Source organism: Trichocoleus sp. ST-U2 (assembly GCF_039961875.1).
Classification (GTDB): Bacteria; Cyanobacteriota; Cyanobacteriia; order Cyanobacteriales; family FACHB-T130; genus FACHB-T130.
On record NZ_JAMPJY010000002.1, the window covers coordinates 230,241 to 272,511 of the forward strand.

Annotated in this window: 35 protein-coding genes (1 of these 35 running past the window's edge); 15 read left to right on the top strand and 20 right to left on the bottom strand. The window is 46.9% G+C overall.

The window, feature by feature from the left end; all coding sequences use genetic code 11:
• Positions 1-947, top strand: the 3' portion of a protein-coding gene (locus tag NC996_RS02330; protein ID WP_190685794.1) for an ABC transporter ATP-binding protein. It extends 112 nt beyond the left edge of the window; only the last 947 of its 1,059 coding nucleotides appear in the window; the start codon falls outside the window, past its left edge; it ends in the stop codon at positions 945-947.
• A gap of 130 nt (positions 948-1,077) precedes the next feature.
• Here the strand turns inward: NC996_RS02330 and dacB are convergent, their stop codons facing one another.
• Positions 1,078-2,565: a D-alanyl-D-alanine carboxypeptidase/D-alanyl-D-alanine-endopeptidase gene (dacB, locus tag NC996_RS02335; protein WP_242037539.1), complete on the bottom strand. Its 1,488-nt coding sequence runs from the start codon at positions 2,563-2,565 to the stop codon at positions 1,078-1,080.
• Between the two features lie 361 nt (positions 2,566-2,926).
• On the opposite strand from dacB, the gene NC996_RS02340 reads away from it, so the two are divergent.
• From NC996_RS02340 to NC996_RS02360, 5 genes are all read left to right on the top strand, one after another.
• Positions 2,927-4,087, top strand: a complete 1,161-nt coding sequence (locus tag NC996_RS02340; RefSeq protein ID WP_190685800.1) for a hypothetical protein — start codon at positions 2,927-2,929, stop codon at positions 4,085-4,087.
• A 125-nt stretch (positions 4,088-4,212) separates the two neighbouring features.
• Positions 4,213-4,851 (top strand): hypothetical protein, encoded by a 639-nt coding sequence (locus NC996_RS02345; protein WP_190432777.1) that lies wholly within the window; start codon positions 4,213-4,215, stop codon positions 4,849-4,851.
• A 214-nt stretch (positions 4,852-5,065) separates the two neighbouring features.
• Complete coding sequence (gene uvsE, locus NC996_RS02350) at positions 5,066-6,148, top strand: UV DNA damage repair endonuclease UvsE (RefSeq protein ID WP_242037540.1); 1,083 nt, start codon at positions 5,066-5,068, stop codon at positions 6,146-6,148.
• A 479-nt stretch (positions 6,149-6,627) separates the two neighbouring features.
• Positions 6,628-8,175, top strand: coding sequence for an alpha/beta fold hydrolase (locus NC996_RS02355; protein ID WP_190685803.1), 1,548 nt, complete (start codon positions 6,628-6,630; stop codon positions 8,173-8,175).
• 282 nt (positions 8,176-8,457) lie between these two features.
• Positions 8,458-8,907 (top strand): hypothetical protein, encoded by a 450-nt coding sequence (locus NC996_RS02360; protein ID WP_190685805.1) that lies wholly within the window; start codon positions 8,458-8,460, stop codon positions 8,905-8,907.
• Positions 8,908-8,980: 73 nt separating this feature from the next.
• On the opposite strand, the gene NC996_RS02365 is transcribed toward NC996_RS02360, so the two are convergent.
• The 4 genes from NC996_RS02365 to NC996_RS02380 form a co-directional block, all read right to left on the bottom strand.
• The gene (locus tag NC996_RS02365; protein ID WP_190410708.1) at positions 8,981-9,331 is read right to left on the bottom strand and encodes a hypothetical protein; all 351 of its coding nucleotides are present in this window, start codon (positions 9,329-9,331) and stop codon (positions 8,981-8,983) included.
• A 278-nt stretch (positions 9,332-9,609) separates the two neighbouring features.
• Positions 9,610-10,035: a thioesterase family protein gene (locus NC996_RS02370; protein ID WP_190410709.1), complete on the bottom strand. Its 426-nt coding sequence runs from the start codon at positions 10,033-10,035 to the stop codon at positions 9,610-9,612.
• Between the two features lie 80 nt (positions 10,036-10,115).
• Positions 10,116-11,186 carry a CHAD domain-containing protein gene (locus tag NC996_RS02375; RefSeq protein WP_190685808.1) on the bottom strand — a complete coding sequence of 357 codons (1,071 nt, stop codon included), beginning with the start codon at positions 11,184-11,186 and terminating at the stop codon, positions 10,116-10,118.
• A 106-nt stretch (positions 11,187-11,292) separates the two neighbouring features.
• Positions 11,293-12,006 (bottom strand): hypothetical protein, encoded by a 714-nt coding sequence (locus NC996_RS02380; RefSeq protein ID WP_190685810.1) that lies wholly within the window; start codon positions 12,004-12,006, stop codon positions 11,293-11,295.
• 454 nt (positions 12,007-12,460) lie between these two features.
• Between NC996_RS02380 and NC996_RS02385 the strand changes: the two genes are divergently transcribed.
• Entirely contained in the window at positions 12,461-12,763 is a 303-nt protein-coding gene (locus NC996_RS02385) for a DUF6464 family protein (protein WP_190685813.1), read from the top strand.
• Between the two features lie 118 nt (positions 12,764-12,881).
• Here NC996_RS02385 and NC996_RS02390 read toward each other — a convergent pair whose 3' ends face one another.
• Positions 12,882-13,445, bottom strand: coding sequence for an NUDIX hydrolase (locus tag NC996_RS02390; RefSeq protein WP_190685816.1), 564 nt, complete (start codon positions 13,443-13,445; stop codon positions 12,882-12,884).
• A gap of 43 nt (positions 13,446-13,488) precedes the next feature.
• On the opposite strand from NC996_RS02390, the gene NC996_RS02395 reads away from it, so the two are divergent.
• Complete coding sequence (locus NC996_RS02395; RefSeq protein ID WP_190685819.1) at positions 13,489-14,580, top strand: dipeptide epimerase; 1,092 nt, start codon at positions 13,489-13,491, stop codon at positions 14,578-14,580.
• A gap of 38 nt (positions 14,581-14,618) precedes the next feature.
• Positions 14,619-15,668 (top strand): DUF1611 domain-containing protein, encoded by a 1,050-nt coding sequence (locus NC996_RS02400; RefSeq protein ID WP_190685822.1) that lies wholly within the window; start codon positions 14,619-14,621, stop codon positions 15,666-15,668.
• Here NC996_RS02400 and NC996_RS02405 read toward each other — a convergent pair.
• The 4 genes from NC996_RS02405 to NC996_RS02420 form a co-directional block, all read right to left on the bottom strand.
• Entirely contained in the window at positions 15,658-17,313 is a 1,656-nt protein-coding gene (locus tag NC996_RS02405) for a glycosyltransferase family 39 protein (protein ID WP_190685826.1), read from the bottom strand. The two genes, NC996_RS02400 and NC996_RS02405, sit on opposite strands and share 11 nt — an antisense overlap.
• A gap of 543 nt (positions 17,314-17,856) precedes the next feature.
• Entirely contained in the window at positions 17,857-19,131 is a 1,275-nt protein-coding gene (locus tag NC996_RS02410) for a recombinase family protein (RefSeq protein WP_190685828.1), read from the bottom strand.
• Positions 19,132-19,295: 164 nt separating this feature from the next.
• Complete coding sequence (locus NC996_RS02415; RefSeq protein ID WP_190410719.1) at positions 19,296-19,655, bottom strand: VOC family protein; 360 nt, start codon at positions 19,653-19,655, stop codon at positions 19,296-19,298.
• Positions 19,656-19,840: 185 nt separating this feature from the next.
• The gene (locus NC996_RS02420; protein ID WP_190432761.1) at positions 19,841-20,539 is read right to left on the bottom strand and encodes a pirin family protein; all 699 of its coding nucleotides are present in this window, start codon (positions 20,537-20,539) and stop codon (positions 19,841-19,843) included.
• Positions 20,540-21,061: 522 nt separating this feature from the next.
• Here NC996_RS02420 and NC996_RS02425 point away from each other — a divergent pair.
• The gene (locus tag NC996_RS02425; RefSeq protein ID WP_190685830.1) at positions 21,062-21,382 is read left to right on the top strand and encodes a helix-turn-helix domain-containing protein; all 321 of its coding nucleotides are present in this window, start codon (positions 21,062-21,064) and stop codon (positions 21,380-21,382) included.
• Between the two features lie 16 nt (positions 21,383-21,398).
• On the opposite strand, the gene NC996_RS02430 is transcribed toward NC996_RS02425, so the two are convergent.
• Positions 21,399-22,970 carry a phenylacetate--CoA ligase family protein gene (locus NC996_RS02430; protein ID WP_190410921.1) on the bottom strand — a complete coding sequence of 524 codons (1,572 nt, stop codon included), beginning with the start codon at positions 22,968-22,970 and terminating at the stop codon, positions 21,399-21,401.
• A gap of 151 nt (positions 22,971-23,121) precedes the next feature.
• Here NC996_RS02430 and NC996_RS02435 point away from each other — a divergent pair, with 151 nt between their 5' ends.
• Positions 23,122-25,305, top strand: a complete 2,184-nt coding sequence (locus tag NC996_RS02435; protein ID WP_190685833.1) for a serine/threonine-protein kinase — start codon at positions 23,122-23,124, stop codon at positions 25,303-25,305.
• Between the two features lie 66 nt (positions 25,306-25,371).
• Here NC996_RS02435 and NC996_RS02440 read toward each other — a convergent pair whose 3' ends face one another.
• The 8 genes from NC996_RS02440 to NC996_RS02475 form a co-directional block, all read right to left on the bottom strand.
• Positions 25,372-26,379: a DnaJ C-terminal domain-containing protein gene (locus tag NC996_RS02440; RefSeq protein ID WP_190685835.1), complete on the bottom strand. Its 1,008-nt coding sequence runs from the start codon at positions 26,377-26,379 to the stop codon at positions 25,372-25,374.
• A gap of 76 nt (positions 26,380-26,455) precedes the next feature.
• Positions 26,456-26,971, bottom strand: a complete 516-nt coding sequence (locus NC996_RS02445) for an AAA family ATPase (RefSeq protein WP_190685838.1) — start codon at positions 26,969-26,971, stop codon at positions 26,456-26,458.
• 144 nt (positions 26,972-27,115) lie between these two features.
• Entirely contained in the window at positions 27,116-28,405 is a 1,290-nt protein-coding gene (locus tag NC996_RS02450) for a glucose-1-phosphate adenylyltransferase (protein ID WP_190685841.1), read from the bottom strand.
• Positions 28,406-28,611: 206 nt separating this feature from the next.
• Positions 28,612-30,780, bottom strand: a complete 2,169-nt coding sequence (gene ppk1 / locus NC996_RS02455) for a polyphosphate kinase 1 (protein ID WP_190432756.1) — start codon at positions 30,778-30,780, stop codon at positions 28,612-28,614.
• A gap of 350 nt (positions 30,781-31,130) precedes the next feature.
• On the bottom strand, positions 31,131-31,340 hold the full coding sequence (locus tag NC996_RS02460) for a hypothetical protein (RefSeq protein ID WP_190685843.1): 210 nt from the start codon (positions 31,338-31,340) through the stop codon (positions 31,131-31,133).
• A gap of 135 nt (positions 31,341-31,475) precedes the next feature.
• Positions 31,476-32,081 carry a superoxide dismutase gene (locus NC996_RS02465; RefSeq protein ID WP_190430556.1) on the bottom strand — a complete coding sequence of 202 codons (606 nt, stop codon included), beginning with the start codon at positions 32,079-32,081 and terminating at the stop codon, positions 31,476-31,478.
• A gap of 227 nt (positions 32,082-32,308) precedes the next feature.
• Positions 32,309-32,806: a TIGR00725 family protein gene (locus NC996_RS02470; protein ID WP_190685846.1), complete on the bottom strand. Its 498-nt coding sequence runs from the start codon at positions 32,804-32,806 to the stop codon at positions 32,309-32,311.
• Positions 32,807-32,970: 164 nt separating this feature from the next.
• The gene (locus tag NC996_RS02475; protein WP_190430558.1) at positions 32,971-33,855 is read right to left on the bottom strand and encodes a 4-hydroxybenzoate solanesyltransferase; all 885 of its coding nucleotides are present in this window, start codon (positions 33,853-33,855) and stop codon (positions 32,971-32,973) included.
• A 109-nt stretch (positions 33,856-33,964) separates the two neighbouring features.
• Between NC996_RS02475 and NC996_RS02480 the strand changes: the two genes are divergently transcribed.
• Positions 33,965-35,626, top strand: coding sequence for a Ppx/GppA phosphatase family protein (locus tag NC996_RS02480; protein ID WP_190685849.1), 1,662 nt, complete (start codon positions 33,965-33,967; stop codon positions 35,624-35,626).
• 287 nt (positions 35,627-35,913) lie between these two features.
• On the opposite strand, the gene dnaK is transcribed toward NC996_RS02480, so the two are convergent.
• The gene (dnaK, locus tag NC996_RS02485) at positions 35,914-37,845 is read right to left on the bottom strand and encodes a molecular chaperone DnaK (RefSeq protein WP_190432744.1); all 1,932 of its coding nucleotides are present in this window, start codon (positions 37,843-37,845) and stop codon (positions 35,914-35,916) included.
• 713 nt (positions 37,846-38,558) lie between these two features.
• On the opposite strand from dnaK, the gene NC996_RS02490 reads away from it, so the two are divergent.
• The 3 genes from NC996_RS02490 to NC996_RS02500 all read left to right on the top strand — a co-directional run bounded on the left by NC996_RS02490 (position 38,559) and on the right by NC996_RS02500 (position 42,100).
• Positions 38,559-39,458, top strand: a complete 900-nt coding sequence (locus NC996_RS02490; RefSeq protein WP_190685852.1) for a hypothetical protein — start codon at positions 38,559-38,561, stop codon at positions 39,456-39,458.
• 138 nt (positions 39,459-39,596) lie between these two features.
• Positions 39,597-41,519: a plasmid segregation protein ParM domain-containing protein gene (locus tag NC996_RS02495; RefSeq protein WP_190685855.1), complete on the top strand. Its 1,923-nt coding sequence runs from the start codon at positions 39,597-39,599 to the stop codon at positions 41,517-41,519.
• Positions 41,520-41,644: 125 nt separating this feature from the next.
• Positions 41,645-42,100 carry a DUF29 domain-containing protein gene (locus NC996_RS02500; protein ID WP_190685859.1) on the top strand — a complete coding sequence of 152 codons (456 nt, stop codon included), beginning with the start codon at positions 41,645-41,647 and terminating at the stop codon, positions 42,098-42,100.
• Positions 42,101-42,271: the final 171 nt, after the last annotated feature.

The following is a 42,271-nucleotide window of genomic DNA, read 5'->3' on the forward strand; positions in this document are numbered from 1 at the left end:
GATTGCTGGGGCCATCTGGCTGCGGTAAAACTACACTGTTGCGGCTGATTGCAGGTTTTGAACGACCTTACCGCGGAAGCGTGGAGATTGCGGGGCGAACGGTTGCTGATTCCCGTTGTTGGGTGCCGCCAGAGCATCGGGACGTGGGAATTGTCTTTCAAGACTATGCCCTGTTTCCTCATCTGAGTGTGGCGGAGAATGTTGCTTTTGGGTTGCAACAGTTGAGTAAACAGCAGGTCAAGGAACGCACGCAAGATGCGATCGCGCTTGTCGGTCTGCAAGGATTAGAAAAGCGTTATCCTCACGAACTCTCTGGCGGTCAGCAGCAACGGGTTGCCCTCGCCCGTGCCTTAGCACCGCGACCAAAGCTGGTTCTCCTCGATGAACCTCTGAGCAATCTCGATATCCAAGTACGTTTGAGGTTGCGCGAAGAAGTGCGAGAGATTCTCAAGGCAATTGGCACTTCAGCAATTTTTGTCACCCACGACCAGGAAGAAGCACTTGCCATCTCTGATTGGGTGGGTGTTATGCGTCAAGGACATTTAGAGCAATTGGGCACGCCGGAAGATATCTACACCCACCCCGCCTCGCGGTTTGTTGCCGAATTTGTCACTCAAGCCAACTTCCTTCCCGCCCAACGCCAAGGTCATCTGTGGGAAACAGAAGTCGGTTGTTTTGATGTCGCCCTTAACGGACGGCAAGACCCCATTTCTAGCCTCACCGGCGAACTCATGATTCGCCAGGAAGACTTGATCTTACAGCCATTTCCTGATGCATCGGTTGTCATCCGAACCCGGCGCTTTTTAGGGCGCGAGTACCGATATTGCCTCCAAACTCCCTCTGGCAAAGAACTCCACGCTCGCACGATGACTGATACCGCCTTGCCGGTAGGAACGCGAGTGCAGCTATCGATTGCCGGTGATACCGTTCGAGTTTTTCCCAGCTAAAACTCTCGATAAATTAGGGAAATTGCTCCTAGCCCCCTTTTTAAGGGGGTTAGGGGATCTCCAAATCCGACCGGCGAACTGGGCTTGGTCGGGGCTTTTTGATTGCCATGCCCCTACAGATGTATCGCACTCAACAGCGACGCAAGCGAGTGAGTAACAGCACAATTTCGTCCATCGCCTGCCGTATCGTTGGGGCAGATTGGTCGGATTGATTGACGAGAATGCTAAAAACAATCGTTTGATACTCTGGATGATTCATATACCCGGCTAAGGAAACCGTTCCACTCATCGTTCCTGTCTTCGCTTGCACAATGCCTTGGGCTGGGGTATTTTGAAAGCGACTTTTTAGGGTGCCGCTGACACCGGCAACCGGGAGAGAGGCGCGGTAAATTGCGGCTTCTTTGGTTTGCGCGATCGCTTCGAGAGTCTGCACCAGTGCTTTTGGACTTACTAAGTTATGACGAGACAACCCGGAACCATCAGCCATCACGTAACTATTAGGATCGACGCCTAATTCCGTTAAAGCCTGTTTAACAGCAGCCAACCCCATTGCAGCCGAATTCTCTGAAAGTGTGGTTTCCTCGCCTTTGCTGGTGGCACCCAGAGTTCGCAATAAGGCTTCTGCATAGAGATTGTTACTGTTCTGGTTCGTCTCCACCAATAGAGTTTCCAACGGCGGCGACTCCACAACGGCTAATTCCCGTTCGTCCCCCCTTTCTCTGCCAGATCCCACCTGCGACTGTGCGATAGGAATCCCCGCAATTACTAAAGCCCGCCGGAAGTGCTGCAAAAAATACTGGGCGGGGTCGAGAACTGCCACACCCAAGGATGCAGGTTCGGCACCCGCAGGCAGCTGACCTTTAATCTGTAATACGGGTTTCCCCAGTACAGCGCTAACGGCGATCGCTGCCGGTGATTTCGCTTCCGCTGTCACCGTATTATTTTCCAGTCGCCATTGCGCGATCGCAATTGGATCGATCCAAGCGGTTTGTAGCGGTTGCCCAGGCGATCGCGGTGATAGGGTCAGCACGGTAGCATTTTGATTCAAAATTAAACTATTAACGGGTGCCGCATAAGGTGCCTGTAGATCGCCCCATTCCCAACTGGGATTTACTGCCTGTCCTTGAAAGTAATCATCCTCGACAATTAGCTGCTGTACCTGACGAATTCCCTGGCGCTTTAGCTGTTGTGCCAAGCCTCTTATCTGGGTATCGCTGAAACTAGGATCGCCTCGTCCCACTACGCGCAATTCTCCCCCGTTTGTGCCATAAACTGAGGTGCGAATCCGAAACTGAGAACCTAACTTGTTTAAAACCGCTGCTGTTGTCAGCAGCTTTGTATTCGATGCGGGGATAAAGTAACGGTCTGGTTCGCGGCTGTAGAGGGTGCGTTCTGGAAATTTTGAATTTGTCGATAATGGTTCTATTAAAATTCCCCAACGAGTACGAGAAAATTCCGGACGGTTGGTGACAGCTTCAATCGCGTTTCCTAGTTGGGCAGGACAAACCAACGCAGGGGATTGGGGTTTTTCTGCTTGAGAAACCTGCTTTGAATTTATCGAAGGATTCGGAGAAACAGCGGGATTATTTGCCCTCGCCGCTTCCTGCCAGGATAGCAATTGTGTGTTTAGGAGCAGCAGGAAACTCAGGCATTTACTGATTTTAGTAATTTTTAGGAATAAGTAGGGGCGCGGGAAAAAGCTAAAAATAGATAAACTTGTTTTTTTGAGACTACAGGTTTCTTTATGCTGGGATAAGCTGATACTTTCTTTTAAAAACCTACTTACCATTCAGATTTTTCCAAATAAAACTGATTTGTCAATAAAAATACTACCTTAGATAGGTGCAAAAACACAATTTAATTTACCAATAAAAATATTTCTAATGGTAGAGCTTATCGAGTCTTAAAAAGTGAATAAAATACAGAATAATCATAGATTTTTTTGTATTTACAACCGAAAAAAATAGGTACTTATAATCATGGCACTTCAAGAGCGCGATTTTGAGAAAAGCAATCGCCATACAGAGGGACCCCGTCGGAACAACGGAAGTAAATATTTTTTGGTTGCTCTATTAAGCGCACTTTCGACATTGGGTTTAGTTGCTGCTGGTTGGTGGCTGTATCAGCGAATGCAGCAAGAAAATGCGATCGCTCCCGCAGAAGTTCCAGTGACGACCGCTAGCCCTACTGTCAGCTCAACCATTAGCCCCACCGTCGCCCCAACTGCTCCCGTCGCCCCAGTCGCCCCAGCGCCCAGCCTTGGCATTCAACCCGGTCAATTTGTTGAGCCTGCTTTAAGCAACAAAGGGCAGGTAGAATTAATCGCCGTCCGCAGAATTCTCGGTGCGCCCGATGAAGTCAGCGTGGATATGCGAATTAATCGTCTTGCAGACGATGTGGTGGGAGGAGACCTGATTAATGTCGGTGGGACAACTGCCCGGAATCCGATCACCAGCGAAACTTATCAAGCACTCGATCCCTTGAAGCGTTCATCAGGAACGGTTTCTTTATATCAGATGCGCCGGGGGCAACCGCAAGAAGGCTATGTCGTGCTAAAAGTCCCCGCAGGTGTTAGTACCCTCGACATCTATGTCGATCAAACGCAGGCGTTTAAAAATGTGCCGATTGCGGATGCGAACACCAGCCCAGTGAGCGGAACCGCCCCCGCTTCCCCAGTACCCACCATCGCGCTATCGCCCCAAGCTCAGGCACCCGTGACTACTGCGCCAGCTGCGCCAGTGCCCAGTGCTGACATTCAACCCGGTCAATTTGTACAGCCTGCCTTGGGCACCAAAGGACAAGTAGAGTTGCTGTCTGTGAAGCGAATTCAAGATCCCGAATCCAGAAACCGCGACGTGGTAAACGTGCAGATGCGCGTCCGGCGTCTATCAGCGGATCGAGTGGTTGGGGGTGACATCATTACTGTGGGCGGAACCACTGGGCGGAATCCAGAGACGAGCGAAACCTACAAAGCCGTTGACTTGATTAATCGCTCGACGGGAACCGTTTCTTTGTTCCAGCTGCGCCCACAAGCGTCAGCAGATGCCTATGTCTGGCTGAGGGTGCCAGAAAACGTCAATTCTATTAACCTCTACGTGCCGGAGGTACAGGCATTTAAGAATGTGCCCATTTCTAAATAGGAGGGAATCGGTAATGGATCGTGGAGATTTGTCAGTCATTATTCGTCCATAATCATGAGTCTTTAGTCATTTGTTCTGAGTTCGTTGCTTCTGACTCACGATCCATTACCCCTTACCAAAACGGTATGAGCAATTTTTTATCTGGCATCGCAGTTATACTTTCAATTTTGGCGATTATTGGCAGTGGCTTCAGTGCCTATCAAGTTTTTGAACTGCGGGAGGAACTCAACGCGATCGCTAATTTAAAAAGCGGTTCGACGCCTATCGGAGAGCCAACATCTAGCCCAACACCAGATGCAGACAGCACTCCCACCGTCAGCCCTACTAGCACCGCCTCTCCAGTGCTTACTCCGACTAACGCTACCAACACCAACGCCAAAATTCAACCAGGGCAGTTTGTGCAACCGGCTTTTAACAGCAAGGCACAAGTAGAATTACTCTCGGTCAGGCGCGTTGCCGATCCAGAAACGGGATCTCGGAATGTCGTAAATATGCAGTTTCGGATTCGACGGGTTGCAAGTCCGACCGATCCAGATATAGATGTTTTAAACCCATCTGCAATAACTGCCCGCAATCCGAATACAAACGAGACTTACAAGGCGGTTTCTCCTAAACGTGCGACTCCTTCAGTGGATTTTGGCAGCATTGGACAAGGTGCCTCAGCCGATGCCTATGTTTGGCTACAAGTTCCGCAGGGAATCAATACGTTAGACATTTATATTCCCAATACCCAGCCATTTAAAGGCGTACCGGTTTCTAATTAATTTAGCGAGTGTAAATGCAAGGTTCGGATAACATGGCTCGTTAAACAGCGAGATTGTAGAGACGCAATTCATCGCGTCTCTACGCAGCGAAAATTCTCGCGTTTTTTTACGAACAAAACTGGATTGAGCCTTAATTGAATTTGTCAGATTTTTTTTAACAAACCGCTTTGGCGAGCTAAATTTTTGAAACCAAACGAAGACTAAGGATAAAACAATGATGATAAGCAATCTGCCTAACCGGACAAACGCGCATTCCACGTCCACAAAATCACCACCCCAATTGGGGTTGGTGTGCATCACAACGTCTGACAAAGTGCGTTACCGCGCCCTCACTCGCAAACGACTATTGCAACTAGAAACAGCGGAACAGCAGCAAGTGCTGCGGGAGCTGTATACCGACAATTTGCAACGCCTAAATAATGCGCTGGATTTCTGCGTAGAAAATAATCTCCGGCTTTATCGACTTCCCTCAGGGATATTTCCTTTTGCCGATACTGATTTGGGTGAGGCGATGCTAGAGGAATTTACGGAACAGGTGCGAGCAACAGGCGATCGCGCAACGGTTCTTGGCATCCGATTAGTCGTACACCCGGATCAGTTTGTTGTCCTCAGTTCAGATACACCCTCTGTCATTGAGAACAGTATCAAAATTCTGCAAATGCACGCCCGGAATATGGATTTATTGGGGCAACCCCGATCGCCTTGGGCGATGATGGAGATACATGGTGGTAAGGGCGATCGCGCTGAGCGACTGATCCAAGTCATCCGCGATTTACCCGATGAAATTCGCTCAAGATTAGCCCTAGAAAACGACGAATACGCCTATAGCGCAGCCGAAATTCTCGCTGTTTGCCAGGAAGCTGGCGTGCCAATGGTCTTTGACGCCCATCACCACGTTATTCACGAAAAGCTGGACAGCTACGAACACCCCAGCATCGCTCAGATGAAAGCAGCAGCACGGACGACTTGGCCCGTGCCAGAATGGCAGCTAGTTCATATCTCTAACGGGCGGGAATCCTTTGGCGATCCGCATCATAGCGATTTTATCACCGTGATGCCCAGTGCCTACTGCAACGTTCCCTGGATTGAGATAGAAGCGAAACTGAAGGAAGAAGCGATCGCGAAACTGCGAGAAGAATGGTCGCCTGTCTTCGGCACCGCATCCCCACCCAAACCACTAGAAGAAAAGCCACTGGACAAGGTTACTCAACCGAAAACTCAGCAAAAAAAACGCACTTCTAAGAAAGCTGAACAACCTAAGGACAAAGTTTTGAGTTCAAACTTGGACGGTGAGTAATATTCGTTTGCAAACCTTGGCGTTGTCCTTGGCGTACCTTTGCGTTGAATATTGCAACTTAATTTGGTAGTCCTAAACAGGTAATGATGCGTTGTAGTAATGCACAAAATACCAAATTGCCCAGAAGTGTTGAAAGATCGCTCAACACTTCTGCCAGTTTTTAAGAAAATTTGTCCCGTCACTCATCTTTATAATTATCGCAACAGATATAGAAAAAAGATTATGGAACACGCCAAATAAGGATTTTAGCCAGGTTCAATCAAGTTGAACCATCAAGTTAAAATAGATGTCTTGCAAACTGTCATTTAGCTGACATAATTTTAGAATTTATAATTATAGGATTGACTTAAAACTTACAATCAAGTTTATTAATCTTAGAGTATCTTGTTGCTTGTTTTATGATATAGAAATCGCAGCGGTACCGATAATCAAGGGCATCTGATACCACTTGACACGCACTACCAGAGGCAAAGGCTGATATGGGATTTGAGAGAACGCATTCATTCCAAAAGCAGAAGTCTTACATATCACAGCCGACGATTCAGTTGAGAAGTCGCCCGTTTGCGGCTCCCATACAGATGAAGCCGAAGGAGCAACAGACACCAGAAGAGTTAGCGAATCAAGCTTTTAATCAGAACAAGTTTGAAGCTTTTGGACTTCAGCTCAAGGAAGAGCGTGGCACCATCACCCCTGTCGAGCAGGAACAGTTAGGTCTGTTGCAAGCGAAAATGAATGATTACTGGGAGCAGAACCAGGAAAGGGCATCGCGAAGCGGATTTGACTTTTCTAAGGTTGCGGTTACTTTGCCTGGGGAACAAGCTGCCCCACAAATCCAGCCTATGGGTCGGCTAGGGACACCTGGAGTGCAACTGGGGGGAAAGCGATCGCCCTTGAACTCTTCGCAACAGTTGTCAGAACCACCAATACAGGCAAAGTTGACCATTGGGGAGCCAGGAGATAAGTATGAGCAGGAAGCGGATCGTGTTGCGGCTCAAGTAATCAATCGCTTAAATTCTCCAACAACCTTGCAACCTTCACTGGGAAAAACTGTACAGCAAAATAGGGGAGCTATTCAGTGCCAGTTACAACCACAGCCTAAAGGAAAGTTAGTTACTCATGTGAATCATAGCCCTACACTCCAGCGTGCGAAAACAGTAGCAAATGATGTAGCTGGTGTAGCCCGGAATGAGCTTTTTGGGGACGAGACCGCTCGTCGTAATACCTTGGGTGGGGGATTAATAAATCCTAACGCTATCGCTACGCAAGCGGTTTCGATTCAAAGCACCAATGGAAATACTCTTACAGGAAAACTCTACAGACCTGTTGGTGGTGGAGCAAACACAACAGTTCTGACTTTATCGGGAAGTGGGAGTTCAGCAGAGGACTATATGACAAAGATTGCTCGTGAGTATGTTCCTGCTGGGGCACAAGTTTTAGCTATAAACTATCGAGGGTTTGGAGACAGTTACAAGACCGTCAATGGACCCGGTGGCGGCGGGGGCGATCCAAGCGAAGCCGGACTCTATGAAGATGCCGAAGCTATGTATGACTATGTGAGAAATACATTGAATGTCCCATCAACTGACATCATTGTTCATGGCTATTCGTTAGGTAGTCCAGTAGCTGCTACTTTAGTGAAGCGAGTTATGAAGAGTCGGGGCGAAAACGTGAAAGCTTTGATTTTAGACCGGGCAATGCCAAGCACCTACAAAGCAGCAAAAGCGAAGGGTAGCAATGAAGTAGAGGCACGTATTGGTCAAGCTTTAGCAGGCGACATGGATACGAAAGCAAAACTTAAAAAGATATTGAGTTTGGCGGGAGGAGCCAATTTACCTATACTCTTTACAAGCGGTGGAGCAGCAGACGTATTATCTGCTGAAGATCAGGCACTTGCAGCTTGGGCAGGGCAAAATAACAAGTTTGGCAACAATGCGACCTCTGTTGTAAATCCGAATGCTGAGCACGAAGATCATCGGCTAATTATGAATGTACTAATTCCTGCATTACAAGGGCGAGGGTTAATCTAAAGGTCGATGTCAAACAAAAATTTCATATATTGAGAGAAATTTCTAATAAAAAACGTGGTACAAAAGAAAGAATTTCTGCAATTTTTCTAACGGAATCTAATGTGGAAATCCTCTTTTTAGGTTCAATAACGCAATTGATAGTTATCTAAATCCCTATACGTCAGCAACTGTCCATTAAGCATTCCTATCCAGCAGGACTCAAGGAGGGCTGAACTTGTCCTGTTTATTGCATCTCATGAGTGATACTCACGGCTAACCTCTAAAACATCAATCAACACTGCCATGCTCAACCTGTTCCCCAAATTTTCAGTGGCGATCGCTATTGTCACTCTTGGTTCTGCTGCGATCGCAACCAGTCAAGCCCAAGCGTCTATCGTTACCTATGACTTCACGGTTAATGTGACTCAAGGGTCATTAACCGGACAATCATATAGTGGAACGTTTAGCTACGATGATTCAACCTTAAAAGGCACTGGAGTTGAAAAATTGGGCGTTGCTCAGGGCTTAAGAGTTTGCATGAATTATTTCGGACGCAATTACTCAGAAACGAGCGATCGCGACTATCCAAAATTTCCAACGCTTGTGTTTAAAAACGGCGATATCAACCATCTAGACTTTTGGATACAGCCGCAAAAGCGTGTTGTCTGGTGGAACTTACCTGGATGGGAAGTCAATTTATCAAAGAGACAAGCTGGTGCTGACGTTCCAAATTGCGCTAAGTCTAATCCCTAATTATTACGCCATTTGTCATGAGTCATTAATCCGTAGCAAGGGCTAATGACTCACGAATCAATTACCCAAATAGCTATTTGCTATCGCCTTGACCTGTTACTTTCTCAACCAGTTCTTTGGCTCCTTCAACTAAGCCATTCTCTGCCTGTGGCCCTTTGTTTGCTTTTACACTTTCGTTGTAAATCTCATCCTGCTTATCTGGATTCCGAGCTTGTTCTGCGGCTTCTTCGTAAGCTTCTTCTCGAAAACTAGCGTCTTCAGTAGGGTCTGAAGTACGGTTAATATTTGCACTTGAGCTTGTCGCTGCATAAGCAGGCTGATTTGCAAAAATGAATAAATTGGAGAGGCTAAGCAAACTCACCGTAACCAGAATCAAAATACTGTTGCGAAATGCTTGCCCTAATGCTGAAAAAATGCGCTGCATTATTTAATTCTCCTTGTTGTTGTATTTCGTAGAATCTGGCAATACGCGAGAATCGCTGACCATCAAGGTCATTTATAGAACCAGTGGTCAATTGATTAGACCAGAGAGATTCTACGGGTATGGCGATCGCGCACCCTTCTGCCGCAAGATATATTCAAGGAGTCAAAATAATTAAAGATTGTTACAAGTCATAGGTCATGGGTCAGTAACAAAGAATGCATGACCCATAACGATGGACTGGTGACTAATGACTTAATTAGCCTTAGACAAGGGATTTTTTATTCGGATACCGCAGACTCAAACAATTGCCCAAAGGCATCTAGGATCTGCTTAGGGATGGCTCGCGGACGCATTGCGGCAAGATCCACCCACACCCACAACGCCTCTGCTGTCACTAATAGCGGAGCTTCTTCCTGTTTGCGGATTTCATAGCGACGGATGGCACGGGTTCCTTGAATTAGGTGCAGCCAGGTGGTAATTTCTAAGCGATCGCCTGCAACAGCAGAACGCAGATAGTCTATCTCGATCCGCCGCATTACAAAGCCGCCGCCGAGTTCCTGGTAGACTTTCTGGTTAAAGCCGAGATGTTCATCGTGTTCGACTGCTGCATGTTCTAGGTAATGCTGATAGACTGCGTTGTTAACGTGCCCCAAGGAGTCCATCTCGTGGTATCGCACGCGCAGTCGGCTTATGAACTTTTGCATCCGTTAATCAGAATATTTTTTCCAACTTTCAGGCTAGCCCATCGTTTTACAGAATAAAAGCTCCTTTTGCATCCCTAAAGCTATGTGCCAAAACCGATACCGCTAGTCCCATCTTTTAAGCCACTTTGTTGATTCTTGTGTTCGTTCGTGTGTTCATTTTTCGGTTCATTGTCAGTATCACTTTCATCGCGCGGCTGCAACAATGCCAAATGAAAGGCTTGTCGTGTTTGGGAATTTAAGTAACGCTCTTGTAGGGGTTGCCACTCTTGCCATGCTTCGTAAACAGTTTGATCTAGCTGTTCAGTTAGCGTCGGTAGTTGATGTTTGAGCTTGGAGTGCAAGACATCACTCAGCACATCTACTAAAACAACGCAGTCTTGAATTTTTCCCAAAGTTTCCTGAACTGACTTTACGTCTTGCAGATAACCTGCATAAGCAGGGCCATAGAAGTCAGAAAATAGTTCCATTTGGTAGCGCACGCGCTTGGCTTCTTTCCGCAAACTGTGGAGAACTTCTCCCTCATCTGCTAAAAGTCGCGATACAGCTGATTGTTTTAGTTCTTTACCTTCAATCTGTCCAGCTTTAAATTCAATTCCTAGCAACCAACCTGGATGGAGCAATAACTGACTTATCTCTGGCAACAGTAGATCTGGCAGAACCGGCTCTACCGGCATCTGAGCAATTTCTTGATAAGTCGGATGCTTCAACCACCCTTGCAACGATTGCTTGAGTTTGTTGTATTGCTGATGCTCCAGGGTATCCCGGACTTGTTCTAGCGCGTGTTGGCGCTGTTTATCCAGAGCATTCGTCGCCTCTTTTAAAGATTTCTGTTCTTTAGAGGGTAAATTCGGATGGTAACGATTTTTTAGGGCGTCCTGAAGCACGTCTAAATCCCGCAAACCGCCAAGACGATGACCAATTTTGCCAATCTTGTTTTCTTGGGCTGACTTGGGAAGATCCAGCGCGGGTGCAAAACCTTTTACCGCCGAACGCAGGCGACGAATTCCCACGCGCATCTGGTGTAACGCTTCTGGATCTTTGTCTTTGATAACATCAGATTCGTGCTTAATCGTTTTTTGAAAGTGTTTTTCAATCGCTAGGTATGCCCAGTCTCCTAAAGTCTTGGCTTTTTCTTGGGTATGCTTTTTCATGACAATATTGGCTCTAAACGCGATGGATTGGATTAGTTAATAGCAGGACAGGGTTGAGTTGAACGGTTAAAGTACCACATTTCCACCCAGGTTTTGGTATTGGAGTCTATTGCATCCAGGGAGTATTTGTGATATGACCCGGATAGGAAACCCACAAGTCGTATCGGGTTACGGCTTCGCCAGTTTGTAGGTTTTTGAGGAACGGCTTGCCAGTCCAGATTTGGCAGCTACAGAGGTTTTTGACTTCCTGAATCTCAAAAAATTCAGCTTCGACGGGTTGCAGTCGAAAAAACTCAATATGCCAATGAGCGGGTTCAACGGCAACATGAGTAGTAGAGGAAGTCTTTTCAGTTAGCTGGGAATTTCGGTTATCAAGCTGAATGGCGCTGGGGAGAAAATCGATATCCAGCACATAAGATTCAAACCCATGCTGTCGGGCAAATTCTATGATTTGCTGCCAATCATAGATGGGTTTTTGCTCTCCCTGCTGGGGAGTATCGTCTCCAAAGCAGTAACCGCCAAACAGCCAAACCAGTTTTGACAGGATCGATTCTACACGGAGGCGATCGCTTCTTAAAAGTTCTATATCTTCCGGTAGCAAGATGCGCCCCGGAACACACCACCAATATTCCCAGAAAGTATTCGCATCTAACGAAACTATCCGCTTGACGACTCCCGGAATGCGATCGCGTTGTTGGATGTGACGAATTTTTTCCTTAGATGCGCTTTGTCCCGAAATCGGCAAATCTCGATTTGCTGCTAGGGGATGTTCGGGCGCGGTCGTCATTTCTTGGGGGAAAAAGGAGTCGAGGTTCAGCACGGATATTCTCTCACTACACCTAATGCAGTGTTCCATTCTAGATCCTAGAATAGGCTCTTGGATCTAGATATTTGTATACCTTTGGTTGAATAAGTTTAAGCTTCATTGGCTCTCTTTCGAGATAGAGGGAAATCACGCTAACCTTAAAAATAGAATGGTTAGTGTAGCGGTACGCTCCTTGCAGACTGAAGACTAAAGAATAGACGTTAATAACTTCCATCAATTAGGAATGTGGCGTTTCAGACCACTCAACCTAGAGAATGTCTGGAAAGTTATAATCGAGATGCTTAAACGGCAAAGCGAATTTAGCCTTAACTTGAACAATAGAGAAACCCATTATTCGCAAAGTTTCAATGGGTAGTGCATAAGCTAAACTGACTTTACAAATACTTACGGCTACCTACTTATATGAATCGGGTAGAATTGTATAAGGATAAGATGAAGGGATAAGCGTGTGTTAGAAATTCTCCTCATTTTTGTTGTTAGTCTAATACCAGGGCTGCTTTCAGTGTGGCACGTTCGCAGGATAGAAGCACGAAACATGGCGGGTTTGCAAGCAGCAATGCAAAGGGTAGAAGCTATGCAAATGCAAAGAATGCAAGTGCCTTTAGACCAACATTACATTGAAGGTGTTGGCTATTTAATTGGGGATATTACTTGCCAGTTTAATGCTCATTCGGCTTACATCCGTTGTGCAGTAAATCCCTTTGGTCCTTGCCAAGAATGTCCCCATTATCAATCTAAAGAATACAATTAAGTTGAATCCATAGAAACATGAATCTTTCTGAGCTAGGAATGGACACTAGAAAAATATTAGTAAAATTTAGCTAATTTACCCTTATCAGCTTTTAGAAATTTAGATTATTTGTATCAACTTACTGAGCAGCTCGACAAGATAAAAAATTTAACCCTAAGAAAATCGCCGCAATCGTTCCAGAAACGCATACTTTCCCCTGGGCGATTGTTTCTATAACTTCTGAAACAGGAATCAAGACAACTTCAATATCTTCGGTAACATCTAGCCTTTGTTGACTAGCTAAATGAACATTTTCAGCTAAAAATAAATGGATATTATTTGTATCTTTTGGTGGATTGTCATATAAAATTGTCAATTGAATGAGTTGCTCGGCAACATATCCCGTTTCTTCTTCTAATTCTCTGGCGGCGGCTACAACACTATCCTCTTCCTCTGGATGAAAAGCACCCGCAGGAAGTTCTAATAAAATTTCTCCGACGGCATGACGGTATTGACGGACAAAAACAATTTCTTTTTGCTGAGTGATTGGTAAAATAACAGCTATATCAGGTCGAATATTTACAAAAAAATCATCGACAATTTGCCCGTTGGGTAATTCGACTTCATCTTGCCTAACTTTACACCATTGATTATTTATCACCATTTTAGAATTTAAAATTTTCCACTTGCTAAGGTTTTTCATAAACTAATCCAAAGTAGATTCAAAAATCATAAAGCATACAACAATGCAGATTAGCGTAGAAACCTTCACGGTAAACAAGCGATTTCCTTTAACCATCAGTCGCGGGACGACAGCGCAAACCATGAATGTGTGGGTACGCGCGATCGCAGAGGGGATTGAAGGCTGGGGGGAAGCTTCGCCTTTTTCCATTGGAGTCGGACAACCGCGACAAACCACAGAGATTCTCTTGGAGGCATTGCAAGGCATCGCGCCGCTGTTGGAGGCATATAGCCCTTGGGAAAAGCAGAAAATTGAGGAAGTATTGCAAGCAGCGCAAATCCCTTCTGCGGCGTGGGCGGCAATTGATATGGCGTTGCACGATTGGCAGGGAAAGCGGCTAGGATTACCGTTGTGGCGTCTGTGGGGGTTGGATCGAGATCGGATTGTTCCCATCTCTGTGACGATTGGGATTAATTCCCCATCGGGTGCTTTACAGCGATTGCGCGATTGGCGGCAGGTGACAGGGGCAAATGTTTTGAAGGTGAAATTGGGTAGTTCCGAAGGAATTGAAGCGGATCAAGCGATGCTGATGGCAATTCGGGAGACAGCACCGGATGCTCAGCTAAGCGTCGATGCCAATGGGGGTTGGAATCTGGAAGACGCTGTGATGATGTGCAGTTGGCTGGCAAAGATGGGTGTTAAGTATGTGGAACAGCCGCTGGGACGAGAAGCAGAAGTCGGGATAATGGGGGAATCGTCGTTTAAGGAATTGTACACGCGATCGCCTCTACCCATTTTTGTAGATGAAAGTTGCTTTACTCGCAAGGATATCCCGCAACTGGCAGACCGCGTTCATGGCGTTAATATCAAACTAATGAAGTGTGGCGGCTTAACGGAAGCGATTCGCATGATACATACAGCGAAAGCTTGTGGATTGCAGGTAATGTTCGGTTGCTATTCTGACAGCGCCATCTCGAATACGGCGGCGGCACAACTCTCCCCCCTAGCGGATTATCTAGATTTAGATAGTCATCTGAATCTCATCGACGATCCTTTTAGCGGCGCATCCATACAAGATGGGCGATTGCTACCCAACGATTTACCCGGATTGGGAGTTATCAGAAGGACGGAGAATATTAGCCAAGCAGCGCCTTAGTGCTGGATAAATTTCTGTTCCCTATTTTCTAAAAAGCTGTGCATTTGACATCTAAACATCGAGTCGCAATTCTGCTACATGAAGGGATTCGCGGCATCCACGGCAAAACCGGACTGGCGCTATTGCGCTACAGCGAAGCGCTAGTGGTGGCAGTCATCGATCGCCAGTGTGCGGGAGAGTCATTGCGAAAATTGACGGGTATCCCCCGCGAGGTTCCGATTGTCGCTTCTCTGGAAGAAGCGCTAGCTTACACACCCGATATCTTGGCGATTGGGATTGCGCCGCCTGGGGGTGCCCTGCCAGCCGAATGGTGGCAGGAAGTAAAACAAGGGATAGCAGCGGGGTTGTCTATCGTCAATGGACTGCATACTCCAATGGCGTCCCATCCGGAGATCCAGACATTGTTGAAAGATGGGCAGTGGATTTGGGATGTGCGTCAGGAACCCGCAGGATTAAAGATAGGAAGCGGACAAGCGCGATCGCTCGCTTGCAAACGGGTTCTCGCTGTCGGCACAGATATGGCAATCGGCAAAATGTCAACCTGTTTGGAACTCAATAAAGCCGCATTGCAGCGCGGTTTGCGTTCCAAGTTCTTAGCTACAGGTCAAGCGGGTTTAATGATAGCGGGGGATGGTATACCCCTGGATGCCGTGCGGGTTGACTTTGCTGCGGGTGCTATCGAGCAAATGGTGATGCTGTTTGGCGAAGAGCATGAGATTCTGTTTGTTGAGGGGCAAGGTTCCCTGTTGCATCCCGGTTCAACTGCAACGCTGCCACTGATTCGCGGGACTCAGCCGACGCATCTGGTGCTGGTACATCGAGCGCAACAAGCAACCATCCGCAATCATCCCCACGTTCCGATTCCGCCCCTGCCAGAAGTCATACAGCTTTACGAGACACTGGCAGCGGCTGCCGGTGCATTTGCGCCAGTGCGAGTGGTCGCGATCGCTCTCAACACTGCCCATCTTGACGCTGATACTGCACAACGAGCGATCGAGCAGATACAGGCAGAAACAAAGCGTCCCTGCACCGATCCAGTCCGCTTTGGTGCTGACACAATATTAGATGCCGTAATGTCTAATCCTTAATCTGTGGCTTCTGACTCTTCGCTGGTTTGACGGCTGTCGGCTTCGTAATTAGCAGCCAACCCTCCGCCTGATTAATCGCTTTCACCGGCTTTAAATTCAGGTGCTTGAAGGTGGATTGGTCAAGTAAAAAATAAGGTTGAGCGTCACCTTTCCAACGCTGCTGGAGTTCGGCATCCGTTGCGGGGATGACTTGGCGATCGCTATAAAAATTCAGAGAAGGACGACCATGATCGTAGGATGTGTAGATTGGCTTATTGATGGGAGTTTTGCGCTTAATCATCGCGGCAACGGGTTTAACCGGATAGGCTTCTGCGAGTTCCCAATTCCAGTGCGGCGATGTCATGAGTAGCAGTAGCGTTACATACGTACCCCAAAATAGCAGGGGAATAAATTGCAGGTCTTTTTGATAAATCAAAACTGCCGTTATCAATAAAGTCAAAGCAGCCGATGCAAACACCAGTTGCAAATTCCAGTTCGGTTGGGGGCCAAAGGCAGCAAAATAAAAACTACCGCTTAGCGCCGCTAAACCCATGACTGTCAAAAGCGGTACCCAAGAGCGGGGATAGGATTTCTTACTCGACGCATTCCAAATTTCAGCAAGCTGGGCACCTCCCAATAAAGCCACTGCTGGGTAAATCGGCAGTACATACCAGGGAAGCTTTGTTCCCATCACCGAAATGGCTACTAGATAAACACTCATCCACACCAGTACCAGTTTTGCCCAGCTCATATTGCGATTTTCCCAAGCAAGGCGCAATCCTTGGGGCAATAAGAATAACCAGGGCCAACCGTACTTTAAGATTTCCAACAGATAGTACCAGGGGGGACCCGCGTGATTCTCGACGGGTGCCCAAATCCGCTGCAAGGATTGACTGAAGATGCCGGTGTTTACGAAAGCCTGCCCGTAGTGGAGAAATTGGGCACCATACCAAGCGGCAACTGGCACACTGCCCAAGAGCAAACCAATCCAGAAATAGAGGGAAGTTAACAGTCTGGGAGTATCCCAAGCTAAAAATACCAGGGCAATATTTAAAAGTAATAATCCCATCATGCCTTTAGTCAGGCAAATCAACCCAAACCCGATACCGGCACCGAGAGCGTAGCGCAAGTTTCGACGCGATCGCAACACGCACCACATCATAAACAGGAAGAAGCACAACACTGCCCCATCCAGCATCGCCAGACGTCCATGACGCACAACGGGTAGTAGCGTTAAGTAAATCAAAGCCGAGAAAAGAGCTGGAAGGCGTCGCCGGAATAGTTCCCGTCCAATGCCATACAAAAGCGGCACACAAGCGGCACTCAGCAGCGCCCCAGGTAGGCGCGTTGTCCACTCATTTACACCGCCGATTGCGTAGGCACCGGCAATCAGCAGATGCATTAAAGGCGGTTTATTGAAATACTCCGTACCTCCCAACGTCGGATACAGCCATCTCAAAGAATCAAACTTTGCCTGCCAAATCTCACGAGCAACCTGGGCAACCGTTCCCTCATCCCAATCCCGTAAAGGCAGTACGCCCAGATTGATTCCAAATAGCAGGATAGCCGCTAGGAATAACCCTAAGACCCACAGCCTTTCCACCCATCTGTCAGCTCCTCTAATCTTCTTTTTTGAACGACCCCACGCAAAAGTTTGACGATCCATATTTAACAAAGCCCGTGGTATTTAGCGGCAATCCAACTTCATTCCCTGCGATTTATCTAATTCAATCATCTGACTAAAATCACAAGGTAAGTTTCCATGTCCTTATGAAGTTTGCATAACTCTATAGAATAAAGCCGGATTTTCTATCTTAAAGTGACCGAGGAAAACTCTCGCCATGCCTGCTCTAACTCTGTAGGACAATCTCAGAGTTGGAAACACTCGCAGCGTTTAGACTCAGTTTTACAGCGGTTAGACGCTCGTTGCGTTCCGAATTATAAAATTTATACCAGTAGTGAGAGTCATACGGAAAGTTTTTTTAGTCATCTATCGGCACATTTAGCATCGCCACCATGCAAGTGTAACGCCGACTTACTCTGTTCGCGTAAGTGTTGCTAGCGTACGTGTTGCGGCTTTGTGAAGAGTGAGCGCACTCTTTAACGATTCGGCAAGGCGAGATAACTGGCTGCTGTGAGAAGCGGGGTATCTGAAGTGCTGGCTCACAGCTCAAATAGAATTGCGATCGCAACACTTTATCGTTAATCGCTAAAAGATGAAAACTAGCTGGATCTCCCAAGATGAATCCTGGCGGTTAATTTCAATCTGGCGAATAAATTCTCGAAAGTAGAATCGTCGCTCTGATTCTGACAAATCTAGCCAAAATTGTGAGATAGATACAGCCTGCGCGATCGCTTGTAAATCTACTGGCGGCAGACTCGCCATCTGCGATTGCAATTGAGAGATTTCTGTGCGTAGCTTGTAGGCGCGTAACTGGGCAGTTTCTGAATCTAGAATGCCATTCTCTGTAAGCGTCGGCAACTGAGCTAAGATATCTTGCTTCGCGGCAATTTCATGGGTAATCGTGCCCTTAATTCCACCCATATTGGGAACATTCACCGCCGCTACTGCGCGGGGTAAATCCTGGCAGATTCTCTCAATCGTTTGCTCCAATACTTCCTGATAAGAAATAGCCTTACATTTGGGCTGTTTAAAACACTTGGTTGGACGCAGATAAAGATATTCTCCCTGTTTGCGGGAAGCGGTGACGCGGGTAATCGTCATTGGCGACTGGCACTCTCCACAAACCACTAATCCCGCTAGAGAACGATTTGCACTAGCGGTACGAGGAGGCAAACGGCGGTTACGGCGCAGCAAGCGGTCAATTTGCGCGGCTTCTTCCCTAGATACGATGGCAGCATGGGTATCAGAAAGAATCTCACCATTTTTATACGCAGTGTCACCGCGATAGACTGGGTTCGTTAGCCAGCGTTGTCCAGTAGAAGCGGAAATTTTCTTGGCGTATTTCTTTTCTAGATACCGCACTGCACCACGTAAAGAACCATACAGCAGAAATTGTTCAAAAAAATCTTTGACGACCGGCGCGGCGCTGCGGTCTAGGATATAGCGGTCTTTACCTCGTCGGTAGCCGTAAGGAGCTTTTCCAGGCGCTGGCGAGGCTTTGAGCCGCCGCTGAGCGTGTCCTTGACGGATGCGATCGCTGCGCTGCCGACTCTGAATTTCTTGCAGCAGTTGCAGGGGTGTCTGATGATACGCAACTGATTCGGTAGTAATAATTTGAATGCCGAGGGATTCAAGATCGAGGATGCGATCGCATACTTCTTCCACCGAGTTTCCCAATTCTGCCAGTCGTCGGATTAATAAATAATTAGCGGGTTCTTCTTTACAATCTTCTAACAGCTGTCGTAGTTGTTGACGTTCCCCTAAATCTTGATAAACGCTATCTATTTCCCAACCCCACATCAAGGGATCGGGTGCAACTTCAAGCAACGGGTCAGTATAGGAATATGCAATGATTTTCATTGCAGAATTATGTACCAAGCTGCCAGGAGCAGCCTGAAGAGTTTAATTTTAGCTTGTGTAGGTAGGCTTCGTTTCTGTAGCCCCACGCTTCTATCGTGCAGACAGGTCTTCGCAATTCGCAGGATGCTCCCAAAGTGCCCTGATTAAGATTCATGGTTGACAGCTCATTCACCTAACTCAATGATGTTGCCATCAGGATCTTGAGTAAACAGCGCAGCGCGACCAGAAGCGCTCATTTGTAGGGGGTAGTTGTGAGCCATAAGCTTCTCCTTAGCAGCGTCTAAGTTGGCGACCAAGAAGGCTAAATGCCGATTCCGACCTAATTTTTCAGAATTGACTAAATCTGATGGTATAGAGTTGGCAACAATCAGGTGAATTTGAAACTCGCCGACTTGATACCATGCGCCGGGAAATTTCAGCACTCTATCCACCTTCGATAATCCCAACACGTTCCCGTAAAATTGCTCGGCTCGTTCCAAGTCAGAAACGAGAATGGCTGCATGGAGACATTGAGTAATCTGCATTGCTAGTTATACTTTTACCTGTAATCATACCATTTTTACCTGGAGGTCAACGAATTCCTTAGAACCAAAAAATAAATAAGAGAAATCGAGCGATCGCTTGATTTCTCTTACTTAAAGAACTGTCTACTTAAAACACATGACCGGAATCATCGTCTTCGCCTAAAGGGTATATAAACCTTCGGCTGTCATGCCAAATCGAACAACAGAAATTCCGTGCTATTTTTGGCTTCTATGGCTATCTGGTTTTCGTCACTGATTGCAGCGCCATCTCCAGCAGCCAGTGGCTTACCATTCAAACTGATATCGCCTTTGATAACTTGCAGCCAAGCATGGCGGTTAGGGTTGATTTGATAATTAACCTGCTGTCCAGCATCGAGCAAACTTGCGTAGAGATTGGCATCTTGGTGGATAGTAACCGAACCATCTCGACCATCTTGAGAAGCAATTAAACGGAGATTTCCGTGCTTTTCTTCAGCCGAATACATTTTCTGCTCGTATCTAGGTTTTAATCCCTTTTGATTAGGCGTAATCCAAATTTGCAGAAAATGCACTAAGTCAGTTTTAGAATGGTTATATTCACTGTGCGTAACTCCTGTACCAGCGCTCATAACTTGCACTTCACCCGGAAGAATAATGGAGCTGGTTCCCATGCTATCTTTATGCTCCAAAGCACCTTCTAGTACATAGGAAATAATTTCCATATCTCGATGAGAATGGGTTCCGAAGCCTTGGTTCGCTTGCACTCTATCTTCGTTAATTACGCGCAGAGTTTTAAATCCCATGTGCTGAGGATCGTAGTAGTTGGCGAAAGAGAATGAGTGATAAGAATTGAGCCAGCCATGATCGGCGTGTCCGCGTTCTTCTGCTTTCCGAATTGCAATCATTTTCATCTCCTATTTAACTTAAATGCCAGCGGCTAGAGCCTAGAGTTATCCTGGTTGTAGAAAGGCGATTTATTGCGTATCCCTTCGCAGACTAAGAAAATGGGATCTGTTGCCAGTTGGTGCAAGTAAAATTTATTTAGACAGGCTACGCTTTTGTCATGAAGAATACTAAACTTTACTGTGCGAACCATCACAAAACGGTGGATTTCTGGTGTACTTCCACTGGCATACTGCTACCTGTTTTTTGTCTTTCATTACAAACTTTACAGGGGGGGATTCCGTGTTTTGATGGGAACCATCGCCATAAGGTTGATTGTGAGATTGACCGCAACTGCACCAAAATTTAAGTACCCGATTCAAGCGCAAGCAGGATAGGTTTTTTATCAACAATAACGAGTTCACTCATTTTGCTTGTCCTTGGCTTTCTTGGGTGTCTTATTTTTGTATATTTATAGTTTAAAAAATGTAACCATAAAGTGTAAAGTATGCACTTTAAAGTAAGATAGTACCCAAAAAGATACTATGGAAGCTAAAAGCGAGAATTTTGAAAGGAAGACTTGTCCAGCAGAAACTACCTTAAAAGCAATTAGCGGACGCTGGAAGCTTTTGATTGTGGCAGAACTATGGTTAGGAGTTAAACGGTTTGGGGAACTGCAAAGAGGGCTGGAGGGAATCACTCAAAAGATGCTCACGCAGCAACTTAGAGAAATGGAAGAAGACGGAATTATCCATCGTCAGGTTTATCCGCAGATTCCCCCAAAAGTGGAATATTCTTTGACCCCTTTAGGAGAAAGTTTGAAACCGATTATTCAGGCAATGCACGAATTAGGCACGCAATTATAGAAATTATTGGCAGAAATTATTGGCGAGTATAGCGATGCTTCACCCCAATCGGAAAATATTCTGGATCGCCGGTGGGAGTTAAGGTAACTTGCGGCATTTGGTAGGTTGGGGGGACATAGTTTGCAAACTCGCTGTTGAGGCGTTGTAGCTGGGACAAAATTGAAGATGCGATCGCTTCCTGCTTGTCTTCACTGGCTTCCACTTGGGGCGCTAACTCCACAACCACCGACAGGAAGCGGTTTTTATCTGCATCTTCCTGAACCTGCATGACAAACTTACCCGTCACCCACTCTCGAATCCTGGGTTGTTCTAACCCCACCGTCACATTCTCCGGGTAAATATTTGCGCCGAAATAGGAAACCGTGAAATTAGACCGTCCAAACACATAAACAAACGGTAAGGGAGGAATTCCTCTTTGTGTAGCCCGCGCTGCCGGATTGAGTTCGGGTAGCCCTAACCCGGAGGTTTCGGGATGAGGAATGGCACTTTCACCTTGCAACGCCGCGACTGGATCGAAGTCCCATTCTGCTAAAAACTGGAGCATTTCATCGTAAGGGATTAAGCCTCCCGTATCGGAGATATGATAGCGGATCAGCGGAATCCCGTTATCGCCGGAAAACAGCAATGTGCCCTCGTGAACCTCAAAAAAGCGACTCAGTGGGTCATACTGTACCAGCGTTGGCAAGCGAGATTCCCCAAATAATGCCTTAGCAGCATCTGGATGTTCTGCCAGAAATCGACGGATGCGGATACTCAGCGGGGTTTCGTTGCCCAAGACGCCTGCATCGGCTGTCCCATAAAGCGAAGCTGAGTCATAACAAGGATTTTGAGAACCGACTCTTTCTCCGACAAGATTGCGCCATTCTTCGCTAAAGACTTCTCCCGCAAACACCATTTTGATGTGATATTGCTGCCACTCCACACCCCGCGCTATGCCACTATCAATAACATCCTTCAAAAATGGTGGATATCCCAGCAGCACCACTTGCTCAAATGCAGAACCCAGTTCTTGCACGACTCGAAATATCTCTTCTTTATTATTGCCAGGAGTAATCACTGTAATCGGGTATCCTTTACTGGCGAGATAGCGACAGCAGTTTGCTGTGTATATTCCCCCAACCCAAGTCCCTAAGGTAAAGCAGATGACAGCCAAGGTGCGGCGGGTATCAGCCTGAAAACTATCATGAAATATCTGTTCAAAGCGAATCGCGATTTGCAGTTCATCCGTGAGGAAACGAGGCCAAAATGTCGGCTTTCCCGTTGAACCGGAGGAAACAGCAATCGTATCGCACGCTTCTAATTGTCCATTGCGGCACAAGTCTGCAAGGGAGTGACGCAACAGGTAATTTTCTTTGGTAATGAAGGGAAGTTTTTGGAAATCTTCAAAAGTTTGTATCGAATCAGGATCGATACCTTGTTCCTTCACAAAAGCTTGGTAGGCGGGGACACTCGCAGAAACCTCGTGGAATAATTGCATCGTAGCGGCTTCTGGGGAGGTGCTGCGATACTGTTGCAGCCGCCACTGGAGGGGAGTACCCAGGAACGATTGAAAAGCGGTGAGTACCCGTTGACGTTGTTCTTCTAGCATTGTCCTCCCTCTCAGTTTTGTATTTAAGATCAGGCTAACGTAGGGAAGGCGATCGCTTTCAATCGCTTTCATCAATCGCATTACTTGGTAGAATCTCGGTCAATTTGTTATACCGTTACTGGATCTTCCACAGAATTGCCCCAGGTTAATCATGCCCCTCTATTGCACCAAAGGACACGAGAATCCCATTGATGGTCGCTTTTGCCAGCATTGTGGCGAACCGCTACCTGCTGTGGTGAGTAATACTGTTTTGCCGGGGATGACGCTGGGCGATCGCTATCGAATTGTGCGCGAATTGGGGCACGGTGGCTTTGGACGCACCTATTTGTCTGAAGACCTCAACCGCTTCAACGAACCCTGTGTTTTAAAGGAATTTGCCCCCAAGGTGCAAGGCACTTACGCTTTGCAAAAAGCTTCCGAACTATTTGAACGGGAAGCGGGTGTCCTTTACAAGCTGAAACACCCGCAAATTCCCAACTTTCGAGAGTTATTTCGGGTAAACCAGCGAGGGAACGGACGCCTGTTTTTAGTCCAAGACTATGTGGAAGGTCAAACCTATCGCGCGCTTCTCGAAAGTCGGAAACATCAAGGAGCGCGGTTTAGCGAGCCAGAGGTACGGCAGATCCTGCTGCAAATTTTACCAGTTCTAGAATATATCCATTCGATGGGGGTCATTCACCGCGATATTGCCCCAGATAACATGATTTCGCGAGCTTCTGACCAACTGCCCGTCTTGATTGACTTCGGTGGCGTCAAGGAAGTCGCAGCCACCGTAGAATCGGAGTTTAGCGAGACACCAGGGATGGAAACGGCGACCATCCATACTCGGTTAGGTAAGCCCGGATACGCCCCCGATGAACAGATGCAACGGGGAATTGTGTTTCCCCATAGCGATTTATATGCTTTGGCGGCAACGATGTTAGTGTTGCTCACGGGTAAACAGCCGCAAGAGCTAATCGACGATGGAACGCTTTTGTGGAACTGGCGGCGGGACGTGAACCTTAGCCCCGCTCTGGGGGCGGTGTTGGATAAAATGCTTTCACGACGACCGGGCGATCGCTATCAATCTGCCAGCGCTGTGTTACAAAGCCTTTCATCTGCCCACTCGCCTGCCCCAGCACCCGATCTTCCTCCCACTCAGCCACCCACCAAACCCCCGATGGCACCGACAATGGTGGTGGCTCGTGCCCAAATTCCCCCGCCCCCCAAGGCAATCGCCAACTCACCCCAGCCAATCGCCAACGCTACCCAGCCCATCCCAACCCCCAATCCATTACCGCCGCCAGCCCCCAAACCGCAATCTCCCTTTCTCGGTTTAGTGGGAAAAACTTTGGTCGTGTCGCTGCTGATTACGGGCGCGACTGGAATCGGCTGGTGGGCTGGCAATCTTTGGATACAATCACTGTCGAAGCCTGGGGAAGAAACCTCCGATGCCACACCGTCACCTAGTTCTTCGCCGCCCGTCGATCAAGAAAATCCTTCCTCGCAGTTTTCGCCTGCGGAACAGGCACGCAAGCAACAGCTGCGCGATCGCCGTCAAAGTCTCGGCGTTAACTACAATTTCTATGTCAACTGGGTGAATGAAGTTTTCTGGACTCAGAACCCCAATCAACGAGGGCGCACGCTGGGGAATGGGCCAGAAAATGAGCAATTACGAGAGCAATGGGATCGGATCGCAACTGAATTGCTCGATAAGCTAGATCAAGCGAAATTACCGGGCGCAGCCAGACAGCGTTTGGGAAGCTATGGTGCAGCGGATCGCGATCGCTGGAAAGGGCAAGTCAACCAGCGAAACCTGAGCAGTCGCGCCCTCTACGATCTCGCAGATGTGGTATTTTTCCAAGTATTCCCAGAACAGCGGGGCAGAGATTTTCTCAATCAGCCAGTCGGTCAAATCTGGCACGCGATCGCTGGGGAGAAAGTCAAAGCAGTGCAATCTCAAGAGGCGCTGGAAACAATTCGCTTTGCTTCAGGGGCAGTGGGCAAACGAGTCAGCGGCACCCTCCAACCAGGAGAAGGAAAAGCCTACATCGGCAACTTTGCCCAAAATCAATTATTAGCAGTTAACTTTACGGGGAGTTCAAAACTGCGGCTTTCCCTTTACCCCCCAACCAGTACATTTCCCCCAATCCTCGAAGACTCCACCGAAAAAACTTGGTCGGGAACCCTGCCTCAATCAGGCTACTACGAATTCATCGTTGTTTCCGAAGCTTCCCAGCCCGTTGATTATCAACTTGATATCGGCGTGGAAAACCCTCCGGCTCCCTCACCTGAATCGGCTGAAACGACCACTGCTTCTCCTGAACCGGCACAAACAACCACTCCTTCCCCCTAAATGAAACCCCTTACCTCTTTGGGGGAGAGTAAGGGGTGGGGTTCAGATAAAAAGCTCGGATAACGTCTACAGCCGTACCTGCGGCAAATTGCTGCGGGGATTGAAGGTGCGGCTCTCCCGGATTTTCTCGTAATATTCTCGTTCCGTAGAACTGAGTTCTTTCGGCGTCACAATCAAAATCTTTACCAGCTGATCGGAACGTCCGCCTTTAGGATTGGGCCAACCTTTACCGCGCAACCGCAGAGATTGTCCCGAACGGACACCAGGGGGAACGTTGACAGTGACAGAACCATCCGGCGTCGGCACTTCCACGGGTGCCCCCAACACGGCTTCATCTGGCGTTACCGGCACTTCGCAGACGAGATTATCACCATCGAATTGGAAGAACGAGTGGGGCAGCAGCTCCACGGTTAAGTACAAGTCACCCCGCTGCTGAGTATAGGGGCTGACTGAACCTTTGCCTTTGACGCGAATTCGACTGCCCTGTTTCGTACCCGGAGGAATCCGAACGTCAATGGCTTCATTGCCTAAATCTAAACGCTTCTGGACGCCATGAAAAGCCTCGGATAGGCTGAGTTTGATGACCGCTTCTCGATCGGCGGCTGCGGCGGCTTGCGGATCGAAGCCAGAATACCCGCCAAAGTCTGTATACCCAGTGGGGCCTGTAGAAGTGCGATAAGTCGTGCGGCGTCCAGCACGGCTGCCAGAACGGGCACTGGCACCCCCTAAACCGCCCAGGAGATCGTTGACAAATTCATCAAAACTGCCGTACTGACTAAAGTCAAAGTCGCCAAAATCAACGTTCACTCCGCCTGGATAGGGTGACGCTCCTTCCCCGACTTGTTTCCAGTACTGTCCGAACTGATCGTACTTTTTACGTTTTTCTGGGTCGGATAGCACTTCGTAGGCTTCGCTGACTTCCTTGAAGCGAGCTTCAGCTTCTTTGTTGCCAGGGTTCATGTCGGGGTGGTACTTTCGTGCCAGTCGCCGGTAGACTTTTTTGATTTCATCGGCACTGGCGGTTTTAGTAACTCCCAGGATGGCGTAATAGTCTTTAAAATCGGTCGCAGCCATCAACCTCCCTCCTCTCGTCTAAATATTTAGTTTAAGTTTTATTTTTTACCTTCTCAGAGATAGGGTATCAAATCAGTCAATGGATATAAGTTCGGCTTTTCCTCACTGATGCGATCGCGATTTCCGTACTTGTCGCTGAGTAACGAATTAAACGATCGAGTCCATCAGCTAGGGTGGGCGGAGCGTCTACCAGTTGGCGATGCATCTGTAAAATAACTTCTTCCGGGACTTGGCGCAGTCTTAATCGATTTCTTTCTAGACATTCCTGCACTGGCGTATCCAGCCACAAGCCGGTAATGTGGGTAAAACCGCGATCGCGAGAAGTAGCGATCGCTTCCCGGCGATGTTTACGAGCCGCATTCGTCGCGTCGAAAATCGCTTGTCTATTCTCCTCAACTGCTTGCCTGAATTGGCGCTGTACTTCGCTCCACACCAACAGCCACGACCCTTGAATCGCTTCATCCCCGAACAGTTGTTCCCGGATCGCGTCTGTGGCAATCAGCCGATGCTGAGGCCATTCTGCTACGAGCTGTTGTGCTAGAGAAGATTTGCCGCTACCGGGCAACCCAATTAGGAGAATTAATCGAGTCATGTTTCGGTGTTGGGAGTGGGTAATTAGAGTTTTGAGTTTTGAGTTAAAGAGAGTTCTTTAATTCAAAACCCAAATTCAAACGCGAGAATCGCGTCTCTACTTCAACTTTTTCCCAATTAGCAACTCCCGGTACTAATTTCCACCCTAAATGACGGTTCCATCGGGAATCACGGCATTTTTCAGTACCACAACAATCCCGCTACGGATGTAGAAACCTTCGCTTTCGCGGTTGGCTTCTTCCACCCTGTCTTTATTAATGATTTGCACATTGCAACCAATGTGAGCGTTTTTGTCAATGATAGCGCGGCGAATCCGGGTGTCCGAACCAATTCCCAAGGGAACTTTACCGTCTTCACAGTGAGCTTGTCGTTCGGCGAAGGGTTGGTATAAGTCGGCACCCATGACGAGGGAGTCTTCAATTAAGGAACCCGATTCAATGCGCGATCGCACTCCCAAAACTGAATGCTCAATCCGGCATTCTTTCAGGATGCAGCCTTCCCCAATTATCGACTCGGTGATTTGGCAATCTAACAGCTTACTGGGCGGTAAGTAACGAGCGCGAGTGTAAATCGGAGCATCCTCATCGTAGAAACTAAAAGGCGGCTGCGGTTGTCTGGTGAGAGCCAAGTTCGCCTCGTAGAACGACTCCATCGTTCCAATATCTTCCCAGTAGTCATTAAATAAATAAGCTTGAACGTTATAATCCTGCGCCGAAGCGGGGATAATCTCCTTACCAAAATCGGTTCGCTCTTGGTTAGTTTGCAGCAGATGCATCAGCACGTCTTTTTTGAAGACATAAATCCCCATTGAGGCGATGTAGGGATTTTTCTTCGCTTGTTCCGCACTCAATCCCAGCGTTGTCGTATCGACCTGCATCTTTTTGAGAGCATCGCCTTTAGGCTTTTCGCTGAAATCTATCACCCGTCCGGTATCATCGATTTTCATTAAGCCGAAATCGGACGCCCGTCGCTCATCCATTGGCACAACGGAGAGGGTGATATCGGCATTAGTGTCGCGGTGGCGTTGCACGAACTGGCGATAGTCCATGCGGTAGAGATGATCTCCTGACAAAATCAGGTACTCATCAACATCCCACTCATCCAACAGCCAGAGATACTGACGGACAGCATCGGCAGTGCCTTGGAACCAGTTGGGGTTTTCTGGCGTTTGCTGGGCGGCTAGCACCTCCACAAACCCTTCTGTGAACCCTGCGAAACTGTAGGCGCGGGCAATATGGCGGTTGAGGGAAGCTGAGTTGAATTGGGTCAGAACGTAGATTTTGTAAATTTCTGAGTTAATGCAATTACTGACTGGAATATCGATTAGGCGATACTTTCCTGCCAGAGGCACGGCTGGCTTCGCTCGCAACTTGGTCAGCGGGTAAAGGCGGGTGCCAGCGCCACCTCCGAGAATAATGCTTAGAACTTTTTTCACTTCAAACCTCTCGATTGCCAGTCAACTCCCAAAACCAGTGTCGGACGGTCTGGAGCAGTTGGCAAGGGGGGGAGGGGGAATCGATGTTAGGGGTTATGGATAATTCGGAAAAAGTTTCAAGGAATCAGTGTTGAGTTTTGAATTAAAGCACTCTTTTTTATTCAAAACTCAAAATTCAAAACTCAACACGCTCATTTCCCACCGCCCTATTGCAGTGCCATTTCCATCAAAATTTTCTGGGCACTTTGTTCTCTTTCCTTGTCACCGGGGTGGCGTTGGATGTAACGACCATCTGGTTGTAAATCCCAAGCGTGACGGTTATCGGCGAGCATAATTCCTAAGATTTCTTGTAAATCTTTAGAAATTTCGGGATCTTCTATTGGCGCGATCGCTTCTACTCGTCGATCCAAGTTGCGGCGCATCCAATCAGCACTGCCGATATAAACTTCCTCACTGCCAGCATTTTGAAAGTAAAAAATCCGCGAGTGTTCTAGATAACGCCCGACAACACTAATCGTCCGGATATTTTCACTGACTCCTTCCACACCGGGTCGCAGACAGCAAATTCCGCGGATAATCAAATCGATTTTTACCCCAGCGATGCTAGCTTCGTAAAGCGAGGCAATGAGTTGGGGATCTGTCAGTGAATTCATCTTGGCGACAATTCGACCGCTTTTGCCATGATGGCAATGTTCTATCTCGCGGCGGATCAAGCTCAAAAAGCGATCGCGGCAGTTCACCGGCGACACCAACAACTTGCGGTAAGACCGTTGCCGCGAGTAACCCGTCAAGTAATTAAACAAATCCGTCAAATCCGCCCCCAAGTCTTCACGGCAGCTTAATAGCCCCACATCTGTATAAATCCGAGCGGTTTTGGGATTATAGTTCCCCGTGCCGATGTGGACATACCGGCGAATTTGGTTTTCTTCTCGGCGTACCACCAAAACCACTTTGGTATGCGTCTTTAAACCCACCAACCCATAGACCACATGAACGCCCGCTTGTTCTAACTTGCGTGCCCAGTTGATATTGTTCTCTTCATCAAAACGGGCTTTTAGTTCCACCAGAACCGCTACTTGCTTGCCATGCTCAGCCGCTGTAATTAGGGCATTGAGAATCGGCGAGTCCCCAGATGTTCGGTAGAGAGTCATTTTAATCGCCAGCACATTTGGATCGATTGCCGCTTGGGTAATGAAGCGCTGTACCGTTCCTCCAAAAGATTGATAAGGATGGTGAACCATCAAATCTGCGGTGCGAATGACCGAGAAAATATCTTCTCCCTCATCCAAATCTCCTTCACTGAGCCGCCGCAGGCGTGGGGGTATCCCTGGCGTCCACACAGGGTCTTTCAGTTCCGGGAGTGGCAATTGCATGAAGTACATCAAGTCTGCCAGCCCCAATAGCCCGTCCACCTCGTAAACATCCCGCTCCAACAGCCCCAGTTCCCGCATCAGCATCCCTTTCATGGATTCGGGCATTGAAGCTTGAATTTCCATCCGTACCGCCGAACCACCCACCCGACGCTTACGCAGTTCTTGCTCAATCGCTAGCATCAGATCGTCGGCTTCATCTTCTTCCACCTCCAAATCTGCATTACGAGTGATTCGGAAGGGGTGATATTCCTGGATATTCATCCCCGGAAACAGTGACTCTAGATTATGAGCAATTACCTGTTCTAGGGGCACACCCATCCAAATCAGGCGTTCATTCCGGAATCGTTCCTCTTCGAGTCCAGACGACCGACTTCCCAGCCCGGACTCCAACCGTAAGGGCAAAAATCGAGGTAAAACTTTTGGGACTTTCACTCTAGCAAACAGTTCTTCCCCCGTATCTGGGTCTTTCACCACCACAGCCAGATTCAGACTGAGGTTAGACATATAGGGAAAAGGATGGCTGGGATCGACGGCTAAGGGGGTCAGAACTGGGAAAATTTGCTCTTCAAAATAGTTTTGCAGGTAAGCCCGCTGTTCCTGGTTCAGATCCACGTAGTCTAGAAGATGAATGCCTTGCGCGGTCATCAAGGGTCGCAATGCTTTCTCAAAGTGTTGATGCTGTTGTGCTACCAGAGGTCGCGCTGCCAAGCTAATCTCTTCTAGCTGGTCGCTTGGCGTCCGACCATCGGGCGTCAGCTGGCTCACTTTTGCTTCCACCTGTTGCTTAAGAGCAGCAACGCGCACCATGAAGTATTCGTCGAAGTTGGCACTAAAAATCCCCATGAATTTCAGGCGTTCTAGCAGCGGCGTCCGAGGATCGATCGCTTCATGCAAAACTCGATTGTTAAACTCCAACCAGCTGAGTTCGCGGTTGAAATAGTACTGCGGATGGTTTAGGTCAATATTATGGTGTGTTGCTGCGGTCTTTTTCGCTTTTGACATAATTCTAATGGCAGTCAGGCTGGCAGGTATTCATTGTTACTTGCAACACCAACCAGTGAATTCCATCTGAATTGATCGCAGATTCGCGCTGATTGTTTTAGCACTCATTTTTAAAATGCGCTTATCTTAATTCTGGCTGTGTTATTAATTCATCGTATCCTGACTTAGATGACCCAAAACCTATCTACAGAAAGGCGTTAAATATCATGACCTCATGCAAAAGCGATAGGTTTATGCTCTCAAGGCAGGCTCCGGGCGAGCGATCGCTACTCCCTCCTTTAACTGGATACTTCACCCGCACGGGTTGCCAAGCCTCTGCCCATCTGACGATAGCGATTCGATGAGTCTTATTAACCAAATACCTCATCTTCCCTTCCCCGCCACCACTCACCCAGATTCATCAAGTCCTGATGAATATCTCCTAATTCTTGAACATATTCCTCTGGTGAGATAGTCGGGCGGCGTTCTTGGAGTTTTTTTAGCCGCAATTGCACTAATAGCCAAGGCTTGGAAATGCTATCTGTGGCTTCAATGTATTGGGCTAGTTCTTTGCTATCCATGATTTATCTAGTGGGAATTTATCTTCTTTAAAGATACAGGCAGCCGAAGTTTACAGATAATAAAAAAACAACCACTACTAACGTGGCTGTTTTCCAGATGATTAAATTTGATGTAACTGAAACATCAGCTGTTATTTAAGCAGCAGCCGATAAATTTTGGGCAACAAAGTCCCAGTTGATCAAGTGGTCAACAAAGTTCTGCATGAAGTTGGGACGACTATTCTGGTAATCCAGATAGTAGGCGTGTTCCCAAACATCCATTGTTAGCAAGGGAGTTTGCCCGTAGGCAATCGGGTTTTCTGCGTTCGGAGACTTAGTTACTTTTAGGGTATCGCCATCCTTGATTAGCCAAGCCCAACCACTACCGAATTGAGTGCCTCCGGCATTTTTGAACTCTTCTTTGAATTTGTCAAGGCTACCGAAGCTGGCGTTAATTTTTTCCGCTAGTTCGCCACTCGGATTGCCGCCTCCATTTGGCTTGATGCCATTCCAATAGAAGGTATGATTCCATACCTGAGCAGCGTTGTTGAATACAGCAGCTTTGTCTGATGCTTTGTAGGTTGCCTTGATGATTTCTTCAAGCGACTTGTCGGCTAGTTCTGTGTCCTTAACTAGATTGTTGAGAGTGTTCACGTAAGCAGCGTGATGCTTGCCGTAATGGAACTCAAGTGTCCGCGCCGACATACCTGACGACTCTAAAGCGTCTTGATCGTAAGGTAAAGGGGGTAATTCAAATGCCATTGTGTTCAATCCTCTGCTAACTGCTTTCTAGCTTAAAACTAAGGGAGAAGTTTTTTCTTCTTAAGGATCTAAGTCTCGTCCGATCGAGGTTGCGATCGCTAGCGATATAAAACTTAACCACTGGATTGTACCTTAAAAGTCGAGAGACAGCCAAAATCAACGCTTTGTGCCAATTTAGGCTGTACTCTCCACTAATTTCTCCCTGGTGCATCTACCCAAAGGGATAATTAATGGCGATCGCTCAAAACTCCTCTAACCATTTCGATTGCCGCTGCTGGAGTATTGGCAATCAAAATAGAGTCTTCAGACAAGCTTTGGAAAAAAGCTTTACTTTCTGGATGATTCGTTAATAAAATCACTTTTTTATGGTTCTTCAAAGCTAAGGCAATTTCCGAAGCGGTTCCTGCACCCATGCCGCAGGCAATCACAACATCAGAAGAAAGGACATTAATATTATTTCTCGCATTTCCCATATCGGTAACAATTGCAATATCTACGGCATCAGAAACCGTGCTGGTATCGTTAGTGGGAAGAACGCCAATTGTTAAACCATTAGCAAATTTTGCTCCTTTACTCGCCGCATCCATCACACCAGCATTTCTGCCGCCAGTCAGCAAAACCCATCCCTCTTGGGCGATGAATTGACCGAGTTTATAAGCGTTTTCTAAGTCAGTTTCTGTGGCGTTGGCTCCTGGTCCCATAACGCCAATTAGGGTTTTTTTCATGGCAAGCTGACCTTACTCCTAAGCGTTGAAATTTTTAACGCCGAGGTACGCAGAGTTTTACGCAAAGGTACGCAAAGTAATAGAAGTGCAATAAATTAGCATTTTCCTCAGCGTATCTTTGCGATCGCCTTTGCGTTCTTTATCTTCAAAAAACTTACTCAAACCTACAGAGAACCAACAATCATTCCAGCCAGTAAAACAAAACCAATCCAAACATTTTGGCGAAAAGTTTCCCCATATACTGGCGTTGGGATATCTTTCCGGCTGAGGCGAGAATATTGCCAAATCCAAGCTAAGGTTGCCAAACTCAAAGCGATCCAAAAGCTAAGCTTTAGATCCATCACAATTCCCAGCCATTCAAGCAAAATAACCGTGCCAGTAAAGAAGACACCAACAGCTTCAGCCGCATAATTGCCAAAAAATAAAGCGCTGGAATTAATGCCAATCCGCCGGTCATCTTCCCGATCTGACATGGCATAAACGGTGTCAAATCCAAGTGTCCAGAGTACCGTCGCGCCCCATAAAATCCAGGTGGGTTCTTCTAGCTTGGCAGTTACAGCAGTCCAGCTAATCAGCACGCCAAAACCCCAAGCAATCGACAGCACTAGCTGAGGCACTGGAAACACCCGCTTGGCGGTGGGATAGAAAATAATTACGGGAACTGCCGCCACGCACAACCAGAAAGTAAGGGAATTAAGGTAGAGTGCGAGAACCCCAGCGCAACTCATCGCTACCAAGGCAACGACGATGCCAGTTTTGACCGACAAAGCGCGAGAGGCGAGGGGACGCGATCGCGTTCTTTCTACTTGCGGATCGATATCCCGATCCCACAAATCATTGACGACGCACCCGGCAGCACTGGTCGCTAAAGTACCCAGTACAATCACGCCTACCAGCGGTAACGGTGGCTTTCCTGCTGCTGCCAGAAAGACCGCCCAGAGTGCCGGAATCATCAATATCAGGCGTCCTGCTGGCTTATCCCATCTCAAAAGCCGGACGACTGTCAGCCAGGTGGGTTCTGTTTCTTTGTGTTCTTGCTGGGTCAGCATGGTCTAGAAAAATGAGTATCCAGAAATATCATTAATCACATCTTTATCCCCTATAGAATATCCTTATTCATCAAATCTCGGCTGGTTCTGCAACCCTGGATACATCGAAATGGTCAATTTAGTTGCCAACGCTAAAGATAATTCTGCGGGTGTTTCAACTCCTAGCATGGATCGAGATCGGATTCTCGCTGCGATTGACTTAGGTACCAATTCCCTGCACATGGTGGTCGTGCAAATTCAACCCAAGCTGCCTGCTTTTTCGATTATTGCCAGAGAAAAAGACACGGTGAGACTGGGCGATCGCGATAAAAAGACGGGCAATCTGACGCCAGCGGCAATGGAACGAGCGATCGCAGCCCTGCGCCGCTTCCAGGGAATTGCCAAAAGTCTTAACGCTGAACAAATAATCGCCGTGGCAACCAGTGCGGTAAGAGAAGCCCCCAACGGGCGAGACTTTTTAAAACAAGTAGAATCAGACTTAGGCTTATCTGTCAACCTGGTTTCCGGTCAAGAAGAAGCCCGGAGAATTTACTTAGGCGTGCTGTCGGGAATGGAATTAAATAACCATCCCCACATCATTATTGACATTGGCGGCGGTTCGACCGAGTTAATTTTAGGGGATAGTCACGAACCGCGATCGCTCAGCAGCACTAAAGTCGGTGCAGTCCGACTAACCGCAGAATTTATTACCACCGATCCCATCAGCAATGGCGAATTTCAGTCCCTACAAGCTTATGTGCGCGGACAGCTAGAACGAGCCGTTGATGAATTGCGGGCAGTTCTCCAACCAGGGGAACAGCCGCGTTTAGTGGGAACGTCCGGGACGATTGAGACGCTGGTGACGATACACGCGCGAGAAAAACTAGGTACTAACCCCTTTTCGCTAAATGGCTACCAGCTGAGTCTTAATGACTTGAGAGACTTAGTGAATCGCTTGCGAAGGCTCAATTACTTAGAACGAGCCGCCATACCAGGAATGTCAGAGCGGCGGTCAGAAATTATTGTTGCCGGGGCGGTTATTTTACAAGAAGCGATGACGCTGCTAGGCGCTGAATTGCTAACGGTCTGCGAACGGAGTCTCCGGGAAGGAGTGATCGTCGATTGGATGCTCGCTCACGGCTTAATCGAAGACAAGCTGCGCTACCAAAGTTCTGTACGCGAGCGTAATGTAATCAAAACCGCCCGCAAATACGGTGTCAACCTGGAATACTCTCAGCGAGTTGCAGAATTCGCCCTTAGCTTATTTGACCAAACCCAAGGCATCCTCCACCATTGGGGTTCAGAAGAACGGGAACTACTGTGGGCAGCCGCAATTTTACACAATTGCGGACACCATATCAGTCATTCTTCCCACCACAAACACTCTTTTTACTTAATTCGCAATGGTGAACTTTTAGGCTATACGGAAGCCGAAATTGATGTAATTGCGAATTTAGCCCGCTATCACCGCAAGAGTGCGCCGAGGAAAAAGCACGAGAACTATCAAAATCTGCCGACTAAACAGCACCGACAGATCGTTGCTCAGTTGAGTGCCTTGCTCAGATTAGCAGTTGCTCTTGACCGGAGACAAATTGGTGCAATTCGGCAAGTGCAGTGCGAATACAACGCAGAAACGAAAGAACTTCAGCTTCACCTAAAGCCAACTCAGCTCGATGATGATTGTGCCTTAGAAATCTGGAGTTTAGATTATAAAAAAGACGTTTTTGAGGCAGAGTACGGCATTAAACTACTGCCAGTTTTGAATGCTATTGCTGTTCCAATTAGCCAATAGCTCAATAAAGAGCTTTTCGAGCAATCGTCAAAAATCAAAAGTCTGCGTCTCAAATAACACGGAATCTTCAAGCTTTGAAACGATCTGGCAAATAAAATCCCGGCTCTAAAATTTCCAGTTACTCAGCTAAGGGAGGAAAGAGAATACTACTTCATATAGCTACAACAAAGCCGTTTACTGCCGCCATTGAGCCGGGGTTGAGGAATCTGATGTGTAACGTCACAAAAAGAAAGCGATATTAAGATGCGATCGCTCTGAGGAAGGGTAGAATATCTACCCTTCGCAGCTCAAATCACTTCATAGAATTCATCGTCAATAGTCGCGATCGCTCTTGGTGAAGCAGCATCACCTATCTGCATCATGAGTTGTTGCAATTCATTACCAAGCGACTTGATCTCATCATAATTCCCTTGAGCGATCGCTTTCTCCAAATTCTTTAATAGTCCTTCGATTTGCCTTTTCTGGGCGGCAAGCACTTGCTCTACCAAGTTATTCGTCAAATTAAAAAGAACCCGATAAGCATCATTCATCTTGGTAAAATCTCCAGTCTTGAAATCTGAGTTATCGTTGGAGGTTAGTTTCAAAGAGTAACTTTTAAGTTTTTGTCCCTCATTTTTACGAGCTTCTATCAAGTTCGCCATGTCAATCTTTTGGCGAAGTATGCGATCGGCTTCAGCATTGCGTTCTGCATCTCTCACCATACTCTCCACTTCAGTTGCAGGGATAGTGGCAGCGCCGATAATGCTAATTAATTGCTCTTTTCCGGTGCTTATTTCTTTGGCATAAACATTCAGAATACCATTGGCATCAAGGTCGAAAGTTACTTGAATTTCTGTTCTCTCCAAAGAAAGCCCATCTAATCGAAGAATCCCCAAACTCTGGTTATCTTTAGCGAATTCTCGTTCACCCCTTAAAATATTTATTTCTACACTGGTTTGCCCATAAGTTGCAGTATAAAACTTTTGAGATTTGATGACAGGAATATTACTATGACGGGAGATAATTTTTGTCATAGTACCCTCTATAGTTTCGATTCCCAAAGATAAAGGAGTGACATCCCTCATGCAATAAATGGAATTGTCTCTTCTGGCTACTTTCCCCTGAATAGCAGCCCCAATTGCTACAGCCTCGTCCGGGTTAATGCTTTTCAAGGGTTCTTGATTCGTCACCTCCTGCACTAAGTCTTGGACAACCGGAATGCAGCTAGAACCACCAACCAGGACAACAACATTAATGTCACTAAGGCTTAGTTTCGCCTGTTTAATTACTTGTTCGATGTTAAGGCGACAGCGAGCTAAAAGCTCAGAACACATTTCTTCAAATTCAGCTCTAGTAAGGGTAGCGTTGAGATGTTTTGGCCCATCTGGGGTGGCTGTAATAAAGGGTAGGTCAACTTCTGTTTGCGTAAGGAGGGAAAGCTCTATTTTTGCTTTTTCGGCTGCTTCTGTAAGCCGTTGGGAAGCCTGTATATTTTGGCGTAAGTCGAGACCTTCTTGACTTTGAAATTGGTTGGTCAGCCAATCGATAATTTTTTGGTCGAAGTTGTTACCACCAAGATCGGGGTCGCTACGGCTAGCCAAAACTTCAAATACACCATCACCTACTTCCAGAATGCTAATATCTAACGTGCTACCGCCTAAGTCAAAGACGAGGATAGTTTCGTTATTTTTCTTATCTAGTTCGTAGGCAAGGCAAGCAGCAGTCGGTTCGTTGATGACGCGGAGGATTTCTAAATTCTCTAATCTGCCAGCCTCTTTGGTGGCTTGACGTTGAAAATCGTTGAAGTAGGCAGGAACAGTAATAACCGCTTGAGTTACTTCTTCCCCCAAATATTTGCTGGCATCATCGACAAGTTTACGCAGAATTTGGGCAGAAACTTCTTCAGGGGTAAATTCTTTGCCTATACGATGACAGTTGATTTTAATGCCGCCATTGTTATCGGGTAGAACTTGATAAGAAACTTTATCTACTGCGTTGATGACTTCGTCGTATTTGCGTCCAATAAAGCGTTTAACAGCGTAAAAGCTGTTTTCTGGCTGCATCCCTGCGTTACGTTTGGCAATTCCACCAACCAATTTGTCCCCGTTCTTAGTGTAAACTACAACACAAGGAGTGAGGCGGAATCCTTCAGCGTTGGTGATGACGATGGGTTGCTTACCATCCATCACTGCAATACAAGAATTTGTCGCACCTAAACTAATTCCAGCTACCTTTCCCATGATGCTCAATGTCTAAAGGTGGCTTGAGCTTAACAGCGGTTTAAAAAATAGTAGGTTCGGTTATACCTCCAAGGCGAGTTCTCATTTCCGTACCTTAGAGGGAATTCTTTTTTATTAGTTTCGCTCTAAAGTAGAATTCAGCATTCTCATCAGTCTGCTAACTTTTACCCAAAAAGTTATACAATCGAAACTCCGCCTCGCAGTTCTAGTCGAAATAAAAATATTTGGCAGCTATCTTAACAGTAAAGCTTAGTTTAGTTAACTCATTTTGCTCAAGGTTACTCTATCAAGGCGATCGCCTCCACTGCTTCTAGGCTAATTTTGCTGAAAGCGATCGCTAGAATGCCATTGATAATCCACTAGCGATCGCGCTGTTCCTTAGGGTAGAAGTTGGAATCAGCCGTAAAAGTTATCTTTATAGATAAGTACCATACAGGAAGCTCTTATCAGAAATTCTGCCGGCTAAAAAATAGCAGTATCCCTTACCGAGTTTTTATAGATAAAGTATCAAGGTAGGCAGAAAGTTTTAAATTAACTTTGTCACCATTTAAATAAATTTAACAAATGACCTTTTCAATAAAATACGGCTCGGCTTCCTAGACCTAAAAAAAACATAAAAATCAATTTGTAAAACTAGCTTCAGTATTCATATAAAATTTTAGTAAAATAACCGATTGTTCAATATTTTAGCAACGCTGAAGTCTTAATTTGCGATGAAAACACTATATACACTTTTTACCAAAGAACGGAGCGAAGTTCAGACAGAGATCGATAAGGCAACTAGCCCGGAGCAGGTCGTTAAGCTGGTTCAAAAGCGACTCGATAATATTCAGAGCAGTTATGTTGGCGAGTTAAGCGTCGCTCAGGTACGTCTGGCTTCTTTATTCCTGGACACTTTGCGGCAGTCCTTGGGGACTCTCACCGCTGCCAATGAGGCGATTTCGGAGCCAGAGCCTCAGCAGAGTGCTAACCCAGCCAGAAAGGTTTCTCCCAAAACCATAATCCTGAAAGTGCTACAGGGACTCATCTGCATAGGCATTTTAGATTCTCTATTCTCCTTGGCTTCAGATGCACCAGGAGCTTGGATGGATATCTTGCTGGTGTCTCTGCTGGTTGGACTAGAAGTGGTGTTCCAAATCGATAAACGCGATCGCGCCAATCATTCAGTTTCTCTTCAACCTGTAGAAGCGCCCCAGCCGATCGTCCGGGTCGATAGCCAAGTCTTTCTAGACAACCTGACCGATGCCCTGAACACCATTGATTTGGCAGTCGCCCGGACTCAGGAAGTAAAAAAACCGCTGGATGCTAGTGGAATAGAAGAGCTACCAGAACTGTTGAATCTGCTTCAGAGACTCATGGGTGCGTCAATTCTAGAGAAACCCCAGATGTCGCTTCAACTCACCAAATTGCTGCCACAGATTTTAATGGAGCAGGGAATTCGGGTTCAGATTTACCAAGGGGACGATACGCATCGCGAGTATTTTGATTTCGAGCCAAGTATCGATCCTGCCGCGAAAGAGTCTGTAACGATAACTCCCGCTTTGTTTAAAGGCGATCGCCTGCTCCGACGCGGTCGAGTTATTGAGCCAGCATACTCCGAGGCTAGGGAGTAAGATGTCTTGTCATCGTGGCTGTTTGTAGTCGCATCTTCATTTAGATAGTATTTCCCTTTTTTCTTAGCCTCCTTTTTCAAGGGGGGTTGGGGGGATCAAAACTCTCATTTACATGGTTGATTAGCGGAAAGTATAAAAATGGAAGTTTTAGAAACTATCGGATTCGATCTGGGGCACGGTGAAACCGCTGTCGCTCAGGCGAGAGTGGAGAGCATCGAGCCGCCAGGGATGCTTGAAGTTAATAATAAAAAAGTTCAAATCACAGCACTAGCTTGGCATCCCGATATCGGTTATCTGATTGGAGAACAAGCATTAATCCAAGCTGGCGTTACTCAGCTCAAAATCGCTTTCAAACAAAAACCAAATACTGACCCAACTTATCGGGAAACAATCAGCAAGTTTCTAGAAACTTACTACCGCCTTTTGAAAGAAAGTAAACAGATTGAAGGTGGAGAAACTAGCCAATTTTACGTCGGATGCCCTTCAGGATGGTCTGTTGACGAACGAGAAGAATACCAAAAGTTACTGAAGGAATCTGGTATTCCTTTAGTCAGCGTTGTCCCAGAGTCGCGGGCGGCTTTCATGCAAGCTAAGGAAGCCGGGAAGCTTTCTTATGACAAACTTAAATCGTCGGTGCTAATTGTTGATATTGGCTCTTCAACGACAGATTTCACTCTGGTTAAAAGTTTGCACGAAATCCCGATAGATTTCGGAAGTAATGCGCTGGGAGCTTCTCTAATCGATAAAGCAATTTTTGCCCAGACTCTCGCTAACCACGAGGAAAAAGCATTACTCGAACGAGTATTCGAGGCATATCCTCATCACCAAGCGCGTTGCGAACTTGCTTGCCGCAAAGCGAAGGAAGATTACTTTTCTAACGAACAGGTATACAGCAATCCACAATCCTTTGCACGCGGCTTTGAGTCGATCAACGAACAGATTTACTTTGTGCCTCAAGTTAATAAAGCGGTTATGGATGAAATCTTGAACCAACCTTTGCCAGAATTGGGTGGCAAGAGTTGGCTTCATTCCTTCAGGGAAGCAGTAAACGAGGCGAAAGAAAGGCTGGATCAACAAGGCTTTGTACCGCAACTTTTGCTGATGACTGGGGGTGCATCCCGGATGAAATTTACGCGCCAAATTTGCGAGGAAATATTCCCGGAACCGGACACTCAAGTTCGCCCCGATCCAGAACCCGAACGCTGCATTGCCTTGGGTCTAGCACGGGTAGGAAGATGGGATCTGCGTGCTGCTGCTTTTAAAGAAGAGGTCAATACACTATTTGACTCAAAGAAGTTAAAACACCTGGTCAAAAAACATATTCCAGAGTTAATCGAATTGCTGGCTAAGCCACTATCAGAGGGGCTGATTGAAAGCACAATTCAACCAAGTTTAAAAAACTGGCAAAACAACAAAATACGCACTTTGGCTGATTTGGAAGAGTCTATGAAAAAGCAGGCGGAGCAGTGGATTGAAAGTCCTGGCGCTCGGCAAATCGTCAATACTCAATGCGCCACTTGGTTTAACAGCAAGATCCAACCAGAATTAGCTGAAGAAACCGACCCGATTTGCCAAAAGTTTCAGATACCCAGAAGTAGCTTGAGGTTTGAGGAAAGTATCGACCCTGATGTCGTTAGTCCTGACCTATCGATTGGCGACACTATTCTTGCCGAAACGGTAGGATTTATCGTCAATGTGGTGATTGGTGGAGGGACTGTTGGTAGCATCATCGCTCTAATTTTAACTGGACATTTGACCTGGCCCATCGTGCTAATCTATGGTGCCTCAGTTCTTGCCGCAGGAGTGGAGATCACCCGCAGTAAAACCCAAGAAGCAATTAAGACAAAGGTAGATGTTCCGAGTTGGACTCGTTCTCTTCTTTTGAGCGATAGCAAGATCGACTCTACCTGCGAGCAAATGAAACCTGAGTTAGAGAAGGTTTTCAGACAACAACTAACAGAGAATCAGGAAGCTTTTGACGAACTGATTGGGAAAGTTGGGCAAGAATTGAAAAAAGCTCTAAATACCAAGGCGGAAGAGGCAGTAATTCTCATTCAGTAGGGATGCGATCGCTCTTTCCTCGCTGCTTATGGCTGATTGGGTGAGAGCGATCGCTACAATATTACTGACAATCCATTGGGAGAAGTCTTGTGTCAGCTAGTTCGGGACTTTGAGAGGAAACGGTTATGACAAGAGAACTAGAAGCTAACCGACAGAGTTTGTACGAGACGGACTACCTGAAATGGATTCAAACTACTGTAGAAAAGTTGCGGGTTGGAGACTACCCTAATATCGAATGGGAAAATCTAATCGAAGAAATCGAGGACATGGGACGAAGTGAGCGCCGGAGTCTAAAGAGTAATCTTATTATTGTCCTGACTCACTTACTTAAATGGCAATTTCAGCCAGAGAAAAGAAGCGGTAGCTGGAAAGGTAGTATCGTTGAGCATCGCAGACGCATTCGTGAAGCTCTAAAAGATTCTCCCAGCCTCAAGCCTTATCTTGAAGAAGTCTTTGCTGAATCTTATGCAGATGCAGTTGAACAGGCGAGTGCTGAAACTGAACTGCTATTAGAGATATTTCCGCAATTATGTCCCTATACATCCACAAAAGTTTTAGATTCTAACTTTTTGCCAGAATAAGCGATCGCCTTCCCTTCTGACTGAAGATAGCGATCGCGCTACTCATTCAGGCTAATTAACCTGAGTTCGGGATAAGGAAGGGACAAGCGAGTAAGCTAAAAGTCATCACACAACAGCTTTACAGGCTCGTCCCATGCTTAGTCTAGAAGAACTTTTTTGCTCTGTCGATGA

What these genes read in the sequence shown, in the direction of transcription:
- NC996_RS02340 (WP_190685800.1), top strand. Translation starts at nt 2,927, where the DNA reads ATGGCACTTCAAGAGCGCGATTTTGAGAAAAGCAATCGCCATACAGAG.
- NC996_RS02345 (WP_190432777.1), top strand. Translation starts at nt 4,213, where the DNA reads ATGAGCAATTTTTTATCTGGCATCGCAGTTATACTTTCAATTTTGGCG.
- uvsE (WP_242037540.1), top strand. Translation starts at nt 5,066, where the DNA reads ATGATGATAAGCAATCTGCCTAACCGGACAAACGCGCATTCCACGTCC.
- NC996_RS02355 (WP_190685803.1), top strand. Translation starts at nt 6,628, where the DNA reads ATGGGATTTGAGAGAACGCATTCATTCCAAAAGCAGAAGTCTTACATA.
- NC996_RS02360 (WP_190685805.1), top strand. Translation starts at nt 8,458, where the DNA reads ATGCTCAACCTGTTCCCCAAATTTTCAGTGGCGATCGCTATTGTCACT.
- NC996_RS02365 (WP_190410708.1), bottom strand. Translation starts at nt 9,331, where the DNA reads ATGCAGCGCATTTTTTCAGCATTAGGGCAAGCATTTCGCAACAGTATT.
- NC996_RS02370 (WP_190410709.1), bottom strand. Translation starts at nt 10,035, where the DNA reads ATGCAAAAGTTCATAAGCCGACTGCGCGTGCGATACCACGAGATGGAC.
- NC996_RS02375 (WP_190685808.1), bottom strand. Translation starts at nt 11,186, where the DNA reads ATGAAAAAGCATACCCAAGAAAAAGCCAAGACTTTAGGAGACTGGGCA.
- NC996_RS02390 (WP_190685816.1), bottom strand. Translation starts at nt 13,445, where the DNA reads ATGAAAAACCTTAGCAAGTGGAAAATTTTAAATTCTAAAATGGTGATA.
- NC996_RS02395 (WP_190685819.1), top strand. Translation starts at nt 13,489, where the DNA reads ATGCAGATTAGCGTAGAAACCTTCACGGTAAACAAGCGATTTCCTTTA.
- NC996_RS02405 (WP_190685826.1), bottom strand. Translation starts at nt 17,313, where the DNA reads ATGGATCGTCAAACTTTTGCGTGGGGTCGTTCAAAAAAGAAGATTAGA.
- NC996_RS02410 (WP_190685828.1), bottom strand. Translation starts at nt 19,131, where the DNA reads ATGAAAATCATTGCATATTCCTATACTGACCCGTTGCTTGAAGTTGCA.
- NC996_RS02415 (WP_190410719.1), bottom strand. Translation starts at nt 19,655, where the DNA reads ATGCAGATTACTCAATGTCTCCATGCAGCCATTCTCGTTTCTGACTTG.
- NC996_RS02420 (WP_190432761.1), bottom strand. Translation starts at nt 20,539, where the DNA reads ATGATTGCAATTCGGAAAGCAGAAGAACGCGGACACGCCGATCATGGC.
- NC996_RS02425 (WP_190685830.1), top strand. Translation starts at nt 21,062, where the DNA reads ATGGAAGCTAAAAGCGAGAATTTTGAAAGGAAGACTTGTCCAGCAGAA.
- NC996_RS02430 (WP_190410921.1), bottom strand. Translation starts at nt 22,970, where the DNA reads ATGCTAGAAGAACAACGTCAACGGGTACTCACCGCTTTTCAATCGTTC.
- NC996_RS02435 (WP_190685833.1), top strand. Translation starts at nt 23,122, where the DNA reads ATGCCCCTCTATTGCACCAAAGGACACGAGAATCCCATTGATGGTCGC.
- NC996_RS02440 (WP_190685835.1), bottom strand. Translation starts at nt 26,379, where the DNA reads ATGGCTGCGACCGATTTTAAAGACTATTACGCCATCCTGGGAGTTACT.
- NC996_RS02445 (WP_190685838.1), bottom strand. Translation starts at nt 26,971, where the DNA reads ATGACTCGATTAATTCTCCTAATTGGGTTGCCCGGTAGCGGCAAATCT.
- ppk1 (WP_190432756.1), bottom strand. Translation starts at nt 30,780, where the DNA reads ATGTCAAAAGCGAAAAAGACCGCAGCAACACACCATAATATTGACCTA.
- NC996_RS02460 (WP_190685843.1), bottom strand. Translation starts at nt 31,340, where the DNA reads ATGGATAGCAAAGAACTAGCCCAATACATTGAAGCCACAGATAGCATT.
- NC996_RS02465 (WP_190430556.1), bottom strand. Translation starts at nt 32,081, where the DNA reads ATGGCATTTGAATTACCCCCTTTACCTTACGATCAAGACGCTTTAGAG.
- NC996_RS02470 (WP_190685846.1), bottom strand. Translation starts at nt 32,806, where the DNA reads ATGAAAAAAACCCTAATTGGCGTTATGGGACCAGGAGCCAACGCCACA.
- NC996_RS02475 (WP_190430558.1), bottom strand. Translation starts at nt 33,855, where the DNA reads ATGCTGACCCAGCAAGAACACAAAGAAACAGAACCCACCTGGCTGACA.
- NC996_RS02480 (WP_190685849.1), top strand. Translation starts at nt 33,965, where the DNA reads ATGGTCAATTTAGTTGCCAACGCTAAAGATAATTCTGCGGGTGTTTCA.
- dnaK (WP_190432744.1), bottom strand. Translation starts at nt 37,845, where the DNA reads ATGGGAAAGGTAGCTGGAATTAGTTTAGGTGCGACAAATTCTTGTATT.
- NC996_RS02490 (WP_190685852.1), top strand. Translation starts at nt 38,559, where the DNA reads ATGAAAACACTATATACACTTTTTACCAAAGAACGGAGCGAAGTTCAG.
- NC996_RS02495 (WP_190685855.1), top strand. Translation starts at nt 39,597, where the DNA reads ATGGAAGTTTTAGAAACTATCGGATTCGATCTGGGGCACGGTGAAACC.
- NC996_RS02500 (WP_190685859.1), top strand. Translation starts at nt 41,645, where the DNA reads ATGACAAGAGAACTAGAAGCTAACCGACAGAGTTTGTACGAGACGGAC.